The sequence below is a fragment of the Daejeonella oryzae DSM 19973 genome (assembly GCF_000422945.1).
Classification (GTDB): Bacteria; Bacteroidota; Bacteroidia; order Sphingobacteriales; family Sphingobacteriaceae; genus Daejeonella; species Daejeonella oryzae.
The window spans coordinates 469,321-526,991 of record NZ_KE383964.1 but is presented as its reverse complement, the minus strand read 5'-3'; the positions used below and the strand labels follow the sequence as shown (position 1 = coordinate 526,991).

Below are 57,671 nucleotides of genomic sequence, written 5' to 3'. Positions count from 1 at the left end.
AAGCGATGAAAGAATTTGAAGAGGTTTTAAATCCGGCACATTTTGTCCGGATTCATAAATCCAATATTATTAACCTGCAATATTTAAAAAACTACTCCAACAAAAACGGATTTGTAGTAAAAATGCACAACGATATAGAGTTGACTGTTTCTCGCAGAAGATCAACCGAATTTATTGAACGCGTTAAAGCTTTCTTACACAAATAATACTATTTTAGCTTTGTGATCCATTTTCAATTTCAGGCTTTTAGAATAAAGCGGCCATTTTTTTTGCTGATCCTTTTATTCTTATTCATAAACCAGGTTTTTTCTCAAACAATAAATTTCAAGAATTATACTGTATTGGATGGATTGGCCAATTCAACAGTATATCATACTCTTCAAGATTCTAAAGGCTTTTTATGGATTGGAACCTCCAGTGGTGTTAACCGTTTTGATGGTAAAAATTTCGAGAATTTTACTACAGATAATGGACTGGCGGACAACGAGGTTTTAAGTATTTACGAGGATTCTAAAGGTCGGATATGGTTTTTAAACTTTAACGGCAAGCTGGGATACTATTCAAATGGCAAGTTTTACAATCAGAATAACAGCAAATTACTAAAAAGAGCAGTAATTAAAGCAAGTATTATCGGGTGTTTTGAAGATTCAAAACATCGCCTTTGGTTTTCTACAAATCAACAGCAAATTATCGAAATTGATAATAAGGAAGTCAGAGTTCATTTTCAGCGTAAAAAAGAATTGGATATTTCTAACAACTTTATTTTTGAGGATACTAAAAATCGGATTGTAGCTGCCAACACAAAAGGATTTTATAGCTTAAAAGAAAATATCATAAGCCCTTATGCGGCTCCATATTTACCTGTTTCATATAAATCTCAACGGTTCGATAATAAGTCACGCAATCTTCTTTTCTTATCAGAAAAGGGATTGATTGAATTTAAAAATGATGAATTTAAAATTGTCAGATCAATTCCCGAACAAATTATTAAAAGTAAAATGGGATCATTTTTTATCAATAAAAATGATTTGTGGATCTCATCTATAAATAGTGGTTTGTACATTTTAAAAGCCGGCAAAGAAAATCTGAACCATTATTTGCCCGAAACGTTGATTTCAGCCATCATGCTTGACAGGAATAAAAATATCTGGGTGTCAACGCTGGGTGATGGCCTCATCATTTTGCCGGAACATACCGGTAATATTGTTCAGTATACAAAATCGTCAGGCTTACCAGAAAACTCAATTTACAGTATTTTTAAAGAAGATAATGGCAAAACCTGGTTAGGTTCTAAATCAGGCATTTTAACTTTCATTGATAAGGGAAAAATTCGCAATCTCAACTTAAACACTACCGGAAATCCTTTTGATCCAATCAAAAAATTAGAGTATGATAAAGAGCGAAATAGTGTCTGGTTTGCATCCAGCAACGCCATAGGTGAAATCGACTTAAAAAATCCTGAGGGTAAAAAGCGCTATTTAAAAGAAAAAAATAATCTCAAATTTGCTGTAAAATCCTTCAGCATTAGTAAAAAAGGAAAATTTGCCTTTTCATTGGCTTCGGGTGTCTATATTTTGGAGGATAAAAACAAGCCGCTTGTTTTCGAAACTGAAGTTAATTTACCCAACCAAGTTTTCTTTCCGGATCGGTCTTTTAAGATTTTTTATGACTCAAAAGAGCGCTTATGGTTTTCAAATGTAAATGGCTTATTCAGATATTATGATAATAAAGTAGATACATTATCAAAATATTCAAAGGTTTTACTGAACCGGGTTACAGATATCGTTGAATTACCGGACGGCAAAACAATGATTGGAACATATGGAGAAGGAATAATAATTCTTGATTCTACCAATAAGGTTACACGGATGGGAACCAAAGATGGATTAACCAGTAACATTTGCCGTAAACTGGCATTTGATGGCAAATACATCTGGCTCACAACTTTTAGCGGTGTAGATAAATTTGAATACAATTCATCAAACAAAACAATCAGTACTTATAAAATTAAAAATGGATTAACTTCTAACGAAGTTTTAGATATTTATATAAATCACGACAAAGTCTATTTAGGTACAAATGGAGGCCTAACCATATTACCCAGAAACGCACCTTCCACTAAATTCAATTCACCCCCCTTTTATATTACCCAGTTGTCTATTAACGGGAAGTTATATGATATAAACTCGGTTCCGATATTAAAATTTGATCAGAATAGTATTTCGGTAAAATATACTGCCATTAATTTTACACAATCAAACGAATATTATCAGTACCGGCTTAAGGAAAACTCGCCCTGGATTGCAACCACCAGCGAGGCAATTGAATTCGGATCTCTTGAACCGGGCAATTATAATCTTTCTATCCGGGCTAAAATTCAAGATAGTCCCTGGAGTAAACCAGCAAATATAAAATTCAAAATAAAACCGGCATACTGGCAAAGATGGTGGTTTCAGGCGGCAATCTATTCCATTATCTCCATCATTGTAATCACTTTAATTTATCAGTATTTTAAAAAGCAACGTTCAAAAGAACAGGAAAAATTATCTGTCCAAACCAAAATCATAGCATTAGAGCAAAGAGCATTACAAGCCATGATGAATCCTCATTTTGTATTCAATATCATGAATTCAATTCAATACTTTATTAATTCAAATGATTCTCATGCCGCCAACCAGGTTCTAACAGAATTTGCCAGATTAATACGTAAAAATCTGGAAATCTGTACCAAAAGTTCTATCTCCCTGGAAGAAGAAATTGATTATCTGAAACTTTATCTATCACTTGAAAAACTTCGGTTTGGTGATAAGATGAGTTATGAGATTCGTATTAAAGAAGATATTGATACAGAAGAAACCATGATTCCGACAATGCTTTTACAGCCTTTTGTTGAGAATGCGATCTGGCATGGTGTGATGCCAAAAAACGAAGGCGGCATTATTAATATCGAGATTCAGTGTTTAGACTCCATGCTAAACATATATATTAAAGACAATGGCATGGGAATCGAAAATTCTAAAAAGATCAAAAACTCAAATCATGTGAGTCGAGGTATGCAAATTACTCAGGATCGGGTTAATTTATTGAATCAACAAAATAAAGGTCAGATTTCAATTCAAACCAGGCAAACCGGCAGTTTCGGAACAGAAGTTCTAGTAAAAATACCTGCTTAATTACCGTTCCCTCAAAAATACCTACCGTTCACCCTTTTTTTTAAATTTTAAAGTTTGAAACTCGTAGAATTGTTCCAAGCAAAGCATTTAAAATTAATGATCTCACTTAAAAATTACATTAAACTGGCAACTGGCTTTATAGCTTTTTTGTTTGTTAAATGCATTAAAACCTAAAAATCTACCTAAGATTAAGTTTTGATTTTTTATGTGTAAAAGCGGTTGAAGCACTCCCCTGTTTCTCCGCTTTTTTTTGTTTTAATATAAATTCAACAGCTGGCATCTTAACTTCTTAGCTTAATGGAAAACTAAATATTTGTACAAAAAATATTTTCAATAAACCAATCTTCATCTTTATTCAAGTCTGATAGATTACTAATTAGTAGCAGGTGACTACAGGAATAGATTGATTTTTTAAGCAAAAAAAATGGAAGCATTTCTGCTTCCATTAAAAATTAAAAAATAAATAGGTATTAAACAATAAATGGATCTACAATAGCCAGGATCTGCGCTTTTGTTAAAGGCTCATCAAATGATTCGGTAGCGGCAGCTACAGAAATATTCTGACCATTAATGTTGGTTATTTTAATTCCGGCTTGTGTTTCCAGTTCTTCTCCATCATAAGAAGCTTGCACTGCTGCTCCAATACCGGTTTCTTTTCCGGTAATCCAGGGCTTTACATTTGCACCACGTGCTTTACGCATCTGGCGAATATGAGAAGCATGGCGGGCCTCAACCGAGTGAATATTTAATGCCGCAGTTAATACTCCGCCCGTACCTAATAAGGCAGGAGCCTGACCTTTGTAAGCTCTTACTCCAGTATCTTCAAAAGTTTGAGCTACAGCTAAAAATGTATCATAATTACGAAAAACATCTGCAAAAGGTCCGGCCATTGAACCATTTCCTGCAGAAAAATCAAAAGTTGGCTTGCTTACCGGCGTTTTTCCAAGTGACTGGATTGTAGTTTTCAGAAATGCAACGTGCTGATTTTCGTGATCACGGATTGTAGTGATGGCACCAGTTGCTGCGCCGGCAGGAATTAAACCTGAGGTACCAACTGCTCTAGTATAAAATTCTGCTTCCAGATATTCTAATGTTAAAGCAAATTGCAATACACCTTCTATATCAGCAGAACTTTGTGAATAGGCCTTTTTAAACATCGATCCCAAAGCGAATGGTAAAGATGCAATTGCAACTTTTTTACCAAAGCCAAAAAACTCGTTCATTGCCTTTCTACGCGGACTTAACCTTTCGTAAACTTCACCATCTACTTTTTCAATTTCTTGTAATATATTTAAAATGTTCATGTCGTTTTTGTTTAAGAAGTAGGTAAATCACTTGCGTTAATTTTGGTTTTTATGTAAGTTCCTGCAATACCCAGAACTTCCATAGGCAAACGTGATTTATCCAATCCGTTACTATCTATCACTTCACTATTGGCAAATGATCCATTGCTAATCAGGTCGCGTATTAATGCCGCATGTCTGGCTTCAACAGATACAATTTTACCTGCAAGAGTTAAGTAACCTGCATCTTTAATTAAGGCTCCGGCGCCATTATAGGCAGAAACACCTAAATCTTCGAATGCTTTTGCAGTTGCAAGAACGCTATCCCGGCTTCCAAAATTGATGGTTGAAAAATCAACTTCTAATGCTGGAATCGCCATTGTTCCCAATGCATTTTTAAAAAATTCGCGGTGAGCAACTTCATGATCACGTATGTCAGAAAGTAGTAGTTTTTCTGCATCAGTAGCGCCTGAATAAAATGAAGTAGCCACCTGAAGATAGAAAGCAGCTTCAAGTTGCTCTAATGCATAAGCATAATTTAAAATGCCAATATCACCACTTCCCAGGTAAACTCCTTCAATCATTCTGTCTTTTTTACATCCAGCTGCTACCAGTGCAATTCCCGCTGCCCCTGCTCCTGCATATTGCAGAAAAGACCGACGATGTAATGTGGCTGATAAGAAGTCTTTCTGATCTTTCAGAAGACCCTGCTCATCCGTTTTTGTTAAATTTGCCATAATAAAAAATATTATAAGTTAAAGAATAGATTTGTTGATTGCTTTAACTACGGATATAAACTTTATCCGGTTTTTGATTTATTCATCATTATAAATTTTTTCTTCTACCGGGATTAAAATTTCAATATTTACCAGCAACATGATCTTAATTTTTATTTAAACAGGTAATCAATGAGCTTAAATAAATTCGAAAAACTTATTGAAGCATTAATATTTTCTTCTGATAAAGGAATCAGTGGAGAAGAAATATTTCGTGTTTTATCGGCAACTGAAGAAAAAGGCTTTTCCATTGAAAGCATTGAGCAGGCTATCGAAAACATACGCTTGCTATATAATGAAATGAACCTGGCTATAGAACTGGTTTTCTTTAATTCCGGTTATCAATTCTTAACCCGTAAAGAATATTTTACGGTAATTAACCAGCTGCATATTCAGCGTTCAAAGAAAAAATTAAGTCAGGCAGCACTTGAAACTTTAGCCATTATTGCTTACAAACAACCGATAACAAAATTAGAAATTGAGCAAATACGCGGCGTTAATTGCGATTATACAATCCAAAAGCTATTAGATAAGGAATTGATAATGATTCAGGGTAAGTCAACCGCTGTGGGGCGGCCAATTTTATATGGAATGAGTTCTCTTTTTATGGATTATTTTGGCATTAATTCATCCTCCCAACTTCCTTTATTAAAGGATATTTTAAACGAAAATAATGAAATTGGCAGTCCGGAAATATAATTTATGCCCCGGCGTAATTTTCAAATAAGCTTTTCAAAAAATAAAATTTAATTATTTTTACAAAAATTAAGTATTGAAATTCCAGGCAATGAAATCGTTAACAAATACAGCAGATAAAGTTTCAGCAAACGGCCGCTTTGAGGGCGTAATTAATTCAAATTCTATAGTTTCTCCAACCAACAGAGTGATGGATCCATTTGATGACGAAGATGAATTCGTAATTACAGATGATGAATTAAGTTCTTTTCAAGATATTGATATAGATGAGGAAGACTTCTAACCGCGTCAAATTCAAAAAAAATTAAGCATTCAGTTTTCTGGATGCTTTTTTTATATTCACCAACTCTATTTTAGATGATAATAATGGTTATAGAAGAAGTTAAAAGTCCCTTGCTAAAAAAGCAGTTTTTAGAAGTGGCAAGAGTAATTTATAAAAATGATAAGAATTGGGTTTGCCCATTAGATACTGATGTTGAAGCCATTTTTGATCCCGAAAAAAATAATTTCCATCAGCATGGAAAATGTACACGCTGGATTTTAAAATCAGATAAAGGAGAACTTATTGGCAGGATTGCTGCATTTATCAATGAGAAAAAGGCATATCAATATGATCAGCCTACCGGCGGAATAGGATTTTTTGAATGCATTAATGATACCAAGGCATCTGAATTATTATTTGATACAGCAAAAAAATGGCTGCAGGATTCTGGAATGGCAGCGATGGACGGGCCAATTAATTTTGGAGAGAATGACATTTTCTGGGGATTATTGGTTGAAGGATTCACACAACCATCATTTGGAATGAATTATCACCTCCCGTATTATAAAGATTTATTTGAAAATTACGGCTTCGTAAAACTATATGAACAAATTACAAATCATCTTGAAGTAAACAAGCCCTTTCCAGAACGTTTTACAAAAATTGCAGAATGGGTTGCCAATAAACCCGGTTATACTTTCGAATACTTGCAGATTAAGAATTTTGAAAAGTATGCATCAGATTTTGCAGAGATTTATAATGACGCCTGGAAAGATTTTGAAAAATTTGTTCCCATTAACAAGCATACAATCCTTGAGAGCTTTAATAAAATGAAAGTGATTATGGACGAAAAACTTATCTGGTTTGCGTACATAAATGGCGAACCGGCTTCGTTCATCGTCATACTCCCCGATGCAAATCAAATGATTAAATCATTTTCAGGAAAACTCGGAATTGTAGAAAAATTAAAATTCGCTTATTATCGCTGGAAAGGAGTTACCCGAATGAGAGCTATTGTAATGGGCACTAAGCAAGCATATCAAAAACACGGATTGGAATCGGCTTTATTTATTAAATTGAAAGAATATGTTCTTCCTTTAAATCAATATAAAGAGCTAGAATTGTCATGGGTTGGAGATTTTAATGACAAAATGCTCTCTATTCACCAGGCAACCGGAGCCACTTTTGGTAAAAAACATTTAACAATGCGGAAAATTTTTTAATAAAATTCCTTTCTAAACCAGAAAGGAATTAATTCTTACTACGTCGCAGTTCCTCATATAATTCAATTACTTTCTTTTGAAGATCAATGACTTCAATTTCTCGTTCTTGAACTTTTTTAGTTAGTACTTCGAGTTCAGATGTGTACTTTTCCTGCTCCTCGGTATCATTAAAAGTAAGCAGCTGAACTACGCTCATTTCAAATAAAGTAGAAATTTGCTCTAATCTTGAAAGATTTACATCTGTAATACCAGTTTCTATTTTAGAAAATGCGGGTATTGAAATGTCAAGCCTTTTGGCTACATCTTCCTGACTCCATCCTTTTTGATGTCTTAAAAGCCTGATTTTTTTACCTAATGTTTTCATTTTATGTGTGGTTTAATTGAAGGTAAATATTATGGTATTATTTTTTACTGTTAAGAGCATTATTTGCAAGTTTTATTAAATCCATACTTGCAAAATTTCCAGAACTCATTAACAGCAAGTTTTTACTCTTATAATTAATAGAACTCAAAAATCGCTCTAATATTTCGATATTGTTGAAAAATTTTACTTTGTTGTTAGCAAACGCTAGCTTAACAACTTTTTCATCATAAAGTTCTAACCTTTTTTGTAAAAAAATTGTTTCATCTATAAAAACTATTGCTTCATTAGCATTATCCATTGTTCCGGCATATTCATCAAGAAAATTTTTATTTAAACTGCTGAACGTATGCAACTCAATCACCGCAATTAATTCCCTTTCCGGAAATTGTTTTTTAACTGCCTGGATAGTTGCTTTCAGCTTGGAAGGAGAATGAGCAAAGTCCTTAAAAATATATGTTTCCTTGTTTTTGCCCAAAAGCTCCAGCCTGCGGGCTGCTCCTTTAAAGCTTCTAATCGCCTCATAAAATTGAGAATCATTAATATCTAATTCATTGGCCACTAATCTGGCGGCATTGAGATTTAATAAATTATGATCTCCAAATACTTCCAGCGGAATCTCTCCTGATTCCGTTAGCAGAGTTGTAATTCCATTTTCTAAACGGTGTTCTAATAGTCCGTACGGAATTTTTGAAATACTTCCGTTGAAATCATTCACCAGATTATTAAGGACAGCATCGCTTTGAGAATAAATCAGTGATCCGCCGGGCTGTATGGTTTGCAAAAATATTCTGAATTGCTCCAGATAAGAATCAAAGGTTGGAAAAACGTTAATATGATCCCATGCAATACCGCTTAAAACGGCGATATGCGCTTTATATAAATGAAATTTCGGTCTTCTGTCTATTGGTGAAGCAAGGTATTCATCTCCTTCTATAACAATAACCGGTGCATCATCAGTAATTTTAACCATGGTTTCAAATCCCTCTAACTGGGCTCCAACCAAATAATCAAAATCCTTTTTGTAAAAATTCAATACATGCAGAATCATGGAGGTAATGGTGGTTTTCCCATGACTTCCACCAATTACAACACGTTTTTTATTTTTTGATTGTTCATAAATATACTCGGGATATGAATAAATTTTTAATCCAAGATCCTGAGCTTTTAATAATTCAGGATTATCAGGACGGGCATGCATACCTAAAATAACAGCATCCAGATCAGGTGTAATGTTATTTATATCCCATCCCTGAAATTGGGGAAGTAAACCATAATTCGCCAACCGAGTTTTTGAAGGTTCAAATATTACATCGTCAGAACCGGTAATAAAATATCCTTTTTTTGAAAGGGCAATAGCGAGATTATGCATAGCGCTTCCGCCTATTGCTATAAAATGTACACGCATATATTAAAATGTATAGTATGAATTTGTTGATGGTAATAAAGAATTGGAGCTTATATAAACTGAAATTTAGCTGCTACCCATTCTTTATCCTTTTTATGGGTGATATACTTAAGATTCAAACTTTCGGCTTTCTTACGAATCATTTCCAGATCTATTCCATCATAAAATCCGCTCAGAAATAAATATCCATTTTCGGATAAAACTTCTGCGTATCTTTCTAACTGATCCAGCAAAATATTGCGATTAATATTAGCCAGAACAATATCAAATTTTTCGTCAGGAATTACCTCTTTAGAACCGCAAAGCACTTTAATTTCTGAAGTATCGTTCAGCTTCCTGTTTTCAAGTGTACTATCAAAACAAAGTACATCATAATCAATAGCCAAGATTTCTTTTGCACCACGCTTTTGAGCCAGAATAGCTAAAATTCCGGTTCCACAGCCCATATCAAGTACCTTTTTGTCCTTAAAATCTTCTTCCAGCATCAGCTGCATCATCATACTTGTAGTTTGATGATGACCCGTACCGAATGCCATTTTCGGGTCAATGATTATTTCAATCGGAAACTCAGGTTGTGGCTTATGGAAAGTTGCCCTAACGTAGCATTGATCTGCAATAATTAAAGGTTGAAAATTGCTTTCCCACACCTCATTCCAGTTTTCGTGCGGGATCAACTTTGCTTCATAAGACAAACTAAACATCTCTTGATACTCAGCAATCACTTCATCCAAACTTTCCTGATTAAATTCAGAATCCTGGATATATGCTTTAAAGCCTCTGTCCGTTTCTTCAAAAGTTTCAAATCCTATTCCCGACAGGCTATCTATTAGCAGATCCCGTTGATAATCTTCAGAAGAATTCAGGGTAAAATCTAATTCCTTATAGTTCATCCTCTATTGAAGGCTTTAATAATATCCAGAAAATCACGAGATTTTAATGATGCGCCGCCAATTAACCCTCCATCAATATCCGCTTTAGCAAAAAGTTCAGAAGCATTTGTGGGATTGCAGCTTCCCCCGTACAGGATTGAAACATTTTCAGCAGCAGATTGCCCGAATTTTTCTTCTATTTCTTTACGAATGAAAGCATGAACTTCCTGAGCCTGATCGGGCGTGGCTGTTAAACCAGTTCCAATTGCCCATACAGGTTCATATGCCAGTATAATATTTTGAAATTCTGTTTCTAAAAGATGATATAATGCTTCCTGGAGCTGATTTTTAATGATTTCGAAATGAGAATTACTATTACGTTGGTCAAGCGTTTCGCCAATACAAAATATTGGTTTTAAATTATTCTTAAGAGCAGAATTTACCTTTTCTGCTAACAAGGTATTACTTTCATTAAAATATTGCCTGCGTTCAGAGTGACCAAGAATAACATATTTTACTCCAACTGATTGAATCATTTCGGCTGAAATTTCTCCGGTATAAGCACCTTTATCTGCCTGATGACAGTTTTGTGCACCCACAGATATATTGTTCTGCGATTTAGCTAATTGAGCCATTCCGTTTAAATGAATGTACGGAGGACAAACAATAACTTGCTGATCTCCCATTACTTCATCATTTACCATATTAACAATTTCTGAAAACAGACCTATACCGGTGGTATAATCCATATTCATTTTCCAGTTTCCGGCAATAATATTTTTTCTCATAACTTTTTATCTATATCTGGCAGTTTTTAAAATCGACGATGTTTTATAGTTTGATCAAATACATATGCCAGTATTTTTTTATCAGTTTCTTCAAATTTAAGATTTCTTCGTTCATAAACCTTTTCGGCAGTTTCGAACATTTTATTTAATGTATATACCTCTAAACCCTGAGATCCTCCCCAAGAAAAATCGGGAATGAAATTTCGGGGAAATCCTGATCCAAAAATATTAGCGCTCACACCTACAACGGTTCCGGTATTAAACATGGTGTTGATAGCACATTTAGAATGATCTGCCATAATTAATCCGCAAAACTGTAAGCCGGTTTTACGAAAGTTTTCTTTGTTATAATCCCATAGCCTTACCTCTGCATAGTTATTTTTCAGGTTAGAATTATTACTGTCAGCGCCGATATTGCACCATTCACCTAAAACAGAATTTCCCAGATAACCCTCATGACCTTTGGAGGAATATGCCATAATTACAGAATTGGTAATTTCACCCGCAACGCGGCAATGCGGTCCAATTGTAGTCATACCATAAATTTTTGCCCCCATTTTCACTTGTGAATTTTCACATAAAGCAAACGATCCGCGAATGTGGCTTCCCTCCCATACCTGAGAATTTTTACCCAAATAAACAGGTCCGGATTTTGTATTAAACGAGGAACATTCAGCTTCTGCTCCTTCTTCAGCAAAAATGTGGTCTCCAAGAATTGTATTTGTAGAACTTATAGCGGCAGAAGACCTGTTATGAGTTATAAGCTTAAAATCTTTACGGATTTCTACATCGTTGTTTTTAAAAATATCCTCCGGATAAACAATTCTGACAAAAGAACCAGAGTAATTAATCTTATTATATGGCGATGTATTTTCAAATTTAAATTCAGCAACTCCTGCTTTGTTAAGCTTTAGCGCCAGTAAAATTTCATTGGAAAATAATGCATCACCCTCAGATAATTTATCAATTGCTTCTAATAATCCTTCATCAGGACAAATGGATCCGTTAATCAGATAATTGTTTTCTGACACCACTATGGGAAATTTCTCCTGAAGATATTCTGCCGTCAGAAACGAGGACTCTGCCTTAAGCCATTTTTCCCATTTTTGGAAGATGGTTAATATTCCTATGCGAAGTGCCGAAACAGGTCTGGTAAAGGTTAATGGCAATAAACTATTGCGGCATTGATCATCAAATAAGATTATCCTCATGTAACAAAAATAAAAAAAGTCCCGACTTATAAAAGACGGGACTTTATGCAAATATTTTAAGGGAAATTATTTCTTCTCGTAACGGCTACGGAATTTATCAATACGACCTGCCGTATCAACCAATTTCATTTTTCCAGTGTAAAAAGGATGGGATGTATGAGAAATCTCCAATTTAACTAAAGGATATTCATTACCATCTTCCCACTTAATGGATTCTTTAGTGTCGATGCAAGATTTAGTTATAAAAGAATATTCGTTAGACATATCTTTAAAAACAACTAATCTATAATTTTTGGGATGTAATTCAGCTTTCATCGTATTCAATACTTTTTAAGAGGTGCAAATATAGAATAAATTATAAGGAGATGAAAACAAAAACTTAAATTTTAATAAAAGCCGGAATTTCCCTCATTGAAATTTAATGGAAATTACATTTAACCTCATCAATTTTGAAATCATAAAGTATTCTAATACCATATTAATATTTGAATTATGGAGCCTATAGAATTTCAACACTTTGATAAAAGCAGGTTACAACAATAAAAAGCTGTATTAGATCATTGATTTTTACTTTGACAAAGCTCTATTAATACACCGGTTGTATTTTTCGGATGAACAAAGCATACCAGTTTATTATCGGCACCTATTTTTGGAATCTCATTCAACAATATAAATCCTTCATTTTTGAGCCTCTCCATTTCAAGATAAATATCACTTACATCAAATGCGATATGATGGATACCTTCTCCCCGCTTTTCAATAAATTTATGAATGGCGCTTTGATCTGATGTAGCTTCGAGCAATTCTATTTTGTTTTCTCCCACTTTAAAAAAGCTGGTCATTACATTTTCGCTTTCAACAGCTTCGGTTTTATAGCTCCCGGTTCCCAACAATTTTTTATAAATTTTATTGGCTTCATCCAGGTTTTTTACAGCTATTCCTATATGCTCTATCTTAATCATATTATTCATTTATGGCATAAAAATGACCATTTTTATCATACTTCCATAATACATAAGCATATTATCTGAAGAATAAATTTCGTATATTTGTGCACTTATTTAAACTCAATCTAAATTTAATGAACCTTCCAATATACTTAGATAATAATGCTACCACTCCAATGGATCCACGCGTTCTGGAAGCAATGTTGCCATATTTTGGTGCAAAATTTGGTAATGCAGCAAGTCGTAACCACGCCTTTGGATGGGCTGCAGAAGAAGCAGTAGATTATGCAAGGGAGCAGGTTGCCCAATTAATTGGTGCTTCAGAAAAAGAAATCATCTTTACATCAGGTGCTACAGAATCAGACAACCTGGCTATCAAGGGTGTTTTTGAAATGTACAAAGACAAAGGAAATCATATTATTACCTGCGTTACAGAACATAAAGCAATTCTTGATGCATGTAAACATGCGGAAAAACTTGGAGCAGAAGTAACCTATTTGCCCGTTAAAGCCGATGGCTTAGTTGATCTTCAGCAACTTGAAGATGCCATGACCGAGAGAACCATTCTGGTTTCTATCATGTATGGAAATAATGAGATCGGAGTTATTCAGCCAGTAAAGGAAATTGCTGCCATAGCTCATAAACATGGCGCTTTATTCATGACTGATGCAACCCAGGCAGTAGGAAAAATACCGGTTGATGTAATTGCTGATGGAATTGACCTGATGGCTTTTACTGGACACAAAATGTATGGACCAAAAGGGATTGGTGCATTATATGTTCGCCGTAAAAATCCAAGAGTTAAAGTTACTGCTCAAATGGATGGTGGCGGACATGAGCGTGGAATGCGTTCAGGTACATTAAACGTTCCCGGTATTGTTGGACTTGGAAAGGCTGCTGAAATTTGCCGCTTAGAAATGGCTGAAGAGAGTTTACGCTTATCCGCTTTACGCGATAAATTAGAAAATTCGCTGCTGGTTCTTGAAGAAAGTTACAGAAATGGAAATTTAGAGCATCGTTTGCCGCATGTGGCCAATATTTCTTTTAAATATGTTGAAGGAGAAGGATTAATGATGGCAATGAAAGATCTTGCCGTTTCATCAGGCTCTGCCTGTACTTCTGCATCTTTAGAACCATCATATGTTTTAAAGAGTCTTGGTTTATCAGATGATCTGGCTCATTCTTCCATTCGTTACGGCCTTGGTCGTTTTACAACAGAAGAAGAAGTAGATTTCGCAATTGCACAATCTCTTAAAGCAGTTAACCACCTTCGCGAACTTTCTCCTCTTTGGGAAATGTTTAAAGAAGGTGTAGATTTAGATTCTGTTGAATGGGCAGAACATTAATAAGTATTAAAAATTCATAAAAAATAAATAGCCATGGCTTATTCAGATAAAGTAATTGATCATTACACTAACCCACGCAACGTAGGAACACTTGATAAAAGTAATGCAAGTGTTGGAACAGGTTTAGTTGGCGCTCCAGAATGCGGTGACGTAATGCGTTTACAAATCCAGGTTGACGAAAATCATATGATTACTGATGCTAAATTCAAAACTTTTGGATGCGGATCTGCAATTGCATCATCATCTTTGGCAACAGAATGGTTAAAAGGAAAATCAATTGATGAGGCAATGAAAATAGACAATATGGATATTGTTGAAGAACTTGCTTTGCCACCTGTTAAAATCCACTGTTCGGTATTAGCGGAAGATGCGATTAAGGCTGCAATTAATGATTATCGCGTTAAAAATGGCTTGGAAGCATTAGAAATTGCTAAGTCACATCACTAATAAGATTTTTAGATTTAAGAATAGAGAGATTAATCTCTGCTCTCAAATTTGATATCAAATATTTCTAAAATGGTTACAGTTACAGATAAAGCTAAAAGTAAAGTAGAACAGCTTAAATTAGAAAATGGATTAGATAGTTCGCATTTTTTGCGTGTATCTGTTCAGGGAGGCGGTTGTTCTGGTTTATCTTATAAACTTGATTTTGACAATGAAGAAAAACCCGGTGATCAATTTTTCGAAGATCAGGGCGTACGCATGGCTTTGGATATGAAATCATTTTTATACCTGGCCGGAACTGAACTTGATTTTTCTGATGGATTAAATGGGAAGGGATTTAATTTCCATAACCCAAATGCCACCAGAACTTGTGGTTGCGGAGAAAGTTTTTCTGTATAGATATATGTAGCCTTATCAGCAAGATAAGGGCTTAAAATAAAAGGGCTCAATATGAGCCCTTTTGTTGTTTAGTAAAATCTGTATACTTGTAGTTCAAAAAAACCAAATCAAACTTTCCAAATGAATTTAATAACCGAATCTACAACCATCCCAAGGTTATTACGAAATGTGGTGAATCATGTTCATTCTGAGGATAACACTTTTCTGATACATAAAGTCAAAGATTCCTGGGAAGAAATAAGTTATAAGGAAGTTCTTGATAAATCGGATGCAGTTTCCTGCTATTTGCTTGAAATGGGCATTCAGAAAGGCGATCGTTGTGCCTTAATTATTGAAAACTCGCCGGATTATATTTATTACGATCAGGGATTACAGCAGATAGGAGCCGTAAATGTTTCTATCTATCCTACCCTGTCAGAAAATGAAGTAGAATATATACTAATTGATTCGGGAGCACGCACAATTTTAGTCGGTAACCCTTATCTGTTTCGCAAAATTTTAAAGATTGCTAATAACTGCCCCAATCTTCAACGTGTTATTCCGGTATTTGATGATTATGAGAAATCTCTGGTCAACACAAATTTAAATGCCGGAGTATTAAGCTTTAAAAAACTAATTGAGGAAGGTAACTCAGATATTTCCAATTTTAAAGCTAAGCTGAATGTCATCAGAGAAGAAATACTTCCTTCAGATCTTTCGTCTCTGATATATACATCGGGAACAACGGGCATTCCCAAAGGAGTAATGCTAACGCATTCTAATTTTGTTCAGAATGTACTTTGTTGTCTGGAACAAATTCCTGTTATAGATGAAAATGAAACCTTTTTATCATTTTTACCTCTTTCGCATGTTTTTGAACGTACGGCAACTTACCATGTATGTATTACCAAAGGATGTAAAATTGCTTTTTCTCAAAGTCTTGAATTACTTGCCAAAAACATGGGCGAAGTTAGGCCGACAGTTATGAGTTGCGTTCCGCGGTTACTGGAAAGAATTCATGATAAAGCCATGAAAAACGGAACTTCTGCCGGAGGTACCAAAGCAAAGATTTTTTTATGGGCGATAGAAATTGGTAAGAAAAATCGCCAGGTTTTAGAATCAGGCAAGAAACCAAATTTTATATTATCCATGCAGCACAGCCTTGCTGAAAAGTTGGTTTTCAGTAAAATTAAAGAGAAAACAGGCGGAAGATTAAAATTTATGCTTTCCGGCGGAGCCGCATTACCAAAGAATGTAGGTGAATTTTTCGGAAATCTGGGCATTAAAATATTAGAAGGATTTGGCTTAACAGAAACTTCACCAGTTATGTCTGTTACAGAATATCACCGCCAGGTTTATGGTACAGTTGGCCGCATCATTCCCGGCATTGAAGTGGGTATTCAGGATGTAGAAACTAAGGAAATAATTTCCGTACAAACCCATAACACATTTGATGAAAACTTTGAATGCAGTGAAGGAGAAGTTATTGTTCGTGGACATTGTGTGATGAAAGGTTACTGGAACAAGCCTGAAGAAACAGCACAGGTAATAGATTCAGAAGGCTGGTTTCATACCGGAGATGTGGGCAGATTCTATAAGGGAAATCTTCAGATCACCGACCGAATTAAAAACATGCTTGTTAACGCCTACGGAAAAAATATATATCCCACGCCGGTTGAAAACACATATTTGAAAAGTCCGAAAATTGAACAATTATTTTTAATTGGCGATAAACGCGAATACATTACGGCGATAATTACTCCCTCAAAAGAATCTTTACAGGAAACTTTTGGAATGAAAGAAGAGTTTTTTCAGAGGCCTGAGCAATTTATTGACGATGCGGAAATAGTGAACTGGATAGCTCAGGATTTAAAAAGATTATCAACTGAACTGGCAAAATTTGAACGGATAAAAAGCTTCCTCGTAAAACGCAATCCGTTTACAATTGAGGAAGGTGAAATCACTCCGACTCTAAAAGCCAAACGAAAAGTAATCGAAAAGAAATATGCATCGCAGATAAATGATCTTTACCTGCAAACTGTAGAATCTAATTAAGCAGTTAAACATTAAACAACAGGCATTCATCCTTTGAATGCCTTTTTTGTTTCATACCATTATTAATCAGGCATAAAAGCAGCCTTAAATAACCAGATTATAGTAATGCAATTAGCTTAACAGCTGAAAAGATTCCTCGCTACGTTAATGCGTTTTTTAGGCTCATTTCTCAACTCAAAAAACTATTTTTGCAAAAATTAAAAATCACAAATGAGTACGGGATTATCTGAACAGGAAATATTACGCCGTGAGGCATTGACAGAACTTCGTAAACTGGGGATCAATCCCTACCCTGCAGAAGCATTCGAAATAAATGTGAATGCGCATGACATAAAAGAAAATTACGAGCGGGATAAAACCTCATATAAAAGCATCAGTCTGGCCGGAAGAATCATGAGCCGCCGAATTATGGGAAGTGCTTCATTTGTTGAACTTCAGGATTCTACGGGTCGCATTCAGGCTTATATCAACCGGGACGAAATTTGCAGCACAGAGGATAAAACTTTATATAATACGGTTTTTAAAAAACTATTGGATATTGGAGATTTCATAGGCGTTAAAGGATATGTTTTCACCACAAAAACCGGAGAAATTTCTATTCACGTAAGTGAGATGACACTTCTTTCTAAATCATTAAAACCATTACCAATTGTAAAACGCGACGAAGACGGGAACATTCATGATGGATTTACAGATCCGGAAATGCGTTACCGCCAGCGTTATGTAGATTTAACGGTTAACCCGGAGTACAAAACAATTTTCATGAATCGCTCTAAAGTGATTAATACCATGAGAAGCTATTTTGACAATCAGGGATGGATGGAAGTTGAAACTCCGATTTTGCAGCCGGTGCATGGCGGAGCTGCTGCCCGACCATTTAAAACTCATCACAATACCTTAGATATGCCTTTATTTCTGCGTATCGCCAATGAGTTGTATTTAAAAAGATTGATCGTTGCCGGATTTGACGGCGTATATGAGTTCGGTAAAATGTTCAGAAATGAAGGCATGGATCGCACGCATAACCCTGAATTTACATCGATGGAAATCTATGTTGCGTACAAAGATTATATCTGGATGATGAAAATGGTGGAGGAATGTCTGGAGAAAGTTGCTGTGGCTATCCATGGAAAAACCTCGGTAAAGGTTGGAGATCATGAAATTGAATTTGCCGGCCCGTATGAAAAACTTACCATGTATGAATCTATACAAAAACATACAGGTATAGATGTTTCTGAAATGGATGAATCCGCTTTGCGAAAAACCTGTGCAGACCTGAATATTGAAATAGATGAAACTATGGGTCGTGGAAAACTTATTGATGAGATTTTTAGTGAGAAAGTTGAAGAATTTCTTATTCAGCCAACTTATATAACTGACTATCCGATAGAAATGACTCCTCTTGCCAAAAAGCACAGAAGTAAAGAAGGCCTGGTAGAACGTTTTGAGCTTTTTATTATGGGTAAAGAAATTGCCAATGCATATACCGAATTAAACGATCCGATTGATCAGCGTGAAAGGCTGGAAGATCAGCTATTACTTGCAGGAAGAGGTGATGAAGAAGCAATGGCCATGGATGATGATTTTCTCAGGGCTTTAGAATACGGAATGCCACCAACTTCAGGACTTGGTGTAGGCATCGACCGACTAGTTATGCTGATGACAAATCAGAGCACTATCCAGGAAGTATTGTTCTTTCCGCAAATGCGCCCTGAAAAGAAGGCCCGGATTTCTACCGTTGAAGATTTTGTTAATATGGGAGTACCTGCAGAATGGGTTCCTGTTTTAAATAAAATGGGATTTCATACTACAGATGATCTTAAAGCTGCCAACCCGAATAAATTGTTTAATGATTTAGGCGGAATGCGTAAAAAGATGAAATTGGATATTAATATGCCAGTAAAGGAAACTATAATGGCATGGTTTAATTAACATAAGAATAATATAAGCTTAAAAGGCAGGTAAAGATTACTTTACCGGCCTTTTGTATTTTTGATTATAAAAATATAAGAAATGAGATACTCAAGCTTAGAAATTACGGAGAAAGAATATTTGATTAAACTTTCCAAGGATGATTTTGAACTTCCATTTATTAACCAGCTTTTAAAACGGATTCAGGCAGAACAATTATTTTTCAGCAAAACTACAGAAGATGCCGAGGAGGATATTATCAGCCGAATTTCTAATTCACAATCAGCTTCCAGATTTGATAATCTGCGTGATAAATAGAAATTTTTAGAGGCTTAATTTTTTACCTGTATGAGCGTGTCTGCTGTACTGTACGATCAAGCTGGCCCATCTGATCTTTCATCATTTTAATCTGATCAGCCAGCAATTTATTTTTATCTGCTTTTTTCGCTTCCTGTAAATACATGCTGGCTTCGCGTTTGTTGCGTTTAGCCATCGCAATTCCTGCAAGGCTCAATTTCGCCAGGGCGATATTGTGATCCATGGTCATTCCCAGCGTAAGTGCCTTCTTAAAATATTTTTCAGATTGTAAAGGCGCTTTTCGCGATTCAATCATGCCCAGAAGTAAATGATAATATCCCTGCTGCGTGCTGATCAATTGTTTTTCATAATCGGTGATTTTATCCAGCCATTGTTTGGATTTTTCCATATTTTCTTTGCGCAGAAAATATTGGGCGATTAGCATATTTTCATTAAACATATAGGTAACCGCAACCAAAATGGCCACTAATACCAATGGAATACCCCATCCCCAAAAGCCAAAAATCATTAATGCGATGGCCGCTCCTAAAATCGCAAATGCGATGATCAATCTTATAAAATTAGGCATTGCTTTATTCTTAATCTGTTAGATTTGTGATTGCAAATATCCGTTTATTTGACGGTTTAACCAATATTTTAACAAAGAATTATGTCAGGCGAACTTGATAAAAGCTGGAAAGATGTTTTAGAAGATCAATTGAATTCTGATAACATGCAGCAATTGCGAAAATTTCTTAAAAATGAACAAGTAAATGGTGTTATAACGTACCCGCCAAATGCAAAAATATTTAATGCTTTTAATCATACTCCGTTTTCAAAAGTAAAAGTTGTGATCCTGGGTCAGGATCCTTATCATGGAAAAAATCAGGCTCATGGCTTATCGTTTTCTGTAATGGATGGCACTGCACCTCCGCCATCTCTAAAAAATATTTTCAAGGAACTAAAAAATGAATATCAGGATTACCGTGATCCAAAAAATGGCGATTTAACTCCATGGGCAGATCAGGGTGTTTTACTTTTAAATTCTGTGCTTACGGTTGAAGCTTCAAAAGCCGGTTCGCATCAAAAAAGAGGCTGGGAACTATTTACGGACTCCGTTATTTCGTTATTAAGCGAAAAAAAAAACGGAATTGTATTTATGCTTTGGGGAAATTACGCTAAAGATAAAGCAGTTCTGATTGATCAAAGTAAACATTATATACTCACGGCGGCGCATCCGTCGCCATTTTCAGCCTATAATGGTTTCTTCGGGTGCAATCATTTTATCAAGGCAAACGAGTTTCTTCAAAAACAAAATATTGAAAAAATTAACTGGCAGCTTCCTGATTAGTATTCCAGAGGAATAGCCGGCTCCTTTTTGTTGGTAGACATAATCATCATAGTTTGAAAGGTTTTTACCACCCCGATTTTACTGATTTTGTCCATAATCAATCGCTCATAAGCCTTAATGTCTTTCACATACACTTTAAGCAGAAAATCACACTGACCGGTAACATGATGACATTCGGTAATTTCTTTGATTGCTTTAACTTCCTCAAGAAAAACCTGTATGGTATTATTTTTATGAAAGTCCAGCTGTACCTGAATAAAAGTTTTAATTCCTAATCCCAGCAGATCTTCATCTACAAGAGCATGGTAACTTTTAATGAAGCCTGCATTCTCTAATTTCCTCACTCGTTCTAATGTTGGAGCAGGTGATAAACCAACTTCAGAAGAAAGCTGCAGATTGGTAATTCGACCATTTTCCTGAAGAATTTTCAGGATGCGAAAATCTATTTTGTCTAATTCAAATGCCATACTATCACAAAAGTAAGTTTAAAAAACAAATACCAAATATTCTTCTTAAAAATGTTCGATATATTTTTAATAATTTTTTGACACAATTTTTTAGACATATCTAAATATATTATTAGGTTTGCTGAATAATATATTCATGCATGCATTCTTTTACTGAAGAAAATTATCTTAAAACTATTTTTCATCTAAGTAAGGAAGATGGATCTGTAGTAACTACCAATGGAATTGCCGAGGTAGTGAACACCCGGGCCGCTTCGGTAACCGATATGCTTAAAAAGCTGGCAGAAAAGAAGTTAATTAATTATATAAAATATCAGGGAGCTACACTAACTGAATCTGGAAAGCAAACCGCTACAGAAATTATTCGCAAGCATCGTCTTTGGGAGGTTTTCCTGGTAGAAAAGCTGGATTTTAAATGGGATGAAGTGCATGATATTGCAGAAGAACTTGAACATATTAATTCTCCGGAACTTATTGAACGATTAGACAAGTTCCTGGGCTACCCTAAATCTGATCCTCATGGAGATCCTATTCCCGACAGCAACGGAAAGATTCTTCAAAAACCCTTTGTCAACCTTAATAAAATGAAACCCGGCGAACAGGGAAAAATTTCGGGTGTAAGTGAGCACTCAGCTATTTTCCTTCAATACCTTGAAAAAAGCGGTTTAACTTTAGGAACCTTAATTAAAATTATTGATGTCATGGAGTTTGACGGAAGCATCACTCTGGAAATTAATAATGATAAAACTATTAGCATCAGCCGTGAAGTGGCAAAAAATCTATTAGCGGTTATATGAATAATAAACCTGAAATCAGTCAAAGCGAGTCGCTAAGCGAAGTGCACGGCACAGTGAATACTGCTGGTAAAACCGGATGGAGAAAAGTTTTTGCTTTTATAGGGCCTGCCTATCTGGTAAGCGTTGGCTATATGGACCCCGGAAATTGGGCAACAGATATTGCCGGCGGAAGCCAGTTTGGCTACAGCTTGATTTGGGTTTTATTAATGTCTAACCTGATTGCCCTTTTATTGCAGTCTTTAAGTGCCCGTTTGGGAATTGTACAGGGACTGGATTTGGCACAGGCATCAAGAAAAGCATATCCAAAATTTGTCAATTATCCGTTATATCTCCTGGCTCAAATAGCCATTATAGCCTGCGATCTTGCAGAGATCATTGGAATGGCCATTGGTCTTAACCTTTTATTCGGACTTCCATTAATCTGGGGAATTTCAATTACTGTGTTAGACACTTTTTTACTCTTATTCCTGATGAATAAGGGTATGCGGATGATGGAGGTATTTATAGTATCCATGGTTTTTATTGTGGGTATCTCCTTCCTGACCGAAATGTTTATAGTTCAGCCTATGATCGGCGAGGTGCTTTCCGGATTTAAGCCTTCTATTTTATCTGGTAATGCGCTGTATATCGCAATTGGTATTATAGGAGCTACGGTAATGCCCCACAATTTATATTTGCATTCATCTCTGGTTCAAACCAGGAAAATTGAACGCAGCCCCAAAGGGATAAAAGATGCCCTGAAATATAATTTAATAGATACTTCTATTGCCTTAAACCTTGCATTCTTTGTAAATGCTGCCATTTTAATACTTGCTGCAACCGCCTTTTTTAAAAATGGCATGTTTGAAGTCGCAGAGATTCAGGATGCTTATAAACTCCTGGAAAACATATTTGGTTCTGTTGCTCCTACTCTTTTTGCAATTGCATTAATAGCAGCGGGGCAAAGCTCCACTATTACCGGAACATTGGCAGGTCAGATTGTGATGGAAGGACACTTAAATTTGAGAATACAACCCTGGATCAGAAGGTTAATTACCAGATTATTAGCGATAACGCCTGCATTTTTTACAATTCTATATTTTGGTGAAGGAGCTTTAGGACAACTTTTGGTTTTAAGCCAGGTGGTTTTAAGCTTACAGCTGGGATTTGCTATAATTCCCTTAATTCATTTTAATTCTGACAGAAAAAAAATGAAAGATTACACCATCAAAACATGGGTAAAAATTTTAGCGTGGATTAGTGCTTTTATAATCGTTGGTCTGAATGTTAAATTGGTTTGGCAGGAAATTTCAGGCTGGATTAATGAAGCTGAGGGAAATACCTGGTGGATTTATTTAATTATTTTTCCATTGCTTCTCTTGGTTACTTTTCTCTTATTATATGTTTTTATTGTTCCCTTTCTCAAAAAAACGGAACGCATTATTTCAATTGTTCCGCATGGCGGAGCTTTGGAAATTGGAAACGTAGAAAATATACACTATCAGCGTATCGGCATTCCCGTTGATTTTTCATCGAAAGATCGTAATACAATACGTCATGCGCTGATTCAGGGAGGTAAAAATGCGACCTATTATTTAATTCATGTAGTAGAAACTGCAGGAGCACGTTTTCATGGAGAAGAGGTCCTGGATCTGGAAACACAAAGTGATATGGCCAATCTTCAGAAATACAAATTAAACCTGGAAAACATGGGTTATAAAGCCGAGGTTTCTATTGGCTACGGCACCGCTTCAAAAGCAATATATAATCTGGTAAAAGATCAGGATGTGCAATTATTAGTGATGGGAGCTCACGGCCACAAAGGATTAAGTGACCTGATTTTTGGAACAACCGTAAACACTGTTCGACACCATGTAAACATCCCAATACTGATTATAAAATAGCCATAGAAATTCTGTTATTAAGAAATGAAGAATTTCTTAATAACCAAACTGTTTTAGTTCAGCAGAGGAAAGTATTGTTAATTCAGCTTAGAAATCGTTTCAAAAAGTTTGCTTAAAGCTTTTGGACTTAGATAACCGGCGTGCTGGAAAATAATTTCATTTTGCTGGTTTAGGAAGCAAATTGTGGGATACGATAATTGATTATTAACGGTGCCTAATTCCTGAGCCAGTTCATGAACTCCAGTATTTTGTCCGTTAGGCTTAAACTTAAAAACTTTTCCGCCATAGCGTATTGGTTGTTTTTGCTCGGCATCAAGAAAAATCACATAAAATTTATTAAGTAGATCAGAAGAAATATCATCTCTTAGCAGATGATGTTTCATACTCTGACAATAGTTGCACCAGCTGGTACCAATTAAAACCATAACCGGTTTTTTCTCCAGCTTTTGCAATTGTTCAATTTCATGAAATTCTACAATTTGGCATTTGGCAGAAAAACTGAATGTGAAAATAGAAACTAATAAGATTATCAGCCGAGAAACAATCATAATTCTTTTATCTGAAATTTACCCTAACTCCTAAAAATCCCCGCATCCCCTGATTTGGTGCATATACAAAACTCGGATCAAATGTTAATGCATACGGATTATCGGCTGTTGCAATCACTTTTCCGTCTGTATCGTACTGTACATTTTTATCAAAAGGGTCTCTGCTTCTGGCAATTAGAAACGGATCTTTTTTACCAGGTGTCCAGTTCAACAGGTTTTTAATTCCGCCATAAATTTCATAGCGTTTATCGCCCGAAAAAGTCAATTGAATATTTTGAATACTCCAAACTGGCGAAGATTCACTTCTCGGATCGCTTGAACTTAGTTTTGGCAAACGCATGGGGCCATAAATATTTCCCGTATAATCCAACCCTATATTTATTTTAGGAATTTTATAAGAAATTGCCCATGTTCCACTCCATTTCTCTGTTAAAACTGGTCGGCTTTTAATTTCATTTTTTGAAAAAACATCCATCAGAGTACCGCCTGCAAGAATCTTAAGTCCATTAATCAGATTAAAATCTACATTGGCACTAATCCCACGTGAAACGGCAAAGCCATCCAGGTTGCTGTAAATTATTTTAGTTACATCCGACTCATAATCCGGGATAATTTGGTTATTAAAACGAGTGTACCATGCCGAAGCATCAAACCCTATAAAATTGCCGTTACCGAAATATATTTTTTTCAGGAAATTAAGATTGGCATTATAACTTTTTTCGGGCTTTAATTCTTCAGTAACCATCACATCCCGGGCTCCCGTTAAAGCAGCATGCTCCTCAGTAAACAAACTAACCACTCTAAATCCGGTTCCGGCATTTAATCGGATAATGCCTTTTTCGTTTATTATCCATTTATAGGCAAATCTTGGAGTTAAAATACTACCATGAACTGAGTTATAATCATAACGAAGTCCCATCAGGATTTTATGCTTTGTGGCCAGAGCTATTTCGTCTTGTATAAAAATACCCGGCAGCCATACTTTCTGAGCTGAATTAATTATTCCGTTTCCAACAGCTGTAGCAGTTGTATTATCATCATAATATGTGTAACGCAAAGCAGCACCTGCCAGCAGATCGTGTTTCTTTATTTTTTTATCCCAGCTTAACTGTGAAAATGCAATTTTCTGACGGGCAAGAAATGAAGTGGTGCCGTAAACAGAATTCTGGTCATGGTCATTAAATGAAAAAGCCAGCATCATTTTTTCTTTTACAGGAAGCTGGTAATTACCAAACAACTCCCACCTTTTGGTGTAAATACTTTCTCCGTAACGTTCATCACCTCCCCTAAATGACTTATTCCAGGTTACGTCTCCACCCCACCTGTCCTCGTAATTATAACGTGCCGCAACACTAAACAGCCGGTTCTCCTTCCTTTCAAAATTCCATTTCTGGAAGATCGATATCCGATCCTGAAGTGTTACATCGGTAAAATTATCATCATTGTTATCGATGCGGTTGCCATATTTAAAATAATTTATTCCGGTTAGCACTAGGGCTTTTTTACCTGCATTCAATTTAAAACCTATATCGGTATTCACTTCCTGCCAGGATGTAGTAAATATATCAGCTGATAATATTGGAGCATTTTGAGGTTTCCTGGTGATGATATTTATGAGCCCGCCTACCGCTTCAGATCCGTAGAGTGATGATGCCGGACCTTTGACAATTTCAACGCGTTCAATTAATGCATTTGGTATTCCGGACAACCCGTAAACAGATGATAAACCTCCAACGATAGGCATGCCATCAATTAAGATCATAGTGTAAGGTCCTTCTAATCCGTTGATATGAATATCTCCCGTATTGCAAACATTACAGTTTAACTGCGGCCGTACTCCGTTGACATTTTGCAAAGCATCAAATACTGACGGCGTGGGATTTTTTCTAAAAAATGCGGGACTGTAAACTTCTACCGGAACAGGACTTTCCAACCGGTTAACTTCCTTCATAGTCCCGGTGATGACAACCTCATCCAAAGAACTCTTATCCGGCATCAGATTAAAGTCAAGTACAACAGTTTGGCTGTCAGTTAAACTAATCGGTTTGCTAACAGAAATATAACCTATTGCCGAAGCCTTCAAAATATAATTTCCCTTCATCAATCCATTTAGGTTAAAGATTCCCAAACTATCTGTGGTAGCTCCTTCAGTAGTTTTTAGAACACTTACACTTGCAAACGCAAGTCCTTTACCCGAAGCGGTAACCTGTCCGGAAATCTGAGAGTCTTGAGAAAAAGCTACTAAACTTATAAACAGGAATATTAAAATAAAGGAAGTTTGCTTCATATATTATTAGATTTGCAAAAATATAATTTTAGACAAATCTAAATATTATTTTTAACTCCTTTAGAATTTCTATCAATTATTCCTCCGTGATTCTATTTGTGTATTATACGAAGCATATTATTTCAAAAATCTGGATTTTGAGGAAAATCAAAAACTGAAAAATTTTTAGGTTAAAAAAGCCAAACTAGTTGAAAATTCAGCTTAGGATATAAGTTGAAATACGGGATTAATCTGTTATTAGCATTTTCTTTCGGATATTAGCATTTTGAATAACAGTATGAGCGCAATAAATATTAAAAACAAAAAAGCATATTTTGAATACCACATTCTTGAAACCTACACCGCGGGAATTAAACTTTTAGGCACTGAGATTAAATCTATCCGAGAAGGCAAGGCGGATATAAATGATGCATTCTGCACCTTTCTGAATGATGGTTTATATGTACGCAATATGCAGATTGCCGAGTATTCTCACGGATCATTTTATAATCATGCAGCCAAACGCGACCGTATTTTACTGCTTAATAAAAAAGAATTGAGTAAGCTGAAAACTAAAATTGAAGAAAAAGGATTTACAATCATCCCGCTTAAGATATTCACTACCGAACGTGGTTTTGCAAAGCTCGAAATAGGATTAGCGCAGGGTAAAAAGGTTTTTGATAAACGGGAAACACTTAAGGATCGCGATGCTAAAATGGAAATGGACAGAGCGATGAAGAGATGATTAATATCAAAGAAAAACCATGAACTGAAATTGTTAGTCTCTAAAATTACCAGGCCTGGTCGCCAACAAGCGGAACAAAACGAAAAGTATCCAATTCAAACCTTTCATATTCAGTTTCATTTACTCTTAAAACAGTAACCATTTTCTGGGATTTTTCATCTCCTACCGGAATTACCAGAATTCCACCGATTTTCAATTGCTTAAGCAATATTTCAGGCACAAAGGGCGCACCGGCGGTCACAATAATCTGAGCGTAGGGAGCATATTCGGGTATGCCTTTAGAACCATCACCGCAGAAGAATTCAGCCTGATAGCCCATGTGGGGCACTACTTTCTTGGTTCTTTCGAACAATTTTTCCTGCCGTTCGATGGTAAAAACCTTTGCGCCAAGTTCAACTAAAACGCAGGTTTGATATCCGGAACCGGTTCCGATTTCCAGCACTTTATCGCCCGGTTTAATATGAAGTAATTCAGTTTGATAAGCTACCGTATATGGCTGAGAAATTGTTTGCCCCTCACCTATCGGGAATGCAATATCTTTATATGCCTGCAGCCAGAACGTTTCATCAAAAAAATAATGACGGGGAACTTTACCAATTGCAGCTAAAACCCGTTCATCCTGAATTCCCCGTTCTTTTAGTTTCTCAACTAGTTTCTTCCGGGCTCCCTTTTCCCGATAATTATCTACAAACTTATGTGCCATTGAAGTTCAAAAATAGCTTAGAAAAAACATTTTTTCAGGATTATTAAGGTTTAAAAATGCTTTTAATTTCTAAACTCTTATTTATCATTACAATAAAATATTTGTCTTGTAAAAAGACCGTTTGTAAATCTTGCTGCGAACTAAGCTCTTCAATAAACCCTAATTACTTTTAATATTTACAGAATAAGGCAAAGTCATTTCTTAATCTCGCAGTACTTGCAACTGAGGCAAAATATTTTTGTATTTTGCGTCACAAATCTTTATACGGAGATTAATAATCAAGATAAATATCAAACATTTCCGTCATTTGGGTTTATCGCATTAAAAAATCAATCAATGAAAAAAATATCACTGATACTTTGCAGCCTGCTTTTTTCTGCTTTTTATTCAAATGCTCAAATAGTTAAAATAGACACCGTAAAGTCCAGATCTATCTATAAAAAATCAACTTCTTCTTTTGCCAATTTTCAGGCAGAATATAATTATTCTGTCGGCTTAAAATTTTTGAGTATTGAACAGTTACCAAAAATTTTAAACGCTACCGACCCGGGAGAATATTATTCATCCAAACTAAATGGATTGATGATAAAATTTAATGATAATCAAATAAGCTATCGCATCAGCGGAAGCCTTTTCGAAAAAGATATTTCTTTTGAAAATGAGTGTAAAGATTGTGAGCAAACTACAGGCACCGTTAATGACCTGCAGATAAAAGTTGGATTTGAGAAAAATATAACCAGTTCCAGAGTACAGCCTTATTTTGGATTCGACTTTGGATTTAGAAACAATAAGTTTAAAGGGGAATCTTTAAATACAGGCTTGGTGAACAACAGGCCATCATATGATGTAAATACAGAAAAAAACAGCGTAGTGGCAAGCCCTGTTGCAGGATTGAAAATAAACCTGGTAAATCATTTAACATTGAGTGGAGAAAGCGGAATTGATTTTATGTATAGCTATGAGCGGCAGACAAAAGCTTTACAGGATGCTTCGAGAACTCAGACTTTTCAGAAATTCAATAAATTTGAATTTTTAACCCGTCCGCTTGCATTTTTATCTTTACAGTATAATTTCGGTTTAAACAACTAAGACAATTAGTTGGGATCAACATCAATTTGAATATATACACCTTTATTGGCAGGATCTGCCTCAAATGCCTGAAGTGTATTTTTTAATAACTGCTTTATCTTCTGAACAGAAACGCCATCTTTTTCTATTTTGATAAGAATAGCCTGAATATAATAATTCCTGATTCTGCCAATCAATGGCACTTCGGGCCCTAAAATACGATCACCCAATTGCTGCTTTAATATCTTCGAAAGCCGGACTGCAATCTGCGAGAGTTTAAAATTATCCTTATGCTTTATATCGAGATTTATCAGGCGGAATAAAGGCGGGTAATTGAAATTTCTGCGCTCGAGTATTTCTGTATTGAACATCTCCGTATATTCATTTCTGATCACCTGACTCACAATTCTGTGATTGATATCATAGGCCTGAATAATTACCTTACCACGTTTGTTTCTTCTTCCCGCTCTTCCTGATACCTGGGAAAGCATTTGGAAACTACGCTCATAAGCCCTGAAATCAGGATAGTTAAGCATGCTGTCGGCGCTGATAATTCCAATGGTTGTTACATTTCCAAAATCCAGACCTTTTGCCACCATTTGCGTTCCAACCAGAATATCTATCCGGCCGTCTTCAAAATCATTAAGCAAAATCTGGAAACTATTTTTTGTACGGGTCGAATCCAGATCCATACGGGCAATACGGGCTTTTTCGAAAATAAGCTGAAGCTCATCTTCAATCTTTTCAGTACCAAAACCCTTTTGTTCAATTTTAGTAGAACCGCATGCCGGACAAGCATTCAATAGCTCCTGTTTAAATCCGCAATAATGACAGTGCAATTTCCCGCTGCTTTTATGCAGAGTCAAACTCACATCACAATTAATACATTTGGGAGTATAGCCACAAGTGGCACATAATAAAAACGGAGTATATCCGCGTCGGTTCTGAAATAAAATAACCTGCTCTTTGTTGCTTAAAGCATGCTCTATTTCTTTAATAAGCACACTGGTAAAATGCGATTGCATTGTTTTGCGCTTGGTTTCATCGGCAATACTTACTACCACTATTTCCGGCGACTGAACTCCGCCGTATCTTCCTTTGAGCTCGACAAAACCATATTTTTTAATCTTGGAATTATAAAAGCTTTCTAAACTCGGCGTAGCCGAACCCAATAAAACTTTTGCGCTGTGTAAATAAGATAAATAAATAGCGGTATCCCGGGCATGATACCGTGGAGCCGGATCATATTGTTTGTACGATGACTCATGTTCCTCATCTATTACAATTAATCCCAAATTCTGAAATGGTAAAAAAACCGCAGAACGGGCTCCGAGAACAATCTGATATTCACTTTTTAAAACTTTTTGCCACACCTCTGCCCGTTCATTATCACTAAAACGGGAATGATAAATTCCGATTTGGTTGCCAAAGTATTTCCTCAATCGCTCAATAACCTGCGCTGTGAGAGCAATTTCTGGTAATAAGTATAAGGTTTGCCTGCCCAGAGAAATCATTTTTTCGATTTGACGGACATACAACTGTGTTTTACCTGATGATGTTTCTCCATGTAAAAGCAGTACATCTTTCTCTATATACTGATCTTCCATCTGCTGTAAAGCAAGCTGCTGCGCATCATTCAATTTAAAATCGGGCAACAGTTCTTCTTCGTCCATCCCTAAGCGACTGATGACTTTATCTTCCTGAATAAATATCTCTTTATCCAGCAAAGCTTTTAAAGCGCCCGGGCCGCAGCCACTTCCTTCAAGAAGCTCGGATTTACTAATCTCCGCTTGTAACTTTTCAAGTTTTAAATAGATTAATAAAGCATTTAGCTGATTAGGCGCCCGTTCCAAAACTTCAAATAATGCTTTGCGGCTTTCCGGTTCATCGTAGAGAGGATTTAATTTTATAAAAGCTTTCTTGCGAGGCTTGAATTTCTCTGTTATTTCTTCAGATATATTTATTAGGCCCTTTGCAAACAGTGATTTTAATAATGGAAAGACTGTTTTCTGACCCAGAAGTTTACTGATATCGCTAATCCGAAGTTCTGAATGTAATTCAAGGGCATCCACAATCAGAAACTCCTTATCTGTAAGTATAGATTTATCCAGATTTTTATCCGCTAAAAGCGTGATGCGGGTTTCGCTGGCTAATTTTAGGGCGGCCGGTAAAGCTGCCTGCATTACTTCACCTATATAACATAGATAATATTCAGAAATCCATTCCCATAAACGCAACTGGGTTAAATTTACAACGGGCTCGTCATCCAAAATATCGATCAGATATTTTGCTTCATACAATGCCGGAGGTTCGGTATTGATGGTATAAATAATTGCTGTATAAATTTTGCTCTTCCCAAATTGAACTACAACTCTTTTGCCGATACCAACCTGTTGGTTCATTTCAAAAGGTACCCGATAAGTGTACGTTTTAGAAATAGCTAAAGGCAGAATTACTTCTACAAAAAGGGTTTTACGCTCTTCATCCTGGATCTCATTAAATTCGAGCATTATTTATTTTTAAAAGTAGAAATTAACAAACTCACCCATCCCATAATAAAAAACACACCTCCAACCGGAGTTACGGGCCCCAAAATGGAAATCTGATCAATTTGAAGTAATTCTTTTGTAGCTAGTAAATACAATGAGCCACAGAAAAATATAATCCCCGCCGTAAAACTCCAATAAGCCCAATTAATAAATTTATTTGGGGTTTTTGAAATCAGCGACAAAGAAAGTAAAGCAAAGACATGATAGAATTGGTATTCAACTGCTGTGTTCCAGGTATTTAGTTCGGAAGCCGAAATTTTAGCTTTCAATCCGTGTGCGGCAAATGCTCCGAAAACCACGGCTAACATTCCGAAAATGGCTGCAGTTCTAATAGTTCGCTGGTTCATTTTATGGGTTTAGCTGCTAAATTAATAAACCTGTCTACAATTTCTTCTGCTAGTAATAAAAATATAATTTTGCTGAAAGATCTTTGAATGAATAAAATAATAATTTACATATCCATATTAGTCATTGCCGTATTTTCTGTCGCCTACCTATATTTTTCAAATTTAAATATCGGAAGTAAAAACAACGATAAAGCATTATCCCTAATCCCTCAGAGTGCAGCCCTTATATTCAGCTTTACAAATGATAAATCGTTTTATGAGATCTTTAAAGAATATGAATTATTTGATGCAATTACAGGTACAAAAAACAAAGTTGAGTTTGCGGCTTTAAAAGAGGGATTATTGGATTCCCGCACGCTTCGCTTAATAACTTCCGGTCAAACCCTTTTCCTCTCTTTTCATCCTCAAAAGTCAGATTCAATAGCCACATTATGGACAATGCCCCTGCTTAAGGAAGTAAGCAGAGAAGATTTTATACAGGCCTTGAATCAGAACAAAAAAATAAGTTCAAAATGGTTTGATTTAAACGGAATCCAATTTACTGAAATTAATATCTTAAGCATCAACAAGCCTTTCTATTTATTTATGAATAAAGGAGTGGCTACCGGAAGTTTTTCACAAAAACTACTTTTAGAAACTATAAATAATAAAGTTCCTAAAATAGAAGCAGATTTTATTGAAGAGATAAACTCCGGAAGTTTAAAAAGTTCAAATTCCCCGGCTAACGTTTTTTTGAATCTGGGAGGCTCAAAAGAGTTTCTTCTGGCCTTTTTGAGACAAAAAAAAACGAACGGAAATTTTAATCTGCTAAATAATTTAAGTGGCTTTTCAACTCTTAATATGAATTATAAAAGTGATGCTCTGATGTTTGACGGCATCACGGTAACGGATACTTTAAAATCATCTTACCTGAATCTTTTTTTACATCAGCAGCCGGTATCCAATCCGATTACACGGATTGTACCGGAAAATACAGCTTATTTTTTGGCTTTCGGAATATCTGATTATCGTGTGTTTGCCAAAGATTTAAAGGAATTTCACCGCAAAGAAAATCAGCTTTCTAAACTGAATGAACAAATTAGTTTAATTACAAAAGAAACCGGAATTCAGCCAAACCGCGATATTCAGAAATATTGGGGAAATGAATTTATCTTTTTTCAGCTTTCCAACCGCGAAAAACTGGGAGCCGTAAAACTGAGCAACGGCCGGCAGATGAATTTTTTTCTTCAGTCCTTAAGTTCAGAATATTCTGAAAATATATGGCGTTTAAACTATTCCGGGATTTTATACAATTATTTCGGAGAGCCATTCAAATCGTTTGAATCCCCTTTTTACAGCATTATTGATAACTATTTAATTGTATCTAACTCTCCCGGAAGCATTCAGCGTTTTCTGAATAATTATAATTCAGAAAATCTATTGTACAAAACATCTAAATTTCAAGAGTTTAACCGTTTGGTATCTGATAAAAGTAACATGCTCTTATTTATTCATTCTCAAAATTCAAAAGATAATTTCAACTCGCTGCTAAAAAGATCGTATACAAAAACCCTTAACGACAAGGATCACGGATTTAAAAATTTTTACGGCGTGTCTTATCAATGGAGCAGTGATGGCAATCGTTTTTTTACAAATTTTTATGCCGCAACCAAACAATTGGTAGAACCTAAGTTAAAAGATATAGAAACCGATAGCCTGCAAACAAATTGAATACGTATAATTGAAATGGGTAAGTACTATTTTGCATGAAAAAAATTAGCTTGACTTTACTTTTAGGCTGCCTGTTTTTTAATTTGAATGCGCAGCAGCTATCTTTATATAACAGTCAGACGCTATATGATGCTTTTGAAAACCCCTCGCAAAAAGCATTTAAGGCAGATACCAGCAGAAAATTTGCGTTTAACTTTTTCATCCCAACTGTGTCCGTAAATGGTGCATTTACAGGACCCGCACAAAGTGCATTTAAATATCTGGCTTACAACAGCGTTATTAATGGCCAGGGAATTTCATTGGGTTACCGTAAAACCAATACAATTGAAGCCCATACAAATACTTATCTGGCCATGTTCCGCATCTTCAGAAGCGTAACTTTTAATAGCGAATTTGGACTAGCCTGGCAGATCAGAAATGATGGAAACTTAAAAGTATCTAACGAATCGCTTGCTATTTTCGATAATTATAAACTATTTTCTGCAGGGCAAAATCAGTTCAACGATATTTTTAACGACAAAGGATATAACCAGTCATATCATCAGTTTAGCCTTAGCTACCGCGAGGATTATAACCGGAGGTTGTCATTAGGTGTAAAATTAAGCTTATTAAGCGGCATATCTTACAATAAATTAAAAGTAGAGCAATCTAATCTCAGTACCAACGGCAACGCAGATCGCTTTGATGTGGATCTAAAAGGAAATTTTAAATCAAGTTTTCTAACTAATGAAGTTAACGAAGATATCCTGTATCCGAAATTCAATGATCCCGGTTTGGCTTTTAGTGCAGGAGCGAGTTATAAGTTTCGGGGAGGCTGGTTTTTATTGGGGAATGTAAAAGATTTAGGTTTCATAAGATGGAGTAAAGATTCTTATGATTATAATTTTGATCAAACCATTACGATTGCAAATGCATCTAATGGAACTGCCGACGAACGGTTAAATGATGCAATTGGGAAGATGATTAATGATATTGCTGAAGAAACCGGTTACACATCTGTAATTAACGGCAAAGCAGAAATACTTTTAAATAAAAATTTCGGAGCCTATCATCCTAATTTAATTATCTCCAAAAACCTGTTTTATCCGGGCGGAAATATAGCGCTCATTAATAATTACCATGTTAAAAACTTTGTGTTAACGGCATCAGGAGCTTATAACCAGGCTGATTATATGCAGATAGGCGGTCAGTTTATGATCAAATCTCCAAATGTTGAGCTTTTTATCGGCAGCGACCAGCTTTTTAAAACTTTACAGGCCGCGAAAGCCCTCAGGAAAGAAGATCCTGAAATTGGAAAAGGATATAGCGGCGCATCTGCTTACCTTGGGTTTGCTGTCAAATTCGGACCGGCAATGGAGCATCCTTTAAACGCAAACAGAATTCCCGGTTTAGAAGAAAAGCGAACTGCCGGAGATGGCATTTTTAAAAGGATTTTTAACAAATTCCGAAGAAAATAAAATCAGGAATTACAAATTCCTTTTTTCAGCAGGACGTGTTGCAACAAAATCTTTGAGATAGAAAGGCTCGAAATATGCAACATCTTCAAATATTTGCGATTTGTATTTTTGAAGCGCCAGTTGATTTAAATCGGATGCTGAATTTTCATAATCCAGAAAAATTGCATGCTCATACGATGAATATAATGGCTTACATTTTTCGGCTCCGTTACCAAAAAAAACAATCTGTTTGTTATCCAGAAATTCAGAAAAAGAATTTTCTTCCAATATTAAGGCCTTAACTGGATTTATTTCTTTCAGATCTGACGAGTATAAAGCCGTATAAACTTCCATTCTCCGGGCATCTATCATAGGAGAGAATAACAATTCGGAGTTACCGCTATTAATTATTGCCCTGGCTCCATCGGCCATTGCTTCTAATGTATTTACAGAAATTAATGGAATGTCCAATGCAAAACAAAGTCCTTTAGCTGTAGAAACACCAATCCGCAATCCTGTATAAGATCCGGGACCTTTACTGACTGCAATGGCATTAAGATCTGAATATCTTTTGCCTGCCGAATTCATTACTTCTTCAATAAACAAGGTGATGTGACTCGCATGAACATTTTGTTCATTCAGTTCTTTGCAAGCCAAAACATTTCCATTTTCAGCAAGGGCAACCGAACATGATGAAGTGGCTGTTTCCAGAAGAAGAATTAAATTACTTTGCATTGGTATATAAATTCAGCCTAAAGATATAAAAAGATAGAATTAAGGAACCGGATCATGACCATGTCCACCCCAGGGATTGCAGCTTGCTATCCGTTTTAACGTTAACCAGCCGCCTTTAAAAGGTCCGTATTTTTGAATCGCTTCTATCCCGTATTGAGAACAGGTAGGCGTATAACGACAGGAAGCACCCAATATTGGAGAGAGCAGAATTTGATAGGCCCGAATAATGAGCAGAAAAAATTTGCTGATCAGATTCTGAACTATATTATTCTTCATTAGATTTTGAAGATAAATTACGAAGCTGCTCAAGGGCTAATTTGAGCTTCTTTTCCATCAACGCATAATCTGAAATATCTTTACCTATATAGTTGATGGCCAGCAATATCTGCAATTCAGATTTGGATAAATAAGGGTACAGAAATTCAGATTTATTCAAACGATAAATTTCACGTATTCTCCTTTTAATCAAATTGCGTTCAACCGCTTTTTTAAACTTGCGCTTAGAAACACTGATTACTACCTGCGCAGGTACATCAGCTGCAAATTTTTCGGCAAGCCAAACTATTCGGTAAGGATATAAAAGAAAAGAAGAACCGCTATGAAAAAGCTTTTCTAAAAGCTTTTTACTGCATAACCGTTCTTCTTTGTTAAAAGTATACATTTTGACTGCTTAAGCCTTGGTCAACGCAGAAAATTTCTGTAAGCTGAATACGGGCAATAAAAAAGCGATCAAAAATTATGCTTTATGACGACGCTCATCAGAAACAGAAATTCTTTTTCTGCCTTTGGCTCTTCTTGATGCTAATACTCTTCTTCCGTTGGCAGAGCTCATGCGTTCTCTGAAGCCGTGCTTATTTCTTCTTTTTCTTTGAGAAGGCTGGAATGTTCTTTTCATGACGTTTTATTATATGTTGCTCTTAAAAAACAAGAGCGCAAATATAAGGTTGATTTATTAGAAATCAAACTCTATCTGAGATTTTAAGGATTTGTTTTCCACATTTAATTACCGGAAAAACTAAACCCTCATTTTCAGCCTACTAAATAAACACTACCTCGGCTGATTTTTTAATATATCTCTGATATCAGCCAATAAACTCTCTTCTCTGGTTGGTACATGCGGGGCTTCAGGGGCTGCTTCTTCCTTACGTTTTAATGAATTTATGGATTTTATGATAGCGAAAATACATAAGGCAATGATTAAAAACTGAATTACCGTATTGATAAAATTTCCATAATTAATGGATACTGCCTCTACTTTATTCGCTAAATCAGCATCTACAAGTACATATTTCAATTCTGCAAAATCTACTCCGCCTAAAGCATATCCAATTGGAGGCATAATAATATCATCTACAAGTGATGAAACTATTTTACCGAAAGCAGCTCCTATTATTACACCCACTGCCAGATCAATAACGTTACCCTTGGAAATAAATTCCCGGAATTCTTTTACAATGCTCATAATTTAAAATTTTAACTGTTAAATAAATGCTTCTTAAAACTAACAATTATTTATCTATAATGAAACAGTGTATTATCCAGCCAATTGAAATAAAGAGGCAGGATATTTGCTGTTGGGCCTGCTTTCTTTCGCATAAATATGTAAATTTGGCCCTATGTTAAGACAGAATCTCCAGCAAAAACTTCTACAAAAGTTATCTCCTCAACAAATTCAGTTCATTAAGCTATTACAAGTTCCTACCGTAGCCCTGGATACCCGAATTAAAGAAGAACTTGAAGAAAACCCTGCATTGGAAGATTTGAGTCTGGCTAATATGAATGAACCGACTGAAGAATATCCTGATAAAGACCCTGATGATGATTCTTTTAATACCGAGGATTCTAAAGACAGTTTAGATGAATTTAACGTTGATGATTATTTGCAGGATGATAACATAAACGATTACGGATCTAAATACGAACAAAACGGAGACGATGAAGATGAACGCAAAGAAATTCCAATAGCGATTCAAAGTTCATTTTTTGAAAGTCTGCAAGCGCAGCTGGATCTTATTCCCCTTTCTGACAAGGACTTTATAATCGGTCAGCAAATTATTGGAAGTTTGGACGACGATGGATATCTGCGCCGTCCAATCACCTCTTTGATTGATGATCTGGCTTTTTCTCAAAACGTTATGGCCGAAGAGGAAGATGTCGAAGAAATGCTTAAAGTGATTCAGTCGTTTGATCCTTCAGGCGTTGGTGCACGCGATTTGCAGGAATGCTTGCTGATCCAATTACGCAAACGGGATCATCTGCCCACGGTTCAAAAAGCAATTAATGTGGTAGAGCATCATCTAGAAGAATTCACGAAAAAACATTACGATAAACTCGAACGGTCTCTGAATATGAATTCAGAAGAACTGAAAGAGGTTATCAATGAGATTTTAAAATTAAATCCGAAACCGGGCGGCTCTAATGCAGTTACTACCAAGCAGCTGCAGGTTATTCCTGATTTTCATATTAGTAAAAGTGATGGGATTTTATTCCTGACACTGAATTCTAAAAATGCACCTGAACTTCGCGTAAGCCGGTCTTACCAGGAAATGTTTGAGCATTACGATAAAACTGCCCAGAAAGATAAAAAACTGAAAGAAGCAGTACAGTTTGTAAAGCAAAAGCTTGATTCTGCAAAATGGTTTATTGACGCTATAAAACAACGTCAGCAAACATTGCTTAAAACCATGAATGCCATCATGAATTACCAGTATGATTATTTCCTTACGGGAGATGATAAAAATCTGAGACCCATGATATTAAAAGACATTGCCGATAGAATCGGGATGGATATTTCCACAGTATCTAGGGTAGCAAATTCAAAATACGTTCAAACAGAATTCGGAACTTTTCTTTTAAAATCATTCTTTTCTGAAGCTATACAAATGGACAGCGGTGAAGAAGTTTCTAATAAAGAAGTAAAAAAGATTCTGGAAGAATGTATTGGCAAAGAAGATAAACGCAGACCATTAGCGGATGAAAAACTAACAGAAATCCTGAAAGAAAAAGGCTATAACATAGCCCGGAGAACGGTTGCCAAATACCGCGAAGCAATGAATATACCTGTAGCCAGATTAAGAAAAGAACTTTAAAGTCAAGTGTTCTACACTAATTGACTTTAATCAGTCAGGTAAAATTATATCTACCAGTTTCTTTGCGGACAACTAACTTTATAACGGTTATTTAAGAATATGCCAAGAACTATTTCATGTGTTCCGTTACTTACCGAGCGTAGGTTTGATGTGGTAAAATCATACGAATAACTTAGATTCAGAAACGACCCAAGGTTAAATCCGGCTAATGCCGCGAAAGAATCATCTTTACGATAGCTTCCTCCAAGCCAGAACTTGTCTCTGAAAGCAACCTTCATATTTACATCAATAGATGCCGGCGCAGGAGAAACATACTTTATCATTGTTGATGGAATAGCAGCAATATCATCACCCAGATAAAACTTATAACCGGCAGTAAAAAACATGTGCGGAACAAGTTTTCCCTGGTCATAAGAAGCATCATCCGAAAAGCTTAAGGGTCTTCCCAATAATTGCTGTGCAGATACTCCTGCAAAGTATCTTGGGCCATACAACCAAACGCCTGCGCCAAGGTCAGGTTGTGTTTTACTGTTAGCACCCGAAATAATTGCCGGGTCAAATTCTTCTTCTAAAGTTATTTTGGAAACATCTAAATTTATTCGTGACACACCCGCAGCCACACCTACCGCTAAGTTTAAACTCTCAGTAATTCCCAGATGATATGCATACGTCAAATTAACGTCTGTTCTGGAAATAGGTCCGGTTTTGTCTGATACAATATGAAAACCTACACCATGGTGGGGTTCTGAAGCCCGGTAAGTTTGTAAATAGCTACGATTCATCGGGTTATCCCCTCCACCTTCGGCTACAGAAGTTGCAGAACCATAGGTAAATTTTTTACCCAACGGTGCATGCAAAGACACATATGACGTTACAGGAGCGTCTGTTAAACCTTCCCACTGATTACGGTAACCGGCCTTAACATCAATATAATTTTCGATTCCGGAAATGGCTGGATTCAATATATAATTATTGAAAATGTATTGGGTATATTGAGGTCGTTGCTGTGCATATAGCATCTGACTGCATAAAATGACTAAAATAATTGAACAAATTCTTTTCATAAAATAAAAGATCATCTTAATATAGTAACCGATCCGGACATTGTTTTTCTTCCATTCCCTGGGCTGATAATATAATAATAAGTTCCGGTTGGGAGATCATTTTCACGAAATTTGCCATCCCATGAAATGGGATAACCTTTAGAACTGAAAACCTTTTCTCCGTAACGGTTAAATATTTCAACAATTGCCTCAGGATAGCTGCTTAAATATTTGATATTCCAAAAATCATTAAATCCATCATTGTTTGGAGTAAAAGTATTTGGAATTACCGGTGTTTTTAAAACCTGAACAAAAACCTGGTCAACAGCTTCGCAACCTTCGGAGGACCGGACCTGAAGAGTATAGGTGATATCTTCTGAAGGACTTGCAACAGGATTTAATATATCATCCCTACTTAATCCTGTGGAAGGACTCCATTTATAAATTAAATTCCCGCCGTTTGCGCTGGCAGGTAACCGTGTCTCCCCTCCTTCCAGAATGATCTGATCCGGGCCGGCATCTATTTGCGGAGTTTCAAAAACCTTTACGGTTTGCGTTTTAAAATCAACACAACCATTAGAAGCAGTAAAAGTATAGGTAATAGTATGTGTTCCGGCACCGGCAATTGACGGATTAAAGACTCCCTGCGAATTAATCCCATTACCTGAATATTGAGAAGATCCGGCGAAATTATGAATTTCACGAGCCTGCGTTAAAGTAACAGGCTGGGCTTCCAGACATATATCAGGAATGGAATCGAACAGAACTTCAGGCATCGCATTCAGCACAAATGTTTTAATTTTTTCATCAACACATACATTTCCCGAAAATGCCCTCATTCTGACAGTAATTGTTTTTGTTAAAGGTGCATGAAAAACAGGATATTGAAAAGAATATTGTTTTGGGGTGTCAGACCGCAAATTAGGAAATTCATCTGTAAGCATTATTGCTGGTTGATTTACAGCATCAAAATACCATTCTATCCGGGTTAATTCGCCAAAGTCTACACGAGCTAAATCTACAAAAACAACAGGCTCAGAACTGCATAATCGGCCATCATTCAGAATAGTAAAATCTGCTGCCGGAATACTTCCATTTACTGTAAACTCTTTAGAAATGGTTATTGGGCAGCCTTTATCTGTAGTCACAGTAAGTGTCACTGTATAAACACCGGCCGATGAATAAATATGGGTGGGATTTTCACTAGTCGATGTGACCGGATTTTGTGCATTGGCATTTGGATCTCCAAAATCCCATAAATAAGTTGAGTTGGAAGAATTACCGGAAGGAATTGTTGATTTATTAACAAAACTGGCTACTGCATCTGCCAGACAGATTTCAGGAGTTTCAAACTCAACAATTGGAGAAGGATTTATTGTTAGGGCCAAACTAAAAGTATCGGATACGCAGCTTACATTATTTTCTGTAAAGAGTTTAACGATGTAATTTCCTGCTGAAGTAAAGGTATGCTGAGGGTTCTGTTCCGTAGATGTCTGACCATCACCAAAATCCCAGTTCCATTTTGTTATGTCCGTTCCTTCAGAAGTTGATTTATTAGTGAATTGAATGGACTGATTGACGCAGGCTGGCTGACTTATGGAAAATAAAGATTCTGGCTTAAAGAAAACATTTACAAACCGGATCTCGGAAACAACCGGGTCGCAGTTAGAATTATTTGTCACGGTTAGCTTCACAGGATATGTTCCCGGTTTAGTATATACATTCACTGGATTTTGTTCTGAAGAAGAATTCAATGTTCCGGATTCCGGATCTCCAAAATCCCATAACCAGCTGTTAAGTTCTCTTCCTTTTCCATCACTCTGATCAGTAAATTGCAAAACTGAACTCACACAAACTGTTGTTGCTGAAGTAAATTCAGATACCGGCGGGTTATATATTGAAAAATCAAAAGTTAGCTGCTCAGAACTTCCGCAGCCATCGGGCGACGGCTTTTCAGAAATTGCATCCACACTGTACTCTCCTGCAACAGAATACCTGATCGTATCTTTCAGTTCGTATACATAGAATGTATTGCCGTTTTTTATAAAAGTACTGTCGCTTTGCGGACTATTTATAATCCTTGGCTCCGATCCATCTTTTAAATTCCAGGTTAATTTGGTTGGCTGATAACTCAGGTTTACTTTGAAACGGAGCGGTTCTGATACACAGCCTGTACTTGTTAGGGTATCAGTGACTAAACTTTCTATCTGGATGCCGAGATTATTTACATTCGCTCCGGCAGAATAACCATATGATTCTGCAAACCCAAATCCATAAGCAATTGCATTAAATCCTTTTTCCGCTTTTAAGTTATGAACGCCGGCTCCAACACTAATCTGAGCATAAGAGTATTGGGGATCTCCACTAACAGGAATAAAATTAGCAGGCAAACCATCAATTCTGAAACTGGGAGCAGTACTTGTTTCTATAATAACATTAATAAAATGGGAACTAATATTAAATGCAGATGAGGAGTAAACCGTAATATTCTCGATATTTTGTTCAACCGAATTTAAGAAGATCATTTCCGGATCACCGGCAAACTCTTCATATGAGCCGCAATTAATTTCTTTCCCTTGTGTTACTGCATATTGTACTACCTGTATCGATTTATCTGACTCTATCACATTGACTTTTTGTGAAGGGAAATCATAGTAAAGATTATTTATAAATTGAGAATTATTAATGATAGCGCCGTTTAACCTGACAACGGCAGAAGGACTACTTTTTAAAATCCGCAAAATATCGTAATTCCGGGATTTAAGTGGTGCAGTTATAAATTTTCGCCCCCAGGCCGCGGTTGGATAAACTTGCTGATATAAATTATCAGAAGAGCCGGATTCGGTAGGTCCGCAGCCTATGGCTATTTTGCCGCTTCCGGAAAAAACGGCTATGGGTTTGCATGGCTCCGCCGTACTGGTTACGGATCGGATTGTTGATCCTGTTAGGTCTACTCCTTTAAAATCACCGAAAGATGAGGTTGTGGATCTTCCCAAAACCTGATAAACCTGTCCTTTTTTTAGATTTACGATAAAAGGAACGCCTGCCGCATTTCTTTGTGTAGCTGCAGCCGGAACAATTTCCACCTGTGTACTGTCTTCAACTGCTACTATAAAAAAATAGGAATAAGAGTCGGCCTGATTGGAAACCTGTTTATAATTGATCGAATAATATTCTTTGCCCAGCGTGGTAGTTGGAAGCACAAGAGTTGCACCCGATACATTCTGATCATAAATATGAGCATACATTACTACCGGCTTTTCGGCCGTAACATGAATTCCCAGATTATACAGACCTTCTCCGGCAAGAAATGCCTGTTGCGGAATATCTACTACAGTAATAGAATTGGCCGTTACTTTAAATGACCGGGAAAAATTTATGCCTGGAATTTCTACTCTCCCGGTAGTACTTACATCAGAAGTAATATACACAGCCATTTGCTGCGTATTATTGGTGTAACCTCGTACATGGTTTCCATAGCCCAGCCAAAAATCTTTTCCTTTATTAGAAGTATTTTGCGCTTTTGTTGTAAATGCAAAGCTTACAAAAACCATCAACAGCAAAAATCTGACAGTACTTTTAATTAAAGACATTATTTAGAGGGCATAGATGCATTTATACAATTAGAATTTGCTTATTGCAAAAACCAGGTTTAAAAGCTTCTCTAAATATATGAAAATGAGTCAAGAATCAGTTCTGCACATTCAATTGTACAAAAGGAATTTTTGAATATTCTTCAATTATGCCTGAAAAAATTCCATGAGCCTTTTTGAAAAATCTGTTGTTAAGGTTACCTCTCAGACTTCAACTTCAGAAATCCTATTATCAAACACAGCTATTTCATTATAATTTACTTCCCAGGTTACAGGCAAAGCTTTCTTTAATAAATGACTGACTCCGCAATATTTTTCCTGAGACAGGCTAACTGCATCCATGGCAGCTTCTTTATTCATCTCTTCACCTAAAAAATCGTAGGTCACATGTATTGAGAGATATTCTATAGGCTGTTGTTTGCTTAGTTCACCGGTTACTTTAATGCTTAGATCTTTAACTTCTTTTTGTGCTTTTCTGAGAATAGATACAATATCCATCCCGGTACAACCAGAAAGAGCAGTAAGCAGGAAAGGTTTGGGAATAGGTCCGCTGTCTTCACCTCCAACCTTTTCTGGTGCATCCATAACAATTGTATGGCCGTTAATGAAAGAATTAAATTGCATTTTACCCATCCACTGGGAATCAATTTCATGTTGAGCCATAATTAATTCAATTTGTTATTGCGGGTACTGATTCTAAAAGGTAAATAAAGCGGGCAAAAACTTATAAAACTTGTTATGACCAGTACTGCTGCAAAAATTAATAATATGATGCCTAAAGTTCCTGACACAATTTGAGTGAAGTACAAAACGGCAATGATTACTGCAAAAATCAATCTGATTATTTTATCAGCTGAACCCATGTTTTTTTTCATCTTTTTATTTTTTATATACAAAAATACAGCGGTCAAAATTCATGCGAAATGACTTATGTTACATATTGGAAATATTGAATTAAATTGATGTAAGAAGGTTGATAGAAAAACGTAACTTCTTGAATCCTAAAGCACAGAGACAATCTGAATGGAACACAATAGTTTCATAGTTAAAATCATAAAACGCATGGTGAAGCTTACCGTACCTGATTTTTTTTCTTTGTACCGGCTTTTTGCTGCGCCTGTTCTGGCTTACAGTATTTTCAAAAAGAAGCAACAGCTTTTTATTATGCTGGCAATTATAAGCTTAGCCTCCGATTCCATCGACGGCTTTCTGGCTCGCTTGCTTAAACAGGAAACTTCAAGGGGTGCAAAATTAGATTCGCTTGGAGATCTGGCTACCATGCAAATGATGACCGCGGGCTTGTTCCGATTCAAAAAAGCATTTTTGAAGGATCATAAAATATCATTAAATGTCATCATAATATTATATGCAGTACAAGTTTTGATGGCAGTTTACAAGTATAAAAGGCCATCCAGTTTTCATACATATTCGGCAAAAATTGCTTTTAGCACCATGGGGATTTTTTATATTCTTTTTTTCTACGGAAAGAAATTTCCAGGGCTTTATCTTATTGCAGCTTCACTTCTTATTATTTCACTTCTGGAAGATATGATTCTTGTTTATCTTCTAAAGGAGCCAAAGCAAAATGTGAAGGGTGTTTACTGGGTTGTGAAGGAGCAAAAAAGGTTATAGATATATTCATCTTAATACCGCTTTTCTTAAATAAAATAGATTAAGAATCCTAATTTTGCTGCTTCTCCAAATAACATATATTGTCTGTATCCTATTTTCAAAATCTTCTGAATTTATTAAAGATCGAACGTGAAGAAGATCTCCGATCTTACCAGCAATTAAATCAATCCACCTCTGTAGCAGAACGCCGGGCTGCCGGAATAGTCTGGTATCCTATCGCTATCAGAAATACAGAAATAAGCCGCGGCGATTATTTAACGGTAGAAACAGAACGGACCACTCATCAGGATATCAATCATCAGCTGAGATTTGGCGCATCTGCAGTCCTGTTTTCAAATCACGATGCGAAGAATGACCGGCTGGAAGGAACGATCACTTTTCAAAACGGCAACCGCCTTAAAATTTCTTTGCGGGAAGATGAACTGCCTGATTGGGCTAATAATGGAAAACTCGGAATAGAATTATTGTTTGATGATAAAAGTTACGACGAAATGCAGGCCGCTCTTAAAGCGGCATCCAAAATACTTGAAAATAATTCAGACAACGACCTTGTCAAAGTCCTCAGCGGATTAAGTAAACCTGTTTTTCAAAACTCAAATAACCCGGTTCAGGTTTCGAAATTAAATACTTCGCAACAGAACAGCTTAAATAAAATTCTTTCCTCAAATCATCTGGCAATTGTTCACGGCCCGCCCGGGACAGGTAAAACCACTACATTGGTTCAGGCTATAAAAGCGCTGATTAAGCAGAACGGAAAACAAATACTGGTGGTTGCTCCCAGCAATACTGCGGTAGATCTGCTAACCGAAAAATTGGCAGATGAAGGACTTGACGTAATCAGGGTTGGTAATCCGGCAAGGGTTTCTGAAAAATTAATGTCGCTTACGCTTGATAACAAAACTGCTGCACACAGCAGTATGAAAGAAATTCGTGGTCTGAAAAAGCAAGCTGCCGAATTCCGCAATATGGCTCATAAATATAAACGCAACTTTGGGCGTTCAGAACGCGAACAACGCAAAGCGCTTTTTGATGAAGCTTATAAGATCATAAAAGAAGCGGGAAATATTGAACAATATATTCAGGAAGATTTGCTCAGCAAAGCCCAGGTTATAACTGCTACCCTCGTCGGATCGAATCATTATACAGTTTCAAAAATCAACTATCATACGCTGGTAATTGATGAGGCCGGTCAGGCGATAGAACCTGCCTGTTGGATTCCGATTTTGAAAGCGCAAAAAGTGATCCTTGCCGGCGATCCTTTTCAGCTTTCGCCAACCATCAAATCTGATGAAGCCGGCAGAAAGGGTTTAAACAAAACTTTGCTGGAGAAATGTATTCAATTGCATCCCGAAGCTGTTGTTTTACTGGAAGAACAATACCGGATGAATAGCCTCATTATGGAATATTCTTCCAAAGTATTTTACGAAAATAGATTGAAGGCACATTCTTCTGTCGCCAATCACTTGTTGTTCCCGGGAGATTTGCCTCTTAATTTTATCGATACAGCAGGATGCGGGTTCGAAGAAAAATCTGAAAGTACCAGCACGAGCAATTCTGAGGAAGCGGCATTGCTTATAAAGCATTTGAGCTTATTGATGGCCGAACTGATAATAAAATGCCCGAAGGAAAAATTACCTTCTGTAGCCATTATTTCTCCATATAAAGAGCAAATTCATGTGCTTAAAGAGCTCTTGCTTCAGTCGCCCGATCTGCAACCTTACACGCACAAAATTTCTGTAAATACCATTGACAGTTTCCAGGGACAGGAGCGGGATATTGTGTATATCAGTATGACAAGAAGTAATTCAGAAGGAACCATCGGATTTTTGTCTGACATAAGGCGTATGAACGTTGCCATGACCCGTGCCCGCAAAAAACTGGTTGTGATCGGCGACAGCGCAACCCTCTCCCGCCTTGCTTTCTATGCCGATTTTATAGAATATGCAGAGCAGATAAATGGATATAAAAGCGCCTGGGAGTTTATGTAAATTTCTGTTTCAGTCGCAAAATAATGTACTCATCATTCTAATTTTAAGAAAAGATAAGATTAACTTTAAGAGAGTTTGACCCTGACCAGCTATCAGCCAATTAACTGTATTACACCTAATTAGTTTATCATTTTCTTAAACAGGTTGTATGTGTTTTTCTGCAAGTGTAAGTTTTGGTGCAGGTGCAGTACTTTCCATAATCGGAATTGCTACAGTGAGAAAGGCTGAAACATCTCCGCAGTTTATGCTCGCTGTTTTTCCATTCTTTTTTGCTCTTCAGCAAATTGCTGAGGGTTTTGTATGGCTTTCATTCGTTAGCCTTTCATTTGCCGGCTGGCAATCTATCCCGATAAATTTCTTTCTGAGCTTCTCGCACATAATCTGGCCAATCTGGATTCCTCTCTGTATGTTATTGCTCGAAGAAAGAAGCAGGCAAAGAAGCATACTTTATATTTTGTTAGCAGCAGGAATCATACTGGGTATCTATCATATTTTCTGCATGTTACTTTATCCTATAATTACCCGGATTGACGGCCATCATGTTCAGTATATTATTGCAGATCAGGGATATTTACGTTTACCTGCAAATATTTTATATGGCCTTTCAACCATACTTCCTTTTTTTATTTCGAGTGTGAAAAGAATGTGGTGGATGGGCGTTTTTATCCTTGTATCTTATATTTTCACGTATCTTATTTACAATGCTTATATCACCTCCGTCTGGTGCTTTTTCGCAACAATACTCAGCGTTATAGTTTACTATATTCTAAATCGTCAAAACCTCAGAAGACATGATCCGCTGATTAGCAATTTTAAAAATTAAAATAGAAGGATAAATTTCTTTAGTCTACAAATTACTTTAAACATACCATTTGATAACTTTCAATGAATACTTGATGAGCTTGAATGTTAAGTAGAAAACCATTGTTTTTAAGGGCCGGCATAGCATCCTGCAGTTATTTTTCAAAAATAATTGCAGCACTACATTATTATAGCGGCAAGGCAGGTTTTTTAATTATTCCTAAATGCATTGGTTCCTCTCCCGCAGTAATGTATAAAAACCTTCAAAGCATTTGGATCATCAGGCTTTTCAGACCTTTAATTTCTGTATTAATCAGAACGGCTCTTAAAAAGGATATTCTCAGGTTGGTAGATTTCCAATTATCCTTGCCGGATGGGGGCTGTGTTATAGTCACCTGTCATACTCCCTGGGCCAGATTACTTGTTCAATACTGCCTGGAGAATTATTATTCGCTTATTATCAGTGGTAATAAATCAAATAAGCAGGCCTATCAAATTCAAAAAAAAGGCAAAGGCATTATTGAATTACGGCATCTGGTGAATCATTTACAGGGAGGCGGTAAACTTATTTTAATGATCGACGTTTTTAATAATTTAGATACATGCCCGTTACAGTTTCTGAATACTAATTGCAATATCTCTTTACTCCCGGCAAGACTTGCCAGAATTGCGAATGTGCCTTTACAGGCCATTTTACCTGTATTTCAACACGGAAATATTTGTATTCATAGCGGTCCAACATTATATCCCAACATATTAAATACCGATTTACCTGGCGATATGCAAACCCTGCTTGTTTTTTTCGAACAGGAAATAATGAAAAATCCCTCTGTCTGGTCAGGATTTGTGCGGGAATCTTTATCAGATTATCAGAAAAATATTCAGGTTTAAATCAGTCAATATTTCAGGCAGGCTTTATTTTTTAAACCCGATCTTTTTCATTTCCCTTACTTCCACAGCATATACACCAAACTCCTGCATTACCTTACCCTGCATTTTATAAAATCCGTTCCCCATAAAAGGAAATTGCCGGATCACGTTGGGCCAGTGAACTGTGTCCAGCCAGTCGCCTTTAGGATCTAAAAAAGTACCAAAAGCCACGTAATCATTCTTTTTAGTCCGCGAATCTTTGGTGGTTACCAGCTGACCAATTACAGTAACCTCTTTGCCGGCATTAACTGCCAGATCTTTTGCATAGGTTATTCCTTCTAAATTATCATCAGCCAGGGCAAATGAATCGCCTAAAGCAAAGCCCAAAATTTCAATTTCATCAAAAGCATCCTCCAGAGGATACTGACTAAATTCGGGAAGATTAAATTCAACTTCCGGTTCGGCAAACATCGATGCAGTAACCGGATGATTTTTTGTTCGCTTTTGCAGGAAGTTGGCTTTCCACAATAATTCTTTTTTATTGATACCGGTAAAGCGTAATGCAGAAATACGAATGAGAATATTTAACTGTTCCAGGCCGGGCTGCACCCGTTCGATAAAATCCTGTAAACTAATAAAAATACCGTTTTCAGTTCGCTCCCGCAGAACTTTCTCGATCAATGAAGCATTGAGTTTCTCGATATGTACAAATCCGGTAAATACATCCTCCCCACTGATAGAAGTATAAAATTCACTGCGATTGACGCAAGGCTGATGGACCCGTGCCCCTGATTTTTTTAGTTCATGAAAATAAAATTGGGTACGGTAAAAGCCTCCGAAATTATTGATCACTCCTACCATAAACTCCATGGGGAAATAGGTTTTCAGGTACAAGCTCTGATAACTTTCAACGGCAAAACTGGCGGAATGTGCTTTACTAAATGAGTAACCGGCAAAACTAGCAATCTGCCGCCATACTTCCCGGCTGATATCATCCGGGTAACCGCGTTCTGTACAATTTACAAAGAATTTTCTTTCGATACGCTCCATTTCATCCTTACCCCGGTATTTTCCCGACATGGCCCGGCGAAGAATATCAGCTTCGGCCATATCCAATCCGGCAAAGTGATGCGCTATCTTAATTACATCTTCCTGATAAACCATTACCCCGTAAGTTTCCTTTAGTAATTCCTCCATTTTGGGATGCAGATATTTTACTTCTTTGGGATGATGGTAATTATAAATATACTGTTTCATCATCCCCGACTGGGAAACCCCGGGCCGGATAATCGAACTGGCAGCCACCAGAGTGAGGTAATCATCGCATCTGAGTTTTAGCAGCAACTGCCGCATAGCTGGACTTTCGATATAAAAACAGCCAATGGTATCTGCTCTTCTGATTTTGTCGGCCACCTTTTCATCTTTCATGAAATCCTGCACTTTATCAATATCAATACTAATTCCTTTATTTGCCTGAACCAGACGCATAGTTTCCTTAATGTGCCCCAAACCCCGCTGACTCAAAATATCGAGTTTGTACAATCCGATTTTTTCGGCCAGAAACATATCCATTTGCGAGGTAGCAAAGCCTTTGGGCGGCATCTCCAGGGCGCAATAAGCAAATATGGGACTTTCAGAAATCAGGATTCCCCCGGCATGAATGGAGTGATGATTAGGAAAGCTTTCGAGCAGCGAACCATATTTTTGAATCTTCCGCTGAATGCTGTCTTCTGAGAAAGTAGATTGATTATTGGCTACCAGATGATCCAGTTCTGCTTTTGGAACTCCAAGCACTTTTCCCAGTTCCCTGATAATAGCCCTTCTCTGAAAGGTGCTGTACATACCTAATAACGATACATGTTCGGAGCCAAAGCGTTTAAAAACATAATCAATTACTGCGTCACGGTCTATATGGCTAAAATCAATATCAAAATCGGGGGGCGAAGTACGGAATTCATTGAGGAAACGCTCAAAATATAAATCCAGACTGATTGGTTCCACGTCGGTTATATGCAGAAGATACGCCACAATGGAATTGGCTCCGCTGCCACGTCCTACGTAAAAAAAATTCTGGTTGCGGGCGTAATTAATAATATCCCAAACGATAAGGTAGTAGGCATTAAAACCCAGCTGCTTAATTACTTTAAGTTCTTTGGTAATCCGGTCTGTAATTTCCGGAGTTGCCTTGCCATAGCGTTGTTTCACTCCTTCAAATGCCAGCTTTTTCAAAAGGCTCAAATCGCCATCCAGCGAGCCAGTATATGTTTTTTTATTTTTATCTGTCCGCAGCGGTGTTTCTATAACGCATTCCTGGGTTAGCAGAATAGTTCGTGAGATCATCGCCGGAAAGGTCGTAAAAATGGCCATCAATTCGGCTTCAGGTCTAAAAACTTCATCCGGCGAAGCAATATCCTGCGGAGTTAGTTTGCTGATCAGCGTGTTCTGATCTACGGCCCTCAATAGTCGGTGAACATTAAAATACCGTTTATTTTGAAATGTTACCGGCTGTCCTATTACATACTTATCAGGATATTTATTTACAGGTAATCTCAGCAGTTTGTTAATCTCGGAAGGTTTTACAGCAATCAATTCGTTTTCAGTCAGGCTCTCGGGCGGCAGTTTACCAAGCGGGTAAATAATATATACGCTCTCTCCCGGTTCGGGCCTTTCCGGAAAATCAGTTTTACTTCTTTTTTGCTCTGAAATAAAGCGATTAATCTGCATCAGCCCTGTATTATTCTTAGCCAGAAGTATATAGCACAAATTATTTCCGTTCCGGATTTCAGAACCAAGGATTGGTCTGATTTCTTTTTTGCGGCAAAAATCCACAAAATCCCAGGCATCCGGGGTACCGTTAATATTGGTGAGTGCCAAAGAGCGTAAGCCCAATTCAGCGGCCTGATTCACTAATTCCTCGGTACCATAAGTGCCATAGCGATAACTAAAATAGGTTTTGCAGTTGATATACATTTTATACCCTGCTTAAGTTTTTTGCTGCTGCTCTGAATACAGCGTCCTCCCCAAACCTTCTCCGGATATGATCCATTGCCTGGTACAAGCGGATACTTTCTTCGGTTTCGGTAAATAAATCAATCTGGTGCTGACCCTGCACTAAATGACTTAGCCGCACTCCAATAAGCCGTACCAACAGTCGCTTATCATATAATTTCTTAAATAATTCTTTTGCTGTTGCCAGGATGGTATTATCTGATGCAGTATAGCTGATCACTGCTTGTTTGGTGTAGGTATCAAAGTTTGCATAGCGCAGTTTTACCGTCACGCATCCGCATAGTTTTTTTTGCTGGCGTAACTGAAAAGCAACATTTTCGGTCATGCGAACCAACTGGCTGTAAAGAAAATGTACATCAATGGTATCATTCTCAAATGTATCTTCCTTGCCAATACTTTTCTGCTCTGAATAAGGAATAACCGGTGTAATATCAATCCCGTTGGCCCGCCTTGAAAGATCTATGCCGGTTTTCCCAAAGCGGCTTTCAAGCATCCTCGGCGGAATTTCACTCAGAACCTTAATGGTTTCTACCCCCATTTGCCTTAACAGGCCCGATGTCTTTTGGCCAATACCCGGCATTTTTTCAATGGCAAGAGGTGCCAGAAAAGGTTTTTCTTCACCCAGATAAATTTCCAGCTGTCCGTTTGGTTTGGCTTCATTGGTTGCAATTTTAGAAATCAGTTTATTGGAGGCAAGTGCATAGGAGATTGGAAGTCCGGTTTCCTTCATTACTTTTTGCTTCAGCTCGGCGGTGAATTTGCTGCAGCCAAAAAATTTGTCCATGCCGGTGAGATCCATATAGAATTCATCAATACTGGCCTTTTCATAAACCGGAACATTCTCTTTAATTATATCAGTTACTGCCCGGGAATAATGGCTGTAACTATCATGATCGCCTTTAACAACTTGCGCCTGAGGGCAAAGCCTTAAAGCCAGTTTCATGGGCATGGCACTATGTACACCAAAAGCACGTGTTTCATAGCTGCAGGCAGCTACAACTCCCCTGTCACTGGTGCCTCCAACAATTAAAGGAACACCATTTAACTTGCTGTTTTTCAACCGCTCTACGCTTACAAAAAAGGTATCCAGATCAAAGTGAGAAATAAAACGACGATTTAAATGAGTGGCCATGTTGGAATCCTATTGGCCTGTAAAATTACTAATATTTTTAGTAAAATGGTTTACATATCTGCTATTTCTTTAAGATGCTGATTTAATTAAACTTTGAAAATCTGGGAATAAATCTTAAAATCTATATAGGGAAATCAGGAAACATCTTTCTGAATAGTTTGCATCAGATAATCAAACAGGTTAACTTCTGAGGGTATGCCAAGTTTCTTTCTCAAACGGTAACGGCTTACTTCCACAGCTCTGATGGTAATACTCATTAGCTGGGCAATCTCTTTTGAAGAAAGGTTCATTTTAAGGTAAGCACATAATTTTAATTCATTAGGAGTAAGGTTGGGGTGCCTTTCTTTAATTTCTGATAAGAAATTAGAATGAACATGATCAAAATGGATAGAAAACTGATCCCAATCGGCATCTCTTTTTTCAACTTCATTTAGTAAGCGGGAAATCTGTTTCAAATCAGACGAATTGTCATCGGCATTGGGCATTTTAGCCAGATTTGAAACAACTTCTTTAATTTTTGCCAAAACTTTCCCCCGCTGAACCAAATGCATGGTGGTGCTGGCCAGTTCTTTATTCTTAAAATTTACGTCTGCTTCCAGCTTTTCATTTTGAAGCTTAACAATTTCGTTCTCATTCCTTTCAACCTCCAGCCGGTACAGATATTTTAACTTTTCCTGTTCTTTAAGATGTCTTTTATGCTGCCATTTAACAATCAGGTTAATCAGCGAGACCAGCAATAGAAAATAGACCAAATAGCTCAGCGTGCTTTGATACCAGGCCGGTAAAATTTCAAAAGTATATGATACCGGATCAGATGAATTTCCAAGGTTGTTGCGGGCTTTCACTTTAAAAATATATTTCCCGGCAGGCAGATTGGTGTAATCCTTTTCACTTTTCTCTGACCAGGCAGACCATTCTTTATCAAAACCGGCAAGCTGATAACTGAATTGTATATTATTCTGCTGCTCATAAAGCGTGGATGCGTACTCAAAATGAATGGAATTGAAATTGCTTTTGCTAAAAGCCACATCAGATTTAGGATCCTGAACAGAAGCAAGCTGGGTATCTTTAAGAAAATATCCCCCAAAAATAACAGAGTCTTTTTTTCCGGATGTGCGAACCTCTCCAATCAATAAACTAAGTTTATTAATATTCTGAATATATTTCTGATAATTGAGATGAAACACCCCTTTATTGGCTCCTATAAAAATATTATTTTCATCTACCGGATAAATGGACTCAAAGCCTCCCACCACTTTTGATGAAAGCTCCGGAAAATAAACCAGAGAATATGTTTTTCCAGGTTTTGGTTTGTTAAAATCTATAATCCCGACTTCCTTATTGCTTACAAACCAAATATTTCCGGCTTGATCTTCTTTAAGATATTGTATTGGAATATTTTTTAGCGGTTCGTAAAGCTGTGGAGATTTTACGAATTTATTATTTGCGCTGTTATACTCGTAAATGCCCTTTTCGGTAGCTACAACCGTTCGGTTTTTAATTCTGAATACATAATTATACAGTGTTGACGGTAATCCGTTATTCTTTGTATAAAGTGTAGTTTTTTTAATTTGCCTGTAATCTGAAGTTAGTTCGATGCGGTAAATACCGTGATACGGATGAGAAGCCCAGATAGAATTACTGGCTGCATCATACAATGTAAACCGTAAGGGATCTTTAATACCGGAAATCCGGCCCTGATCAATAAATTTTCCATTTCTAAAAGCCAGGCTGTGCAGCCCGGTATATGTACCGGCAATAACATGATCAGTAGGAAAAAAATCAGATACCGGATTAAATAGCCAGGTGCCCTGCGAAGAGTATACCTGTTCAACTGAATTTTCATTGACCACAAACATGCCGTCTTCATGGGCAAGCAACAAATTATTATTGATTTCGTCTAAACCCCAAACCTGGCCCTTTGTATTTTTTACTTCTGAGAAAGTACCGTTTGATAAACTGATATCCTTTTCGGTAGCTGAGAGAGGTGTAGAACGGAATAATCCATTGGAGGTGCCTATATATAATTTCTGATTAAAAATGCGCATGGCATAACTGGTTACCTGCTTATTATTATCGGGATATATTTGCTTTATAGCACTGTTAATGGCCATAAAATCAATTCCATCATCAAGGCCCAGCCATAAATTTTTGTTATGATCAATAAATACGTTTCTGATATTATTTTTTTGAAGTCCTTCCGGAAAAGAATATTTCTGAATCAGTTTTCCATTTTTATCAATAATTAAGACTCCGGCGGAAGTTGTTCCTAGAGCATACCAGTCATTATTAACACCAACAGCACAATAGATTCGATCGCTGTAAAGAATCTGATCTATATCCGTTTTTTTGGGAATTAACTTTGAATCTATAAGCAGGAACAGTCCGTTTTTTAACGTGGTAATTAACAAGGCATCATTGCCATATTCCAGTATCGAGGTGATTGTAATTTTGTTAAGCACTGGATCCTGACAAATAGGTTTCCAAATACCATTGCTGTAAGTTATCAAACCTCTTTTACGCTCCTGAGCATATAAGCGGTTTTTTGCTTTCTCCAGAAATACCCATTCGGTATCAGGTTTAACAATTTTAAGGAGTCCGTCTTTTAGATGGAGTATTTTACTTACAGATCTGAAAAAAACCTGCCGGTTAACTATACAGATATTCCATATATCAGCAAACTGATGTTCATTTTTAGGCAAAAGTTCTTTGAGGGAATGATATACCAGTTTTCCGTTTCCATCCGGGAAAAAATACCCTACCTCATCCTGCCCGCCCACATATATTCTTCCGCTCTCGTCAATTTCTAATGACCTTACCACTGTTTTATTAGGGAGGGGATAAAGATTCCAGAACTTACCATTAAAAGTAAGCAGCCCCTCATTATTCCCAAAATACATAACCCCTTGCTTGTCCTGTCCCGAATCCCAGTTTTGAGTACCTGCTTTATAGGTAAGATTACTGTAATTGAGAATTTGAGGTGTGCCGATCTGATTTTGTGCAACTACATTAAATGAGCAAAAAAAGAGTATAAAAAGTATCCGGAACACGTTCATAACACAAAGAATTTAATATACAGATGCAGCATTTTGGGCTATTTATATCATTAACTTATGGGATAAATATAGAAATTAATAATAGAATGAAGTTATGATGATGTAGTATTTATGTTGCGGCTTAAATAGCCTTTATTAGAAGATTTATAAGCGTTTGTATAGGTTATGTAGTAGTGATAAAAAGACGAGTGTAGTGTTTTGCAATTACTTTTGAAAAAGCGTTACCTAATTAAAAGTAACCTAACTAACCAATTTTAACTAAATAACTAAAAATTATCTTTTATGAAAAGAATGATTACGCTAGTTCTCTTCATTTACTGTGCGCTCTTTAGTCCTGTTTTCTCTCAGGTACAAGAATTTCAGGTAAGTGGAAAAGTGACTTCAAAATCTGATGGATTACCATTGCCCGGAGTTACTGTTACAGTTATGGGTACTACTACCGGCACCAGCACTGATGAAGCCGGAAAATTTTCTATACGGGTTCCAAAAGCCGGATCTGTATTAGAATTTAAACAACTGGGTATGGAAACCCAAACTTTTACAGTTAACAATTCAAATTCAATTAACATTTCTTTATTAGAAAGTTCCAGTGCTTTACAAGAAGTTGTGGTTGTAGGTTACGGAACTCAAAAGAAAAGTGTTGTAACCGGCGCTATATCTGGCGTTGATTCTAAAGACATCGAGAATCAGCAGATTAGCAGGGTTGAACAAGCTCTTCAGGGTCGGGCATCTGGCTTAACTGTTGCATCTAGCTCCGGTGCACCGGGCGCTTCTGCAACTGTACGTGTTAGAGGTACTACCACTTTAGGAAACAGTGATCCGTTATATGTTGTAGACGGAGTTGTTGTGGATGTTGGTGGTATTGATTACCTGAACCAAAATGACATTGAATCTATCCAGGTACTTAAAGATGCGGCATCTGCTGCAATTTATGGTGCAAGGGCAGCAAGCGGTGTAATCCTGGTAACTACCAAAAAAGGTAAATCAGGAAGCATGAATATTAATTATGCTGCCTATTACGGAACTCAGTCGCCGGTTAGAAGACTGGACATGTTAAATGCTACAGAGTATGCAACTTTAAGAAATGAAGCTTCTGTTGCCGGTGGTGGTGGTATTGTTTACGCAGATCCGCAATCATATGGTGAAGGTACAAACTGGCAGGATGCGCTTTTTAATGATAATGCAAAAATCCAGAATCACGAAATAAGCTTAAGTGGCGGAAATGAAAAATCTACCTATTATACTTCTTTTGGATATTTTGATCAGCAAGGTATTATTGCCAGCGACATATCAAATTATAACCGTTATAATATCCGTTTAAACTCAGCTCATAAAATTAAAGACTGGTTAAATGTGGGTCAGAACGTAGGTTATTCTCACATTAAATCTCAGGGAGGATTGGGAACAAACACTGAATTTGGCGGT

General features: G+C 36.7%; 52 protein-coding genes (2 of these 52 only partly in view). 24 read left to right on the top strand and 28 right to left on the bottom strand.

All coding sequences use genetic code 11. The features are described 5' to 3' along the window. Both G521_RS0115515 and G521_RS0115510 read left to right on the top strand, forming a co-directional pair. A protein-coding gene (locus tag G521_RS0115515; RefSeq protein WP_026899339.1) for a LytR/AlgR family response regulator transcription factor crosses the window boundary here: on the top strand, window positions 1-206 show its 3' portion. It extends 577 nt beyond the left edge of the window; 206 of the gene's 783 nt are visible here — the last part of the coding sequence; the start codon falls outside the window, past its left edge; its stop codon occupies window positions 204-206. A 63-nt stretch (window positions 207-269) separates the two neighbouring features. Beyond that, the gene (locus G521_RS0115510; RefSeq protein ID WP_162141801.1) at window positions 270-3,173 is read left to right on the top strand and encodes a ligand-binding sensor domain-containing protein; all 2,904 of its coding nucleotides are present in this window, start codon (window positions 270-272) and stop codon (window positions 3,171-3,173) included. A gap of 470 nt (window positions 3,174-3,643) precedes the next feature. On the opposite strand, the gene G521_RS0115500 is transcribed toward G521_RS0115510, so the two are convergent. Together G521_RS0115500 and G521_RS0115495 are read right to left on the bottom strand one after the other, a co-directional pair. Beyond that, window positions 3,644-4,477 (bottom strand): ferritin-like domain-containing protein, encoded by an 834-nt coding sequence (locus tag G521_RS0115500; protein WP_026899337.1) that lies wholly within the window; start codon window positions 4,475-4,477, stop codon window positions 3,644-3,646. 11 nt (window positions 4,478-4,488) lie between these two features. Further along, on the bottom strand, window positions 4,489-5,193 hold the full coding sequence (locus G521_RS0115495; protein WP_026899336.1) for a ferritin-like domain-containing protein: 705 nt from the start codon (window positions 5,191-5,193) through the stop codon (window positions 4,489-4,491). A gap of 171 nt (window positions 5,194-5,364) precedes the next feature. Between G521_RS0115495 and scpB the strand changes: the two genes are divergently transcribed. From scpB to G521_RS0115480, 3 genes are all read left to right on the top strand, one after another. Continuing rightward, complete coding sequence (gene scpB / locus G521_RS0115490) at window positions 5,365-5,931, top strand: SMC-Scp complex subunit ScpB (protein WP_036679491.1); 567 nt, start codon at window positions 5,365-5,367, stop codon at window positions 5,929-5,931. Window positions 5,932-6,019: 88 nt separating this feature from the next. Then, window positions 6,020-6,211: a hypothetical protein gene (locus G521_RS0115485; RefSeq protein WP_026899334.1), complete on the top strand. Its 192-nt coding sequence runs from the start codon at window positions 6,020-6,022 to the stop codon at window positions 6,209-6,211. 83 nt (window positions 6,212-6,294) lie between these two features. Continuing rightward, window positions 6,295-7,413, top strand: coding sequence for a hypothetical protein (locus tag G521_RS0115480; protein WP_026899333.1), 1,119 nt, complete (start codon window positions 6,295-6,297; stop codon window positions 7,411-7,413). A 28-nt stretch (window positions 7,414-7,441) separates the two neighbouring features. Here the strand turns inward: G521_RS0115480 and G521_RS0115475 are convergent, their stop codons facing one another. The 7 genes from G521_RS0115475 to mce all read right to left on the bottom strand — a co-directional run bounded on the left by G521_RS0115475 (window position 7,442) and on the right by mce (window position 13,012). After that, a complete protein-coding gene (locus tag G521_RS0115475) occupies window positions 7,442-7,777 on the bottom strand; it encodes a helix-turn-helix domain-containing protein (protein ID WP_026899332.1) in 336 nt (111 codons plus the stop codon). A gap of 37 nt (window positions 7,778-7,814) precedes the next feature. Then, window positions 7,815-9,182, bottom strand: coding sequence for a UDP-N-acetylmuramate--L-alanine ligase (locus G521_RS0115470; protein ID WP_026899331.1), 1,368 nt, complete (start codon window positions 9,180-9,182; stop codon window positions 7,815-7,817). Between the two features lie 50 nt (window positions 9,183-9,232). Then, window positions 9,233-10,072 (bottom strand): 50S ribosomal protein L11 methyltransferase, encoded by an 840-nt coding sequence (gene prmA, locus G521_RS0115465; protein WP_026899330.1) that lies wholly within the window; start codon window positions 10,070-10,072, stop codon window positions 9,233-9,235. Beyond that, the gene (gene tpiA / locus G521_RS0115460; RefSeq protein ID WP_026899329.1) at window positions 10,069-10,839 is read right to left on the bottom strand and encodes a triose-phosphate isomerase; all 771 of its coding nucleotides are present in this window, start codon (window positions 10,837-10,839) and stop codon (window positions 10,069-10,071) included. Before tpiA ends, prmA begins: the two co-directional genes overlap by 4 nt. A 26-nt stretch (window positions 10,840-10,865) precedes the next feature. Next, entirely contained in the window at window positions 10,866-12,050 is a 1,185-nt protein-coding gene (locus G521_RS0115455) for a GlmU family protein (RefSeq protein WP_026899328.1), read from the bottom strand. Window positions 12,051-12,116: 66 nt separating this feature from the next. Further along, on the bottom strand, window positions 12,117-12,365 hold the full coding sequence (locus tag G521_RS0115450) for a type B 50S ribosomal protein L31 (RefSeq protein WP_026899327.1): 249 nt from the start codon (window positions 12,363-12,365) through the stop codon (window positions 12,117-12,119). Window positions 12,366-12,607: 242 nt separating this feature from the next. Beyond that, entirely contained in the window at window positions 12,608-13,012 is a 405-nt protein-coding gene (gene mce, locus G521_RS0115445; RefSeq protein WP_026899326.1) for a methylmalonyl-CoA epimerase, read from the bottom strand. Between the two features lie 119 nt (window positions 13,013-13,131). Between mce and G521_RS0115440 the strand changes: the two genes are divergently transcribed. From G521_RS0115440 to G521_RS0115415, 6 genes are all read left to right on the top strand, one after another. Next, complete coding sequence (locus G521_RS0115440; protein WP_026899325.1) at window positions 13,132-14,343, top strand: IscS subfamily cysteine desulfurase; 1,212 nt, start codon at window positions 13,132-13,134, stop codon at window positions 14,341-14,343. A 33-nt stretch (window positions 14,344-14,376) separates the two neighbouring features. Further along, the gene (gene iscU / locus G521_RS0115435; protein ID WP_026899324.1) at window positions 14,377-14,790 is read left to right on the top strand and encodes a Fe-S cluster assembly scaffold IscU; all 414 of its coding nucleotides are present in this window, start codon (window positions 14,377-14,379) and stop codon (window positions 14,788-14,790) included. Window positions 14,791-14,859: 69 nt separating this feature from the next. Further along, window positions 14,860-15,186, top strand: coding sequence for a HesB/IscA family protein (locus G521_RS0115430; RefSeq protein ID WP_026899323.1), 327 nt, complete (start codon window positions 14,860-14,862; stop codon window positions 15,184-15,186). A 120-nt stretch (window positions 15,187-15,306) separates the two neighbouring features. Then, window positions 15,307-17,220, top strand: a complete 1,914-nt coding sequence (locus G521_RS0115425; protein WP_026899322.1) for an AMP-dependent synthetase/ligase — start codon at window positions 15,307-15,309, stop codon at window positions 17,218-17,220. 210 nt (window positions 17,221-17,430) lie between these two features. Next, the gene (gene lysS / locus G521_RS0115420; protein WP_026899321.1) at window positions 17,431-19,152 is read left to right on the top strand and encodes a lysine--tRNA ligase; all 1,722 of its coding nucleotides are present in this window, start codon (window positions 17,431-17,433) and stop codon (window positions 19,150-19,152) included. Window positions 19,153-19,233: 81 nt separating this feature from the next. Continuing rightward, complete coding sequence (locus G521_RS0115415; RefSeq protein WP_026899320.1) at window positions 19,234-19,449, top strand: hypothetical protein; 216 nt, start codon at window positions 19,234-19,236, stop codon at window positions 19,447-19,449. 22 nt (window positions 19,450-19,471) lie between these two features. On the opposite strand, the gene G521_RS0115410 is transcribed toward G521_RS0115415, so the two are convergent. Continuing rightward, entirely contained in the window at window positions 19,472-20,017 is a 546-nt protein-coding gene (locus G521_RS0115410) for a tetratricopeptide repeat protein (RefSeq protein ID WP_026899319.1), read from the bottom strand. An 81-nt stretch (window positions 20,018-20,098) separates the two neighbouring features. Here G521_RS0115410 and ung point away from each other — a divergent pair, with 81 nt between their 5' ends. Then, window positions 20,099-20,779: a uracil-DNA glycosylase gene (ung, locus tag G521_RS0115405; RefSeq protein ID WP_026899318.1), complete on the top strand. Its 681-nt coding sequence runs from the start codon at window positions 20,099-20,101 to the stop codon at window positions 20,777-20,779. Here ung and G521_RS0115400 read toward each other — a convergent pair. Then, window positions 20,776-21,246, bottom strand: coding sequence for an Lrp/AsnC family transcriptional regulator (locus G521_RS0115400; protein WP_026899317.1), 471 nt, complete (start codon window positions 21,244-21,246; stop codon window positions 20,776-20,778). The genes ung and G521_RS0115400 overlap by 4 nt on opposite strands. 140 nt (window positions 21,247-21,386) lie before the next feature. On the opposite strand from G521_RS0115400, the gene G521_RS0115395 reads away from it, so the two are divergent. Then, window positions 21,387-22,043: a metal-dependent transcriptional regulator gene (locus G521_RS0115395; RefSeq protein ID WP_026899316.1), complete on the top strand. Its 657-nt coding sequence runs from the start codon at window positions 21,387-21,389 to the stop codon at window positions 22,041-22,043. After that, window positions 22,040-23,926 carry an Nramp family divalent metal transporter gene (locus tag G521_RS0115390; protein WP_036679487.1) on the top strand — a complete coding sequence of 629 codons (1,887 nt, stop codon included), beginning with the start codon at window positions 22,040-22,042 and terminating at the stop codon, window positions 23,924-23,926. The genes G521_RS0115395 and G521_RS0115390 overlap by 4 nt, the downstream gene beginning before the upstream one ends. A 77-nt stretch (window positions 23,927-24,003) precedes the next feature. Here G521_RS0115390 and G521_RS17485 read toward each other — a convergent pair whose 3' ends face one another. After that, window positions 24,004-24,474, bottom strand: coding sequence for a thioredoxin family protein (locus tag G521_RS17485; protein WP_036679484.1), 471 nt, complete (start codon window positions 24,472-24,474; stop codon window positions 24,004-24,006). A gap of 7 nt (window positions 24,475-24,481) precedes the next feature. After that, window positions 24,482-26,761, bottom strand: a complete 2,280-nt coding sequence (locus G521_RS0115380; protein ID WP_026899314.1) for a TonB-dependent receptor — start codon at window positions 26,759-26,761, stop codon at window positions 24,482-24,484. 277 nt (window positions 26,762-27,038) lie between these two features. Between G521_RS0115380 and smpB the strand changes: the two genes are divergently transcribed. Then, on the top strand, window positions 27,039-27,485 hold the full coding sequence (gene smpB / locus G521_RS0115375; RefSeq protein ID WP_036679481.1) for an SsrA-binding protein SmpB: 447 nt from the start codon (window positions 27,039-27,041) through the stop codon (window positions 27,483-27,485). Window positions 27,486-27,531: 46 nt separating this feature from the next. Here the strand turns inward: smpB and G521_RS0115370 are convergent, their stop codons facing one another. Continuing rightward, a complete protein-coding gene (locus tag G521_RS0115370; RefSeq protein WP_026899312.1) occupies window positions 27,532-28,188 on the bottom strand; it encodes a protein-L-isoaspartate(D-aspartate) O-methyltransferase in 657 nt (218 codons plus the stop codon). A gap of 336 nt (window positions 28,189-28,524) precedes the next feature. Here G521_RS0115370 and G521_RS0115365 point away from each other — a divergent pair, with 336 nt between their 5' ends. Continuing rightward, window positions 28,525-29,277, top strand: coding sequence for a hypothetical protein (locus G521_RS0115365; protein ID WP_051189794.1), 753 nt, complete (start codon window positions 28,525-28,527; stop codon window positions 29,275-29,277). Window positions 29,278-29,282: 5 nt separating this feature from the next. On the opposite strand, the gene priA is transcribed toward G521_RS0115365, so the two are convergent. Together priA and G521_RS0115355 are read right to left on the bottom strand one after the other, a co-directional pair. Continuing rightward, window positions 29,283-31,766 carry a replication restart helicase PriA gene (gene priA / locus G521_RS0115360; protein ID WP_026899310.1) on the bottom strand — a complete coding sequence of 828 codons (2,484 nt, stop codon included), beginning with the start codon at window positions 31,764-31,766 and terminating at the stop codon, window positions 29,283-29,285. Beyond that, on the bottom strand, window positions 31,766-32,152 hold the full coding sequence (locus tag G521_RS0115355; RefSeq protein WP_026899309.1) for a DUF423 domain-containing protein: 387 nt from the start codon (window positions 32,150-32,152) through the stop codon (window positions 31,766-31,768). Before G521_RS0115355 ends, priA begins: the two co-directional genes overlap by 1 nt. Window positions 32,153-32,239: 87 nt before the next feature. Between G521_RS0115355 and G521_RS0115345 the strand changes: the two genes are divergently transcribed. Then, window positions 32,240-33,862 (top strand): DUF3352 domain-containing protein, encoded by a 1,623-nt coding sequence (locus tag G521_RS0115345; RefSeq protein ID WP_026899308.1) that lies wholly within the window; start codon window positions 32,240-32,242, stop codon window positions 33,860-33,862. Between the two features lie 35 nt (window positions 33,863-33,897). Beyond that, window positions 33,898-35,319, top strand: a complete 1,422-nt coding sequence (locus tag G521_RS0115340; RefSeq protein WP_051189793.1) for a DUF5723 family protein — start codon at window positions 33,898-33,900, stop codon at window positions 35,317-35,319. 9 nt (window positions 35,320-35,328) lie between these two features. On the opposite strand, the gene tsaB is transcribed toward G521_RS0115340, so the two are convergent. The 5 genes from tsaB to mscL form a co-directional block, all read right to left on the bottom strand. Continuing rightward, complete coding sequence (gene tsaB, locus G521_RS0115335; protein ID WP_026899306.1) at window positions 35,329-36,033, bottom strand: tRNA (adenosine(37)-N6)-threonylcarbamoyltransferase complex dimerization subunit type 1 TsaB; 705 nt, start codon at window positions 36,031-36,033, stop codon at window positions 35,329-35,331. 39 nt (window positions 36,034-36,072) lie between these two features. Further along, window positions 36,073-36,309: a membrane protein insertion efficiency factor YidD gene (gene yidD / locus G521_RS0115330; RefSeq protein WP_026899305.1), complete on the bottom strand. Its 237-nt coding sequence runs from the start codon at window positions 36,307-36,309 to the stop codon at window positions 36,073-36,075. Further along, window positions 36,299-36,694, bottom strand: coding sequence for a ribonuclease P protein component (locus G521_RS0115325; RefSeq protein ID WP_026899304.1), 396 nt, complete (start codon window positions 36,692-36,694; stop codon window positions 36,299-36,301). Before G521_RS0115325 ends, yidD begins: the two co-directional genes overlap by 11 nt. Before the next feature lie 75 nt (window positions 36,695-36,769). Beyond that, complete coding sequence (rpmH, locus tag G521_RS0115320; protein ID WP_026899303.1) at window positions 36,770-36,928, bottom strand: 50S ribosomal protein L34; 159 nt, start codon at window positions 36,926-36,928, stop codon at window positions 36,770-36,772. Between the two features lie 153 nt (window positions 36,929-37,081). Next, window positions 37,082-37,495, bottom strand: a complete 414-nt coding sequence (gene mscL / locus G521_RS0115315; RefSeq protein ID WP_026899302.1) for a large-conductance mechanosensitive channel protein MscL — start codon at window positions 37,493-37,495, stop codon at window positions 37,082-37,084. 154 nt (window positions 37,496-37,649) lie between these two features. On the opposite strand from mscL, the gene rpoN reads away from it, so the two are divergent. Continuing rightward, window positions 37,650-39,122 (top strand): RNA polymerase factor sigma-54, encoded by a 1,473-nt coding sequence (gene rpoN / locus G521_RS0115310; protein ID WP_026899301.1) that lies wholly within the window; start codon window positions 37,650-37,652, stop codon window positions 39,120-39,122. 50 nt (window positions 39,123-39,172) lie between these two features. On the opposite strand, the gene G521_RS0115305 is transcribed toward rpoN, so the two are convergent. The 4 genes from G521_RS0115305 to G521_RS0115290 form a co-directional block, all read right to left on the bottom strand. Continuing rightward, the gene (locus tag G521_RS0115305) at window positions 39,173-40,186 is read right to left on the bottom strand and encodes a PorP/SprF family type IX secretion system membrane protein (protein WP_026899300.1); all 1,014 of its coding nucleotides are present in this window, start codon (window positions 40,184-40,186) and stop codon (window positions 39,173-39,175) included. An 11-nt stretch (window positions 40,187-40,197) separates the two neighbouring features. After that, entirely contained in the window at window positions 40,198-43,758 is a 3,561-nt protein-coding gene (locus G521_RS0115300; protein WP_081675098.1) for a PKD domain-containing protein, read from the bottom strand. Between the two features lie 204 nt (window positions 43,759-43,962). After that, window positions 43,963-44,421, bottom strand: a complete 459-nt coding sequence (locus G521_RS17480; protein ID WP_036679478.1) for an OsmC family protein — start codon at window positions 44,419-44,421, stop codon at window positions 43,963-43,965. Window positions 44,422-44,423: 2 nt separating this feature from the next. Next, window positions 44,424-44,621, bottom strand: a complete 198-nt coding sequence (locus G521_RS0115290) for a YgaP family membrane protein (RefSeq protein ID WP_245580884.1) — start codon at window positions 44,619-44,621, stop codon at window positions 44,424-44,426. A gap of 199 nt (window positions 44,622-44,820) precedes the next feature. Between G521_RS0115290 and G521_RS0115285 the strand changes: the two genes are divergently transcribed. From G521_RS0115285 to G521_RS0115270, 4 genes are all read left to right on the top strand, one after another. Continuing rightward, window positions 44,821-45,390: a CDP-alcohol phosphatidyltransferase family protein gene (locus tag G521_RS0115285; RefSeq protein WP_162141800.1), complete on the top strand. Its 570-nt coding sequence runs from the start codon at window positions 44,821-44,823 to the stop codon at window positions 45,388-45,390. Window positions 45,391-45,470: 80 nt separating this feature from the next. Next, window positions 45,471-47,378, top strand: a complete 1,908-nt coding sequence (locus G521_RS0115280) for an AAA domain-containing protein (RefSeq protein ID WP_036679474.1) — start codon at window positions 45,471-45,473, stop codon at window positions 47,376-47,378. Between the two features lie 148 nt (window positions 47,379-47,526). Further along, on the top strand, window positions 47,527-48,201 hold the full coding sequence (locus G521_RS0115275) for a DUF6629 family protein (RefSeq protein WP_026899295.1): 675 nt from the start codon (window positions 47,527-47,529) through the stop codon (window positions 48,199-48,201). Between the two features lie 83 nt (window positions 48,202-48,284). After that, window positions 48,285-49,070 (top strand): lysophospholipid acyltransferase family protein, encoded by a 786-nt coding sequence (locus tag G521_RS0115270; RefSeq protein WP_026899294.1) that lies wholly within the window; start codon window positions 48,285-48,287, stop codon window positions 49,068-49,070. A 24-nt stretch (window positions 49,071-49,094) separates the two neighbouring features. On the opposite strand, the gene G521_RS0115265 is transcribed toward G521_RS0115270, so the two are convergent. The 3 genes from G521_RS0115265 to G521_RS0115255 all read right to left on the bottom strand — a co-directional run bounded on the left by G521_RS0115265 (window position 49,095) and on the right by G521_RS0115255 (window position 56,246). Next, window positions 49,095-52,019, bottom strand: coding sequence for a DNA polymerase III subunit alpha (locus G521_RS0115265; RefSeq protein ID WP_026899293.1), 2,925 nt, complete (start codon window positions 52,017-52,019; stop codon window positions 49,095-49,097). 1 nt (window position 52,020) lies between these two features. Continuing rightward, window positions 52,021-53,190: a DNA polymerase IV gene (gene dinB, locus G521_RS0115260; RefSeq protein ID WP_026899292.1), complete on the bottom strand. Its 1,170-nt coding sequence runs from the start codon at window positions 53,188-53,190 to the stop codon at window positions 52,021-52,023. A gap of 134 nt (window positions 53,191-53,324) precedes the next feature. Continuing rightward, complete coding sequence (locus tag G521_RS0115255) at window positions 53,325-56,246, bottom strand: triple tyrosine motif-containing protein (protein ID WP_026899291.1); 2,922 nt, start codon at window positions 56,244-56,246, stop codon at window positions 53,325-53,327. A 282-nt stretch (window positions 56,247-56,528) separates the two neighbouring features. Here G521_RS0115255 and G521_RS0115250 point away from each other — a divergent pair, with 282 nt between their 5' ends. Next, window positions 56,529-57,671: the beginning of a SusC/RagA family TonB-linked outer membrane protein gene (locus G521_RS0115250; RefSeq protein WP_026899290.1), read on the top strand. Its footprint extends 1,971 nt past the window's final position; the window shows 1,143 of its 3,114 coding nt (coding positions 1-1,143); the start codon lies at window positions 56,529-56,531; its stop codon lies beyond the right edge, outside the window.

Coding starts and splice junctions, on each gene's coding strand:
- G521_RS0115500 (WP_026899337.1), bottom strand. CDS start 4,477: ATGAACATTTTAAATATATTACAAGAAATTGAAAAAGTAGATGGTGAA.
- G521_RS0115495 (WP_026899336.1), bottom strand. CDS start 5,193: ATGGCAAATTTAACAAAAACGGATGAGCAGGGTCTTCTGAAAGATCAG.
- scpB (WP_036679491.1), top strand. CDS start 5,365: ATGAGCTTAAATAAATTCGAAAAACTTATTGAAGCATTAATATTTTCT.
- G521_RS0115485 (WP_026899334.1), top strand. CDS start 6,020: ATGAAATCGTTAACAAATACAGCAGATAAAGTTTCAGCAAACGGCCGC.
- G521_RS0115480 (WP_026899333.1), top strand. CDS start 6,295: ATGGTTATAGAAGAAGTTAAAAGTCCCTTGCTAAAAAAGCAGTTTTTA.
- G521_RS0115475 (WP_026899332.1), bottom strand. CDS start 7,777: ATGAAAACATTAGGTAAAAAAATCAGGCTTTTAAGACATCAAAAAGGA.
- G521_RS0115470 (WP_026899331.1), bottom strand. CDS start 9,182: ATGCGTGTACATTTTATAGCAATAGGCGGAAGCGCTATGCATAATCTC.
- prmA (WP_026899330.1), bottom strand. CDS start 10,072: ATGAACTATAAGGAATTAGATTTTACCCTGAATTCTTCTGAAGATTAT.
- tpiA (WP_026899329.1), bottom strand. CDS start 10,839: ATGAGAAAAAATATTATTGCCGGAAACTGGAAAATGAATATGGATTAT.
- G521_RS0115455 (WP_026899328.1), bottom strand. CDS start 12,050: ATGAGGATAATCTTATTTGATGATCAATGCCGCAATAGTTTATTGCCA.
- G521_RS0115450 (WP_026899327.1), bottom strand. CDS start 12,365: ATGAAAGCTGAATTACATCCCAAAAATTATAGATTAGTTGTTTTTAAA.
- mce (WP_026899326.1), bottom strand. CDS start 13,012: ATGATTAAGATAGAGCATATAGGAATAGCTGTAAAAAACCTGGATGAA.
- G521_RS0115440 (WP_026899325.1), top strand. CDS start 13,132: ATGAACCTTCCAATATACTTAGATAATAATGCTACCACTCCAATGGAT.
- iscU (WP_026899324.1), top strand. CDS start 14,377: ATGGCTTATTCAGATAAAGTAATTGATCATTACACTAACCCACGCAAC.
- G521_RS0115430 (WP_026899323.1), top strand. CDS start 14,860: ATGGTTACAGTTACAGATAAAGCTAAAAGTAAAGTAGAACAGCTTAAA.
- G521_RS0115425 (WP_026899322.1), top strand. CDS start 15,307: ATGAATTTAATAACCGAATCTACAACCATCCCAAGGTTATTACGAAAT.
- lysS (WP_026899321.1), top strand. CDS start 17,431: ATGAGTACGGGATTATCTGAACAGGAAATATTACGCCGTGAGGCATTG.
- G521_RS0115415 (WP_026899320.1), top strand. CDS start 19,234: ATGAGATACTCAAGCTTAGAAATTACGGAGAAAGAATATTTGATTAAA.
- G521_RS0115410 (WP_026899319.1), bottom strand. CDS start 20,017: ATGCCTAATTTTATAAGATTGATCATCGCATTTGCGATTTTAGGAGCG.
- ung (WP_026899318.1), top strand. CDS start 20,099: ATGTCAGGCGAACTTGATAAAAGCTGGAAAGATGTTTTAGAAGATCAA.
- G521_RS0115400 (WP_026899317.1), bottom strand. CDS start 21,246: ATGGCATTTGAATTAGACAAAATAGATTTTCGCATCCTGAAAATTCTT.
- G521_RS0115395 (WP_026899316.1), top strand. CDS start 21,387: ATGCATTCTTTTACTGAAGAAAATTATCTTAAAACTATTTTTCATCTA.
- G521_RS0115390 (WP_036679487.1), top strand. CDS start 22,040: ATGAATAATAAACCTGAAATCAGTCAAAGCGAGTCGCTAAGCGAAGTG.
- G521_RS17485 (WP_036679484.1), bottom strand. CDS start 24,474: ATGATTGTTTCTCGGCTGATAATCTTATTAGTTTCTATTTTCACATTC.
- G521_RS0115380 (WP_026899314.1), bottom strand. CDS start 26,761: ATGAAGCAAACTTCCTTTATTTTAATATTCCTGTTTATAAGTTTAGTA.
- smpB (WP_036679481.1), top strand. CDS start 27,039: ATGAGCGCAATAAATATTAAAAACAAAAAAGCATATTTTGAATACCAC.
- G521_RS0115370 (WP_026899312.1), bottom strand. CDS start 28,188: ATGGCACATAAGTTTGTAGATAATTATCGGGAAAAGGGAGCCCGGAAG.
- G521_RS0115365 (WP_051189794.1), top strand. CDS start 28,525: ATGAAAAAAATATCACTGATACTTTGCAGCCTGCTTTTTTCTGCTTTT.
- priA (WP_026899310.1), bottom strand. CDS start 31,766: ATGCTCGAATTTAATGAGATCCAGGATGAAGAGCGTAAAACCCTTTTT.
- G521_RS0115355 (WP_026899309.1), bottom strand. CDS start 32,152: ATGAACCAGCGAACTATTAGAACTGCAGCCATTTTCGGAATGTTAGCC.
- G521_RS0115345 (WP_026899308.1), top strand. CDS start 32,240: ATGAATAAAATAATAATTTACATATCCATATTAGTCATTGCCGTATTT.
- G521_RS0115340 (WP_051189793.1), top strand. CDS start 33,898: ATGAAAAAAATTAGCTTGACTTTACTTTTAGGCTGCCTGTTTTTTAAT.
- tsaB (WP_026899306.1), bottom strand. CDS start 36,033: ATGCAAAGTAATTTAATTCTTCTTCTGGAAACAGCCACTTCATCATGT.
- yidD (WP_026899305.1), bottom strand. CDS start 36,309: ATGAAGAATAATATAGTTCAGAATCTGATCAGCAAATTTTTTCTGCTC.
- G521_RS0115325 (WP_026899304.1), bottom strand. CDS start 36,694: ATGTATACTTTTAACAAAGAAGAACGGTTATGCAGTAAAAAGCTTTTA.
- rpmH (WP_026899303.1), bottom strand. CDS start 36,928: ATGAAAAGAACATTCCAGCCTTCTCAAAGAAAAAGAAGAAATAAGCAC.
- mscL (WP_026899302.1), bottom strand. CDS start 37,495: ATGAGCATTGTAAAAGAATTCCGGGAATTTATTTCCAAGGGTAACGTT.
- rpoN (WP_026899301.1), top strand. CDS start 37,650: ATGTTAAGACAGAATCTCCAGCAAAAACTTCTACAAAAGTTATCTCCT.
- G521_RS0115305 (WP_026899300.1), bottom strand. CDS start 40,186: ATGAAAAGAATTTGTTCAATTATTTTAGTCATTTTATGCAGTCAGATG.
- G521_RS0115300 (WP_081675098.1), bottom strand. CDS start 43,758: ATGTCTTTAATTAAAAGTACTGTCAGATTTTTGCTGTTGATGGTTTTT.
- G521_RS17480 (WP_036679478.1), bottom strand. CDS start 44,421: ATGGCTCAACATGAAATTGATTCCCAGTGGATGGGTAAAATGCAATTT.
- G521_RS0115290 (WP_245580884.1), bottom strand. CDS start 44,621: ATGGGTTCAGCTGATAAAATAATCAGATTGATTTTTGCAGTAATCATT.
- G521_RS0115285 (WP_162141800.1), top strand. CDS start 44,821: ATGGTGAAGCTTACCGTACCTGATTTTTTTTCTTTGTACCGGCTTTTT.
- G521_RS0115275 (WP_026899295.1), top strand. CDS start 47,527: ATGTGTTTTTCTGCAAGTGTAAGTTTTGGTGCAGGTGCAGTACTTTCC.
- G521_RS0115270 (WP_026899294.1), top strand. CDS start 48,285: ATGTTAAGTAGAAAACCATTGTTTTTAAGGGCCGGCATAGCATCCTGC.
- G521_RS0115265 (WP_026899293.1), bottom strand. CDS start 52,019: ATGTATATCAACTGCAAAACCTATTTTAGTTATCGCTATGGCACTTAT.
- dinB (WP_026899292.1), bottom strand. CDS start 53,190: ATGGCCACTCATTTAAATCGTCGTTTTATTTCTCACTTTGATCTGGAT.
- G521_RS0115255 (WP_026899291.1), bottom strand. CDS start 56,246: ATGAACGTGTTCCGGATACTTTTTATACTCTTTTTTTGCTCATTTAAT.